This is a genomic window from Gluconobacter cadivus, from assembly GCF_015244745.1.
Taxonomy (GTDB): Bacteria; Pseudomonadota; Alphaproteobacteria; order Acetobacterales; family Acetobacteraceae; genus Gluconobacter; species Gluconobacter cadivus.
Map to the genome: position 1 here is coordinate 1 of NZ_JABCQI010000004.1, position 57671 is coordinate 57671.

A 57671-nucleotide genomic window follows, 5' to 3' on the forward strand; every position below is an offset into this window, starting at 1 on the left:
GGTCGCGGCCCCTGAATTGAGCCAGTAGGCCACACTGCGTGTATCGGCGAGTTTGGGGAAATTCGAGGTTTTGAGAAGGCCCTGAATATTGGTCGTGGTGGTCATCAGCCCGGCCACAGGTGACGGGCTGCAAAGCCTGGTCCCCAACACATAATTCGTGTCGATATCGGACATCTGCAGTGGTCCGGTCGTCAGGACGCGCTGATTGATAACCGGGTTTTGCAGGCGGCCATTCTGAGTGTCTGCTTTCTTCCCCAGCCAGAACGCAACCGAGTTATCGTTTTCTGTGGAAGGCGCGAGGTTCCGAAGGTTTTCCGTCTGGGTGTAAATTTTCCATGTTGGCATGCTCTGGGCAAAGGCCTGGGAAGCAGCAAGCAGTGACCCCGCAAGAAGCAGCGGAAACAGTCGTATTGTCGGGACCCCAGCCACGTTGCTCAGCAAGGGTGGGCGCCATCTGGAGATGACGATTTTTCGGGCCCGTGTAAAATTCCGGGTCATGAGACGGTCCCTGTTCTTCAGCTGCAGAGGATTGGCGAGGCCAAAGAAGATGTTACGCTCGCAGGCACGTCGGGTTTTTCAGGACATCCAGTTCGACCCAATGACCCCGCACGGTCGCCTTGTTCCAACATAGCCGTTCATCGGCCGCGTCGACAGATGACGACTCGCTTGATAACCCCACGAAGGATTGGTCACAGAGTCACTGCCCGCTCTCTCAGGGCATAGTCTGCGCAAAATGCCGGTCCTAAGGCTGGCAGAGGCGAATGTTCTACCTTGAAGCTGAAAACCAGCTAGAGGTTAAGCATTTGTTTGTGCTGGAAGTGTCTCTGGAGGTCCGGGCGGGAATCGAACCCACATACGCGGATTTGCAGTCCGCTACATCACCATTCTGCCACCGGACCTCGACGGAGACAGGCGCTATATCCCTCTTAGAGCCTGACGGGTCAAGACCGATAATTGATCTGCAGAAGGATTTTTCTTCTGCCTTCGAACAGGCTATTAAGGACTGATTCACATAACGCTGTGATATAATGCAGACTTCAAGAGCAGGAATTCTCATGACTTCAGGATGCAATGGCGCGACGAAACTGACGGCCCCGCTCGGGCTTGGTCTACTGTCGCTTCTCCTGAGCGGAACTGCTCTTGCACAAAAATACGATGGCAGCGGCTCACCGAATTTCATTCCACATACCCTGCAAGAAGCGCTTTCAACAGCTTACCTGACCAACCCGACACTTCGCGAAGAACGAGCGCATCTGCGAGCAACTGACGAACAGGTTCCAACTGCACTCGCAGGTTGGCGTCCGACCGTTCAGACGGGCATGAATCTGACTTATTATGACGGAAGCACAAATTACGCTTCAAGCGGCGGATATCTCGGCAGTTCTCGACGCTACCAGACACCCGGCTACACAGGGACCGTCACCATCACCCAGCCGCTTTATCAGGGCGGAAAAACTGTCGCCGGCGTTCACGCTGCAACAAACCAGATCATGGCTGAGCGCGCTCATCTGATCCAGACAGAGCAGGACGTCTTTACCAATGTCGTCGAAGCCTATGTGGGCATTATTGAAGACGAACAGCTGCTGCAGATCGCGATCAACAACGAGCATGTTCTGCAACAGCAGGTCGAGGCAACTCAGGAGCGTTTTCACGTCGGTGAAATCACTCGAACAGATGTTGCACAGGCACAGGCTGCTCTCGCAAGCGCCACAGCCGAACGACAGCAGGCCGAAGGAACGCTTCAAAGTGCTCAAGCAACATACCTTCAGGCTGTTGGGATTGCAGCATCTCCAAATCTGGAAGCCCCCCAGCCACTTAACCTGCCCGTACACAGCGAGCAGGAAGCCGTTGGCGTCGCAGTCCAGAACAATCCTCAGGTTGTAAATGCACTCTTCACCGAGGCGCAGCGCAAGGACAACGTCTCTGTCCAGATTTCCCAGATCATGCCGAAGGTATCCGCAAGCCTGAACTATCAACGTTCCGTCAATCAGGCCTATGGCGACTCTCTTCAGGACAACAAGTTCGGCGAGATCGAATTTTCCGTTCCTCTTTACCAGGGCGGATCGGAATACGCCTCGATCCGAGGGGCTCGTCAGGATGCCCAGGCTGCTCATCGGGAAGTTGACGTGCAGCGCAGAGCCGCTCTTCAGAAAGCAGCATCAAGCTGGCAGCAGATGGTAGCTTACAAACAGTCCATTTCCAGTGATCGCATGGCCATTTCGGCAAACGTCATCGCGCTGGATGGCGTCGAGCGGCAGGCTCTCGTCGGAACGAGCACCACTCTTGCGGTTCTTCAGCAGCAGCAAACCCTGCTCCAATCCCAGAGAACGCTCGTTCAGCATCTTTCGAACCTCGTGACGTCTTCATACGCTGTCGCTGCTTCGATCGGACGCCTGACAGCGGTAGATCTCAAGCTGGGCGTCCCGCTTTACGATGAAAAAGCCTATTACAACGCCGTTAAGAACAAGCTCTGGGGCATGAGCGACTACGCGATCAACCAGCCCGGCCGATAATTTCAAGCAAAACGGAATATCCGAAATCCATGACTTCTTCTGATTTGAACCAGCACGACACCCATGACGGCGAAGGGATGACGGACGTTCTGACTTCCATCCGGCGCATTCTTCACGACGATCCCGCTCCGGCTGCGACAACCGAGGAAACGCAAAGCGTGCCAGCACAGGAAGAAGAACTCACGCTCGACAGCTCCATGATGGTCGCGCCGCCAGCGCCCGCTGTAACTGCGGTGCCGTCTTCGACAGCTTCGCCATCCTCTGACGTGAAGACCATTCCTCCCGCGGATGCCGAGCAGAGCAAGAACGATCTCATGAATGCCCAGACAGTCGCTGCGGCAGAGCGCTCTCTCGACGAACTGCATGCAGCGTTCAGCGGAACGACTCCTCTCGCCTCCGATACTGTCATTAGCCGAGGAAGCGGTCTGACCATTGAAGACATGGTTCGCAGTGAAGTGCGCAGCATGGTCCGGACATGGCTGGACGCACACCTGCCGTCACTGGTTGAAATTCTTGTCCGTGCAGAAATTGCCCGTCTGCGTCCACGGGAGTAAGAAGGGCGGTGGAAGAGCATTCTTCCGCCTGCTGTACTGACTGTCCTGGATAACCATGCTCGAAAAAAGCTTCGTCCCCGCCGACCATGAAAACGCCCTCTACGATGCGTGGGAGAAAAGCGGCGCTTTCCGGGCTCACCCCGACAGACCCGGTGAGCCTTTTTCGATCATGTTTCCTCCACCAAACGTCACGGGAACGCTTCACCTCGGTCATTCGCTAAACTTCGTCCTTCAGGACATGCTGATCCGCTGGAAGCGTCAGGAAGGCTTCAACGTCCTCTGGCAACCGGGAACAGACCATGCCGGAATTGCGACGCAGATGGTTGTCGAGCGCGCCTTGGACAAAGAAGGCACCAGCAGGACCGCTCTGGGACGCGAAGGTTTTCTCGAACGGGTCTGGGACTGGAAGCATGAATACGGTGGCACCATCGTCCAGCAGCTTCGCAAACTCGGCGCATCTGCGGACTGGGAGCGTGAACGCTTCACAATGGATGAAGGACTGTCACGCGCGGTCCGTAAGGTTTTCGTCACCCTCTACAAGGAAGGGTTGATCTACCGCGACCGACGGTTGGTCAACTGGGACCCGAAATTCCGATCTGCCATATCGGATCTGGAAGTAGAGAACCACGAGACCAAAGCGTCAATGTGGTACATTCGCTATCCGCTGGAAGACGGCCGAACGATCACTGTCGCCACAACGCGCCCGGAAACCATGCTGGGCGATGTGGCGGTTGCCGTTCATCCAGACGATGAACGTTATGCCGACATGATCGGGAAAACGGTGATTTTGCCGCTGACGGGACGTCGCATTCCCGTTGTTGCCGATCTGCATTCCGATCCGGAAAAAGGCACGGGTGCCGTCAAGATCACACCCGCCCATGACTTCAACGATTTCGAAGTCGGCAAACGTCACGATCTGCCGGCCCCTACAGTTCTCGATGAAACAGCCTGCCTCTGGATCGAAGAAATCCGGCCTGAATTGCAGGATATTGACGGACTGGCTTCAGTCGCATTCGTCGAAACCCTGAATGGCCTGAGCCGTGAAGAAGGCCGCAAACAGGTCGTCGCCGAACTTGAACGCCTTGAATGGCTGGAAAAAATCGAGCCGCACAAGCTTCAGGTTCCCCATGCAGAACGTGGCGGAGCCATTGTCGAACCGCGCCTGACGCTCCAGTGGTACTGCGATGCCAAGACGCTCTCCGGTCCTGCGGTTGAAGCCGTCGAAAGTGGAAAGATCGCCTTCGAACCACGCCAGTGGGAAAACACGTTCCATGCCTGGATGCGCGATATCCAGCCTTGGTGCATTAGCCGTCAGCTTTGGTGGGGGCACCGCATCCCGGCCTGGTACGGCTCAGACGGTAAGGTTTACGTTGCTGAAAATGAGCAGGAAGCTCAGGCTCAAGCCGGTGAAGGCGTGAAGCTCTCACAGGATGAAGACGTTCTGGACACTTGGTTCAGTTCCGCGCTCTGGCCATTCACCACGCTCGGCTGGCCGGACAAAACGGAAGAACTGGCGCGCTATTATCCGACCAGTGTGCTCGTCACAGGCTTTGACATCATTTTCTTCTGGGTAGCCCGGATGATGATGATGGGTCTGCACTTCATGGACGATGTTCCGTTCCGGACTGTCCTGATTCATGGGCTGGTTCGGGACGAAAAAGGGCAGAAAATGTCCAAGTCCAAAGGGAATGGTCTGGACCCGCTGGATCTTGTTGCCGAGTTCGGAGCGGATGCGACGCGCCTTGCGATCTGTGCGGGGACAGGACCGGGCCGGGATATTAAGCTCGGCCGCAAGCGGGTTGAGGAACATCGCGCATTCATTACCAAACTCTGGAATGCCGCGCGCTTCCTTGAAATGAACGGGGCGACACCGACGGAAGGCTTTGATCCGGCCAACGTCAAGAGTGCGCTTGGGCGCTGGATCCTGACGGAAGCCAATGATGCCGTGGCTGAAGCCGGAAGGGCGCTTTCGGCCTATCGTTTCGATGAATATGCCAACTGCTGCTACCGTTTCGTCTGGAGCCGGTTCTGTGACTGGTTCGTGGAATTCTCGAAACCCGTCTTTGCTGCGGAGAACGCAGAAACCATTGAGCTACGGGCCGTTAGCGCGCATGTTTTAGGGCTGATCCTGCGCCTGATGCAGCCGGTTATTCCGTTCGTGACAGCCACACTGTGGAAGGAACTGGGCTATGCGGGGGCTTTTGAAGACAGCCGCTGGCCGGAACCTATGCAGGTTGAGCAGGCAGATGCGGCCCGTTCGGAACTGGACTGGGTTATTCGTCTGATTGGTGATGTGCGGACCGTGCGTTCGGAAATGAACATTCCGCCTTCGCAGAAAGCACCGCTTCTACTGCGGGATGCGACTGCGGAAAATCTGGGTCGTGCCCAGACATGGGCGGAAGCCATTGGCCGGATGGCACGGATTTCAGAAGTTGGCGTTGTGGGAGAGGATGCGCCCCGTAACGCGGCACAGATCGTTCTGGACGAGGCCACTGTTTTCATTCCGCTCGAAGGGCTGATTGATCTGGACGCAGAGCGGGCACGTCTCGCCAAGGAAGCGACCCGGATCGAGGGCGAAATTCTCAAAGTGACACGCAAGCTGGATAATGCGGACTTCATCGCCCGCGCCAAACCGGAGGTCGTGGAAGAAAATCGGGACCGTCTGACGTCATTCCAGAGCGATCTGGATCGCCTCAAAGCGGCTCTGGGGCGCCTTGCCTGACTTAAAAACCTCAGCCTGTCTTGGCGCGGTCACTCTTGCTTTTGTGGCGGGAATGGCGGCAGCCCAGGCACTGCCGGAAGGCCGCAGCCTCGAGAATGCCGTCATAGCGGGCGAGCATCTCGATGTTTCGGTCTTTCGGCCTGCGTCCTGCCAGATCCGGGCCATCCTGATCGTTCTGGCAGGAAAAGAGCGGAACAGCGCGACATATCGTGACGACACCATTCCGTTGGCCAGACATGAATGCAGTCTGGTGTTCGCACCTTATTTTTCCATATCCCGTTTTCCCGTCCAGCAATATCAACGCGGGGGGTTTCCGGTCTCACCACAGAGTATGGTTCCCGCCGCCCTGTATATGAGACCGCTGGAACAGTGGGCCCGCAACGTTTCCAATGAGCGACATGTGCCAATTATTCTGGTCGGGCATTCCGCAGGGGCACAGTATCTGGAACGGGTTGCGGCTTATGCCCCGGGGGAAGAGGTCATGACGATCATCATGAATCCCTCCACCTATGTCGAACCGGAGACGAATACTGCTGTTCCGTACGGCTTTCGCAACTGGCCCGAAGCGGCCAGCCTGCCAGATCTGCGGCGTTATCTTTCAAGCAATATTGCCGTCATTCTGGGCGCTGAGGATACGGAAACCTCTTCGGCGACTGAACATCTGGCCGCAGCGGCGGAACAGGGGCGCAATCGTCTTGAGCGGGGGCAGTGGGCCTATGCGCAGGCCCGGGAACAGGCCGACAAGCTCAATGTTCCGTTTGGCTGGACGATTACGCTTGTCCCGGCAACAGGGCATGCTTCCGCCAAAATGCTGGCGTCCGCCGAATTGCAGGACGCCGTGGAAAGTGCGATCAGGTCCGCGTCTTCACGATGATCTGAGACAGATCGCGGACGGCGCCATGGGCTGCGCTTGTGGTCATGGCGGCATAAGCCTGAAGGGCTTTCGAGACCACACGCTCCCGGTTGGGCGTCCACGCATCTGCGCCGCGCGCATTCATCCGCTCCCGCCGATCGGCGATGTCGGCATCCGAAACGGCGAGATGCAGGCCGCGATTGGGGATGTCGATCTCGATGCGATCGCCGTCCTCGACCAGTCCGATCAGGCCACCTTCAGCGGCTTCGGGGGACATGTGGCCAATGGACAGACCCGAGCTTCCGCCTGAGAAACGGCCATCCGTGATGAGCGCGCAGACCTTGCCCAGACCTTTGGATTTCAGATAGCTGGTTGGATAGAGCATTTCCTGCATGCCGGGGCCACCCTTGGGGCCTTCATAGCGGATGACCACGACGTCTCCGGCCACGATGCGGTTGCCAAGGATGGCGGCCACAGCATCATCCTGACTTTCGAAGACGCGCGCCGTTCCCGTGAAGGTCAGGATGCTGGCTTCGACACCGGCTGTTTTGACGATGGCACCGTCTTCGGCGAGGTTACCGTAGAGCACGGCCAGACCGCCATCCTGCGAGAAGGCATGTTCCTTGTCGCGCAGAACACCGGCTTCACGGTCCTGATCCAGTTCGTGATAGCGGCTGGACTGCGAAAAGGCGTGGACGGTCCGGACGTTTCCAGGAGCGGCCTTGAACAGATGGGCGGCTTGCGCATCCCCGTTCAGAATGTCCCACTTTTTCATCGCATCACCGAGCGTGGGCGCATGGACGGTCGGGACGCTCGTATCGATCAGGCCCGCGCGGTCCAGCTCACCCAGAATGGCGGGAATGCCGCCTGCGCGATGGACGTCCTCCATATGAACGTCGTTCTTGGCCGGGGCGACCTTGCACAGATTGGGCACACGACGCGACAGGCGGTCGATATCGTGCATATGGAAGTCAACGCCGCCTTCGCTGGCGGCGGCCAGAAGATGCAAAACCGTGTTGGTCGAACCGCCCATGGCGATATCGAGCGTCATGGCGTTCTCGAAAGCTGCACGCGTGGCAATGCTGCGGGGCAGGGCGGAGGCGTCGTCCTGTTCGTACCAGCGGCGCGCCAGTTCCACGACAAGACGCCCGGCGCTCAGGAAGAGTTCGCGGCGGTCGCTGTGCGTGGCGAGCAGGGAGCCGTTACCGGGCAGAGACAGGCCCAGAGCTTCCGTCAGGCAGTTCATGGAGTTGGCGGTGAACATGCCCGAGCACGAGCCGCAGGTCGGGCACGCCGAGCGTTCGATCTGCTCTGATTCGCTGTCTGAGACTTCCGGATCGGCCGCAGCGACCATCGAATCAACAAGGTCCAGCTTGCGCGTCACACCCGGGCCGTTGATCTTGCCGGCTTCCATCGGACCGCCTGAGACGAACACGACAGGGATGTTCAGACGCATGGACGCCATCAGCATGCCCGGCGTGATCTTGTCGCAGTTGCTGATGCAGACGATGGCATCCGCGCAATGGGCGTTGACCATGTATTCCACGGAATCCGCGATCAGCTCACGCGAAGGCAGGGAATACAGCATTCCGCCATGACCCATTGCGATGCCGTCATCGACTGCGATCGTGTTGAATTCCTTGGCAATTCCGCCGACTTCCTCAATCGCAGACGCCACCAGGCTGCCCATATCTTTCAGATGGACATGGCCGGGGACGAACTGCGTAAAGGAATTGGCAATGGCGATAATGGGTTTGCCGAAATCGCCATCCTTCATACCCGTTGCCCGCCAGAGCGCACGGGCGCCCGCCATGTTGCGGCCGTGAGTGGTGGTGCGGGAGCGATAGGCAGGCATGGAACAAACTTTCATGACGGAATAAGGCCCTGATCCATAGCGAATCAAACGCGCGGAAGCCAGTGCAGGAAAGATATGAAAACCGGTGCGTGCTGCTCTTGCCCGAAAGTCTCCGTCCGGTCCAAACTCGGAACAAAGATCAGGAGCCCTTTGTGAGACGTCATTTTCTGAGCCTCGGCACAGCTCTGGCCGTAACCTGTCTGTATGCAGCGCAGGCCGCCGAACCCACTTCCAGCCTGCCGGTCACACCGGACATGATCCAGACTGGCAGCGATATTCCTGCCCATGTCAGCATGCCACCGGTCGATCGCGACTACATCAAGCGCGACGTCATGATTCCGATGCGCGACGGGATCAAGCTCCATACCGTCATCGTCATTCCCAAAAACGCCAAAAATGCGCCGATGCTTCTGACGCGCACGCCCTACAATGCCAGCGAGCGCGCCAGCCGCGATGCGGATGCGAAAACCATGCGCGCGCTCCTGCCGCAGGGAGACGACGTGTTCGTGGATGGGGGCTATATCCGCATTTTTCAGGATATTCGCGGCAAATACGGCTCACAGGGCGACTACGTCATGACGCGGCCCCCGATTGGTCCGCTGAACCCGACGAAGACGGATGACACGACTGATGCGTGGGATACGATCGACTGGCTGGTCAAGAATGTGCCGCAGGGGAATGGCCGCGTTGGCATGACCGGGTCGTCCTATGAGGGCTGGACGGTCGTCATGGCGCTGCTGGATCCGCATCCGGCCCTGAAGGTTGCCTCTCCGGAAAGCCCGATGGTGGATGGCTGGATGGGCGATGACTGGTTCCATTACGGCGCATTCCGCCAGCCCAGTCTGGATTATTTTGCCGGACAGATGGCAGCCGCAGGCTCCGGCGTTTCGATCGACCGCCCTGATGCGGACGACTACACGACGTTCCTTGCGGATGTTTCCACCGGCAATTTCGCGACGAAAGCCGGGTTGGACCAGTTCCCCTGGTGGCGCCGCACAAAAGCGCATCCGGCTTACGACGCGTTCTGGCAGGATCAGGCGCTGGATCAGCTCATCGTGAAAAAGCCGCTCAAGGTTCCGACCATCTGGGAACAGGGGCTTTGGGATCAGGAAGACATGTGGGGCGCGATCCATTCCTGGATGAACCTCAAGGCGCACCACACGCAGGTTCCGAACATTCTCGTTATGGGGCCGTGGCGTCATAGCGGCGTGAATTATGATGGCTCCACGCTCGGCCCGCTGCATTTCAATGGCGATACGGCGCTGTGGTATCGGGCCACTGTCATGCGTCCGTTCTTCGATCACTATCTGAAAGACGCGCCCGATCCGCATCTGGACGAAGCCATTATCTACAATACCGGCGAGAATCACTGGGACCACTTCCGCAACTGGCTGAGCGACTGCGGCACGTCGTGCATGCAGAAGGGCGAGCGCCTGTACCTCCAGCCGGATCATGGTCTTGCGTTCAAGCGCACCTTGCCCGGAACGGACAGCTATGTGGCCGATCCGGCGCATCCGGTGCCGTTTGTCGAGCGTCCTTACATGATGGACGGCGATCCGCGCTGGAAACCCTGGCTTGTGTCGGATCAGCGCTTTGCCGAAAGCCGCCCGGATGTCCTGACCTATGAGACCCCCGTTCTTGATGCTCCCGTCCGGGTTTCGGGCGTGCCGACGGCAGATCTGTTCGCTTCGACCACCGGGACGGATGCGGACTGGGTCGTGAAGATTATCGACGTCCAGCCCGGCCATACGCCGGACAACCCCAAAATGGGCGGGTATGAACTGCCGATGTCCATGGATATTTTCCGGGGTCGCTACCGGCAGAACTTTGCCCATCCTTCCGCCATTCCGGCGGGACAGGTGCAGGAATACCACTTCACGCTTCCGGCCATGAACCATGTGTTCCTCAAAGGGCACCGGATCATGATCCAGATCCAGTCGAGCTGGTTCCCGCTCTATGACCGTAATCCCCAGACCTTCGTGCCGAACATCTTCGACGCCAAGGCACCGGACTACCGTGCGGCCACGCAGACCATCCACCGGGGCGGCGACCATGCCAGCGCCGTCTGGCTCCCGGTCGTCACGGCAGCACCGTAATTCATTCAGTGAACTCGTCAGACAGGTTCGGCCTCCCCATATGGGGAGGCTGTCCTTTTAACGGAGCATCATCATGACGACCCCGTCTTCCAGCCTGTCCTCCATTCTCCTTGGCGCAGGCTGCTTCTGGTGCGTCGAGGCCGTCTTTACGGGCCTGCGCGGCATCATTTCGGCTGAGCCGGGCTACGCTGGCGGCAGTGTTGAAAACCCGAGCTATGAAGACGTCTGCACAGGCCGAACAGGCCATGCCGAAGTTGTGAAAGTCGTGTTCGATCCGGCTGAAATCGGGTTGGAGGACGTACTCCGCGTGTTCTTCACGACGCACGATCCCACACAGCTCAACCGTCAGGGCAACGATATCGGCACGCAGTATCGGTCCGTTATTTTTGGCGATGCCGCCCAGCAGGACACTGCCAGCAAAGTTCTGGATGAAATTACGGCGGAGGGTCTGTGGCCGGAGCCGATCGTCACCTCCATTGAAGGCCCGGTCCATTTCTGGCCCGCTGAGGAAAAGCATCACGATTATTTCGCCCGCAACCCGCAGACCGCCTATTGTGCAGCCGCCGTGGCGCCCAAGGTTGCCAAGGCGCGCAAGCTCTATCGGGACCGTCTCAAACAGCCGGACTGACAGGCGCGAGGCGCTTTGTCATGGCGCATTTTTCGGATAACGTGACAAACCATGACAGAAACTCCCGCCTTTCCCACGCTCCGTACCCGTCAGGCCCGCTACGCAGCGGGCGTGGCACTCCGCAAAACCGTCAAGCGCAGCAGCCACGCTCTCTGGACGCCTCCAGCCACACGGCCCGATCCGATCGGAATTCTCCTGGAGCAGGGAAAGAGCCGGATTGCGGACCTGCTTCCCATCCGCCATCAGCGCATGAAAGCGTCGCCCTTCGCATTCCTGCGTGGTGCCGCGGCCATTATGGCCTCGGACCTGTCCTTCACACCCGCGACCGGGATCCGTGTTCAATCCTGCGGGGACTGCCATCTCGATAATTTCGGCTGCTACCCGTCTCCGGAAGGGCTGCCCGTTTTCGATATCAATGATTTCGACGAGACGGCACCAGCGACATTCGAGTGGGATCTCAAACGTCTGGCAACCAGCCTTGTACTGGCCGGGCGCGAGGCGTCCTTGTCTGAAAAGCACTGTCGCCGTCTGGCCGTTTCCGCCGTCCGGCAGTATGTCGAAGAAATTGCGCGCCTGTCGGAATTGACGCCGCTTCAGGCCTGGAATGTGCGGATTGATCTGCGGGCCGTCATAGACGGCATCAAGGACAATACGACGCGTACGGGCATGATGGAGAAAATCCAGTCGCAACTTGGCGCTATTTCCGGTCATTTCGGGATGATCGACCCCAAGTCCTCGGTACGTCTGAAGGACCACCCGCCCTTCGTCACGCGCCTGCCGCAGCATAACGATATCGTTCGTGGCGCCTTTGCGCGCTATGTCAGCGATCTACCGCCCGAGCGCAGGATCGTGCTGGAACGCTATGCACTGCAGGACGTGCTGTTCAAGGTTGTGGGGATTGGCAGCGTCGGAACGTTCTGTGCGCTCGGACTCTTCACCACAGCGGATCATGAACCGCTGATCCTTCAGATCAAGGAAGCCCAGACATCCGTGCTTGAGCCCTTTCAGGGCGCTGTGGACCTTCCCAATCACGGGGAGCGCGTCGTGACGGGACAGCGGATCATGCAGGCCAGTTCGGACACATTTCTGGGCTGGACCCAGACTACTGGCAAACATACAACGTCCCAGACGGGCCGCAAAGCTGGCGGGGGTCGGGACTTCTATGTCCGTCAGACCAAGGACGTGCGTCTGGCCATGATTGGCGAGAAAATCGAAAACGCTCTTCTGCCCGAATATGCGGCGTTATGTGGACGCACGCTCGGACGGTCGCATGGCCGATCGGCCGATCTTTCGCTGCTGGCGGGTTATCTGGGGAAAGGCCAGTCCTTTGCCTCCGCCATCGCCGATTTTGCGGTTCGTTACGCCGATCAGAGCGAAAAGGACTGGAAAGCCTTCACGCAGGCGATTGCGGACAAGCGCGTCTGCTGTGCCTGAGGTTTACTCCTCGTTTTCCAGATGGAAGCGGTCGGACTCTTCGTCATAGTCGAAGAGTTCGGCATAGCGGGCCCAGCCGATCGCAGTCGTGAGAGTCTGGCGTGCGTAATCAGGTGACATGCTCTCTTCCATCGCTTTGCGGAAACGCGCGGCATCCACGACATGACTGGATCGCTCATCCAGCGTGCCGCGGATGGAGCGGAGCAGGGGCAGGTGATGGAGCAATGCAGTCCGCATCAGGTCCTTGCGGGTGTCGGAATCGCCTTCGACAAAGGCCTGACCATCTGGCGTAAGCAGGATGTCGCCATCTTCCAGTTCCGCCAGATCCAGAAGCTGAAGAGACTCTCCGAGCGGCAGCAGGTCATCGAGCGTCATCTGAAGCCGCTGCGCCAGTTCCGGCAGATCCGCACGGCCTGACAGCGGTTCGCTTTGCAGGACTTCCATCAGCCCGACCAGAACCTCCACGGCGAGATCGGGCAGGACGATGGAGAAGGGTGGCAGGCTTTCACTTGAGCCGGAATTTGACTGAACCAGCTCCGCTTCAGACACGATCGGAGCACGGCGGGTCATGAGCGTGTAGATCTGATCCACGAAGCGGCGGAAATCCTCGTCCTCACGGTTACGGGGATGGGGAAAGGGCACCGCAATTTCGTGCGTAACGCGGCCGGGGCTGGAGGAGAAAATGAGGATGCGGTCGCACATCAGGACAGCTTCCTCAATCCCGTGCGTCGCCAGAAGCATGGCCTTGAGGGGCAGGCGCTTTTCGTCCCACAGCTCGATCAGATCGGTACGGAGGTTTTCCGCACTCAGCATGTCCAGCGCCGAGAACGGTTCATCCAGCAGCAGCAGCGACGGCTGAAGCGCCAGTGCGCGAGCGAAAGAAACGCGCTGGCTGAGGGCGTCGGACAGTTCTTTCGGATAGGCGTTTTCGTAGCCTTCAAGCCCCATGACCGCGATGGCAGCATCCGTCATGGCTTCGCGTTCTGCCCGCGGCAGACGGCGCATTTCCAGACCAAGAGCCACATTCTGCCGCAGCGTCAGCCAGGGAAAGAGCGCACCGGACTGAAAGACGGTCGCCACGCCATCCAGCGGGCCGGTCACGGGCGTGTCCTGCCAGAGCACCTCTCCCGACACCGGCGGCGTCAGTCCGGCCATGATCCGCAGCAGGGAGGATTTCCCGGATCCGGAACGTCCGAGAAGGCCGAGGATTTCTCCCGTTCTCACATCGAAGCTGATGTGATCGAGCACGACCAGATCCGTGCTGCTCTCCTTGAGATAGGTCTGGCGACATTCGCGAAGGGACAGGAGGGATTTCATGGATCTGGAATTTCAGCCTGAGGTTCAGAGGGTATATTTTTGGGCCGCATTCACGGCGAGAGGTTGCAAGATCAGACGGTCGAGCAGCATGGACAGCAGCGTCAGCAGCATCAGGGCAAGGATCTGCGCGCCCAAGGCCCCGCCGAGCACTTCGGACAGAAGGGTGGCGCCCAGACCGCTATCGGACGGCACGAAAGCCTCTGCCACCATCACGGCATTCCAGACCGGAACCACAGCCGTCAGCAGGCCGCCGCAGAGTTCGGGGGCGATGGCGGGTAGAAGCAGTCTGCGCCACAGGAGGAAACCTCGCAGTCTCAGGCCGGTTGCGACCTGTCGCAGCCCTGAAGGAATGGCCTTTGCCGCATCCATCACTACAATCCCGACCAGCCAGTGTGCGCCCAGAAAAAGCAGCACGATCGCGGAATTGAGGCCCAGTTCCCGACACAGCGGATAGAGCAGGACAGCCGGAAACAGTCCGCAGGCCGCGACAGCATTTCGGCAGACGTTGCGCAGGGAGGCCCTGCTTTCGCTGATGAGCAGACCCAAGGGGACCCACACCAGAAGGCACAGGACCAGCGTTCCACAGACATGCGACAGCGTCAGGATACTCTCGGCGAGATCCGATGGAACAAGCGGCAGTAAGCCAGCATGGTAGATCGCGTAAACCAGCACAAACAGCGAAAGAACCGGAAAGATCACTCGGGGGAACTCGCGGGAAGCCACGTCCTGTTCGGGAAGAATGCTCCGGGGGCGCCCGATCCGCCAGTTTCCGATCCAGGCGAGAGCCTCGCCCAGTGTTCCGCTGAACCAGAGCATCGGCTTTGTCCGCCGCCACACCGTCAGCAGCCAGGACTGGGGGCGAGGGCGCTCCTCCAGAGGGCCTTCCGGCCGGTAACGCTGCGCCCAACCCAGAACCGGACGCATGACGGCCTGATCGACGAGAAGGATCAGCAGGAGAATGACGAGCGAGATTTCGACGATTCTGAGCGGGTGGTGATCCAGCATGGCGTGAAGAACTGCCGCGCCGCATCCTTCATTCGTCCGATGGCTCATCAGCATCATCAGACCTTCCGCGGCCAGAAGGCGGACCCAGAACGCCGGCATGGACTGCATGGCCCTGAAGGTCGTCAGCGGTACCGCGACAGGAATCTGCAATCGCCAGAAACGCTGCCATCCCGTCATCCGCAGGCCGGTCGCTACCTCGTCGAGGGCGGGTGGGAGCGTGTCTTCCGCATCCAGAACAGCCGTGACGATCCGCCAGATCATGCTGGAAGCCGCAACCAGAACGATGGTCACGGACGCAGGGAAGACAGCCGCGCAGATCCCGATCAGGCCGAGACCCGGAACGGCTCGGGCAACCGAGAGAGCGGGGATCAGGAACGCTCTGAAACGCGGCCACTGACATGCGGCTCCAGATACGAGCAGGGAGACGACCACAACGGTCATGAGCGACAGAGCAACATGCAGCAGGGTCAGAACTGCGGCGCTCCAGACGCCGACAGAGATACTTGGCAATGCTCTCGATATGGCAGGAGCCGCCGGAGCGTGCCGAACCACAAGGAGCGCGATTGCGGTGGCACAGAACAGGATCGAAAGCTCGACACCGCTCATGCGCTGGCGCCAGCGATGCATGATCCGCAGGGGCATGGCCATCGGGCTGCCCGTCATGGTGCGTGCTGTCCTCGTTCCTGATGGAAACCAGAGGTTAAAAAAAGACCTCTGGAAGTCTCAAGTGTTTTTTGCATGCCAGCAAGCCAAGATCAGTGGCCGGTGCTGCCAAAACCGCTGTGACCCCGCGCGGTCTCGTCCAGTGTTTCGACTTCCGCCCACCGCAGACGGGAAACGGGGGCCAGAACGCCTTGTGCGATCCGGGTACCACGCTCGACCGTAAAGGGTTCGGTGCCCGCGTTCATGACGATGATGCGAAGTTCGCCGCGATAGTCTTCGTCGATGGTGCCGGGCGAATTGGGCAGGGTAATGCCGTGCTTGAGCGCCAGACCCGAGCGCGGACGGACCTGAAGCTCATAGGCAGGCGGCAGGGCGATGCACAGCCCGGTCGGCACGAGGACGCGCTCACCCGGAGCGATCGTCAGGGGCGCATCCACAGCAGCCAGAAAATCGAATCCTGCGGCCCCGGCAGTGGCGTAGGCAGGGAGGGGAAGCCCCTCGGAATGAGGCAGGCGCGTGATGCGCACATCGATCAGGTCTGTCGTCATGACCCTGTCTTACCCCGGATTATGCGCCCTGTGAAAGCGGGTTTGCGAAGAACGCGACAATCCGTTCAACGAGCTGTTCCGCAACGTCTGTCTTGTCCATTTCCGGCCAGCTTTGCAGACCATGATCGTCGATCAGGCTGACCGTATTGCGCATGGCACCGAACACGCCATGACGGACATCATTGGCCACCAGCCAGTCACATCCCTTACGCAGACGCTTGGCCTGCGCGTTTTGCAGCACATCGTCCGTCTCGGCTGCAAACCCCACCACAAGGCGCGGACGCTGAGGCGAGCGGCAGAGCGTTGCCAGAATGTCCGGGTTTTCCAACAGTTCGAGTGTGGGTGGGCCGTCGCCGTTCTTTTTGATCTTCCCGGGAGCGATGTCTTTCGCCCGCCAGTCACTGACGGCTGCTGTACAGATAGCGACATCTGCTGGCAGCGCGGCTTCACAGGCGGCGAGCATCTCGCGCGCGGTCTGGACCGGAATGCGGTGTACGCCCTTGGGGACAGGAATCGAAACCGGGCCACTAACGAGCGTGACGGTTGCGCCGCGCTTCGCCAGAGTCGCCGCGATGGCATATCCCTGCCGTCCCGAAGAATGGTTTGACAGGAAGCGCACGGGATCGAGCGGCTCAACCGTTGGGCCTGCCGTCACCAGAACGTGACGTCCGGAGAGGGACTGGTCGGGCGTCAGAAGACGCAGAATCGCATCGCGGATCACCGGAGGTTCGCTCAGACGTCCGGCGCCGACTTCGCCACAGGCCATGCTGCCCACATCAGGGCTGATCACGGAAACGCCGCGTGCTTCCAGAATTTTCAGATTGGCCTGTGTGGCGGAGTGCTCCCACATCCGTACATTCATAGCCGGGGCCAGCAGAATGGGGGACGTGGTCGCGAGAAGCAGTGTGGTCGGCAGATCATCCGCCAACCCATGAGCCATACGCGCCATAATGTTGGCCGTGGCGGGGCAGACCACGACCAGATCCGCGCTTCGGGCCAAGGCGATATGGCCGATTTCGCTTTCCTGCGTGGGTTCGAAGAGCGCGTCGTGAACACGCTCGCCCGCCAGCGTTTCAAGGCTGAGCGGCGTGACGAACGCCTTCGCTGCTTCGGTCATGACGGGCGTGACGGCAATACCATCCGCCCGCAGCAGGCGCACGAGTTCGAGCGCCCGGAACGCCGCGATCCCTCCCGAGACGATCAGCAGGACGCGGCGCATGGTCTTACAGACGCCAGCCGGAATGGATGGCAGCAATACCACCCGACAGATTGCGGTACTGGACCTGTTCCAGTCCAGCATCACGCATCATCTGGGCCAGCGTTTCCTGATCGGGGAACATGCGGATGCTCTCGGCGAGATACTGGTAGCTCTCGGAGTCCTTGGCGATGATCTGCCCCATCTTGGGCAGAACCTGAAAGGACCACAGATCGTAAATCGGTGCGAGGGCCGCAATCTCGACTTGCGAGAACTCAAGGCAGAAGAAACGCCCGCCCGGTTTGAGGACACGACGTGCCTCCCGAAGAACTGCCAGCTTGTCCGTGCAGTTGCGCAGGCCAAAGGCAATCGTCACGCGATCAACGGAGCAGTCGGGCAGAGGGATGGCTTCCGCGTCCACGACACAGACCTCGATCTTGCCGATCAGCCCGGCCTTGATGGCGCGGTCACGCCCAACGGACAGCATGGCGGCATTGATGTCGGACAGGATGGCCGGGCCACCACCGGCACGCAGCCAGCCGAACGTGATGTCGCCCGTACCGCCTGCCAAATCCAGCAGCTTCATGTTGGGGCGCGGGTTGAGCATCCCAACGAAAATGCGCTTCCAGACGCGATGAATTCCCAGCGACATCACGTCATTCATGATGTCGTATTTCCCGGCGACGCTCTCGAACACCTCCCGGACCATCGTCTTTTTCTGGCCACGCGGGACATTGCGGTAGCCGAAATCGATGGTGTCCTCGACATGTTCGGAGGACTGGAAGGGCGAGGCGTTGTGTTCTGCGCTATCGGTCATGGGGCAATCGATATATCGTTGAGGCCAGCCATGCCAGAGCTTCCAGAAGTCGAAACCGTCATGCGCGGGTTTCGTGATGCCTTCGAAGGGCATCGAATCAGCCATGTTTCCGTCAACCGTCCCGATCTTCGATGGCCGTTTCCCGCAGATCTGCGGGAGAAGCTCGAAGGTCAGCGCGTCCTCTCGTTCCGCAGGCGTGCAAAGTACATTCTCATGCGCCTTGAGGGCGGCTGGAGCATGCTGCTGCATCTGGGCATGTCGGGCCGACTCACGATCGGCAGGGCAGGGACGAATGCGACTCCGCCAGCCCACGAACATCTGGTTCTGGAGACGGACAGCGGTGCGCGGGCAGGGCTTGTCGATCCCCGACGCTTTGGTAGCGTCGATCTTGTCCGCACAGGCGAAGAAGAGGATCATCGCCTTCTCGCGCATCTGGGCATGGAGCCTCTTTCTCCCACCATGACAGGACAGGCACTGGCAGAGCTGTTTCGGGGCAGGCGTACACCGGTTAAATCCGCTTTGCTGGATCAGAAGCTGATTGCGGGTCTTGGCAATATCTATGTCTGCGAAGCCCTGTTCCGCTGCGGCATTCATCCAGAACGACAGGCCTGCACGCTGACCAATGTTGAGACGCAGGCTCTTTCAGAGGCCATTCCACAGATTCTGGAGCAGGCGATCGCGTCCGGCGGGTCGTCCCTGCGCGACTATGTGCAGGCTGACGGCACCAAAGGCGGCTTTCAGGACTTGCATCTTGTCTATGGCCGCGAGGGAGCGCCCTGTCCGAATTGCGGGGATGCCAGTCCGATCCAGCGCATCACGCAGTCGGGACGTTCAACGTTCTTCTGCCCGACCTGCCAGAAATAACCGCGGAGGGAAGCGAGGGCGGAAAGATGCCCCCATCCTGTGTAAAATGTGCAAAACGCTTGACGGGACCCGCCAGAGGGGAGTAGAGGGCGCCAACCATTTACGCGACCAAAACGCAAAGTGAACCGAAAGATCCATGGCAAACACAGCTTCTGCCCGTAAGCGCATCCGTCAGAATGAACGTCGCCGTGAGCGCAACGTCGCCCGCATGTCCCGTATGCGTACGTTCATCAAGAAGGTCGAACTCGCCATCCAGTCCGGCGACAAGTCCGCTGCTGCGGAAGCCTTCAAGGTTGCACAGCCGGAAATGCAGCGCGCAGCAGGCAAGGGCGTGATCGCAAAGAATACGATCAGCCGCAAGCTGTCCCGCCTGTCCGCTCGTGTGAAGGCTCTGGCAACCGCCTGAGCTTCACCTTCGGGTTGGAACTGAAGAACGCGCTCCCCTCAAGGAGCGCGTTCTTTTTTGACTGCATCCCGAAACTTTCCCCGAGCGTCTGACCTTGGGTTGCTTATGGGGAACACCCCATGACATCCCGCTGAACCGTTCGTGTTCCAGCTTGCTTCGGGCAGAACGGACGCCTATCCTGAGCGTTCGACAAAAAAATATCGGATGTCTGGCTCTCCGGGATTTTCCTGCGTTCCTGATGCAGATTTTCTGTCGAGAGCACAACCGCCCTGCGCGCAGGGACCAACAACTGATGCCCGCGTGCTGCGGGACTGGATATGAAAGGGGGTACAATGGTGGAAAACGCTCAGTATCTGGACGCCAGCGCCTCCGCCCCCGGTTCGACGACACCGCTTGAGACCGCCTGGGTCCGCGTTCGTGAGAAACTGAAGAGTGAGGTTGGCGAGGTCGAATACCGGACGTGGCTCCGGCAGATCGTTCTGGGGCCACTCGACGAAGATGAACTGACTCTTTATCTGCCCACGCGATTCCTCCGCGACTGGGTTCGCAGCCAGTACGAGGAGCGCCTTCAGACGCTCTGGCGGACTGAGCGCGAAGACATCAAGGGCGTGGAGCTTCAGGTCAAGCGCGGGCTGCCCGAAGTCCCGGCGGACGACGCAGAAGACTCGGACGATGCAACAGGTCTTTCAAGTGAGACTGCACCGCAAAGCGCTGTGTCCGAGAGCCGGAGCGATCTGGCCGTCCCTCTCGATCCGCGCTTCACGTTCGACACTTTCATCGTCGGCAAGCCGAACGAATTCGCCTATGCCTGTGCGCGTCGTGTGGCCGAAAAGCCATCAAGCCCCGGCTTTAACCCGCTGTTTCTGTATGGCGGCGTAGGCCTCGGCAAGACGCACCTGATGCACGCCATCGGCACGGAACTAACCCGCACCGGCAAGGTCTCCGTGGCTTATATGTCTGCGGAAAAGTTCATGTACCGCTTCATCGCGGCGATCCGTTCGCAGTCCACGATGGAGTTCAAAGAACAGCTCCGGTCCGTTGACGTGCTGATGATCGACGATCTTCAGTTTTTAATCGGCAAGGACAACACGCAGGAAGAATTCTTCCATACGTTCAATGCTCTTGTGGATGCTGGCCGCCAGATCATCGTTAGTGCCGACAAGAGCCCATCTGACCTTTCGGGGCTTGAAGACCGTCTGCGGACCCGTCTGGGCTGCGGCATGGTCGCGGATATCCATGCCACGACCTTCGAGCTGCGCATTTCCATTTTAGAAGCCAAGGCCAAGGCGTCGGGAACGCATGTTCCGTCCAAGGTTCTGGAATATCTCGCGCACAAGATCACGACCAACGTCCGTGAGCTTGAAGGAGCGCTCAATCGCCTGATCGCCCATGCCGATCTCGTTGGCCGCCCGGTGACACTCGATACGACGCAGGATGTTCTCAAGGACATGCTGAAAGCCCACGATCGCCGCGTCACGATCGAGGAAATCCAGCGCAAGGTTTCCGAGCACTGGAACATCCGCCTGACAGACATGTCCTCTGCCCGCCGTGCGCGCGCCGTCGCGCGTCCGCGTCAGGTGGCCATGTATCTGGCCAAGCAGTTGACGAGCCGCTCGCTTCCAGAAATCGGGCGCAAATTCGGCAACCGCGACCACACGACGGTGATGCATGCCGTCAACCGCGTCACCGAGCTGATGGATCAGGACGCGTCTTTTGCCGAGGACGTGGAACTGCTGCGTCGGATGCTCGAAGGCTGACCTCGACCAGCCCCCGATCCCTCTCTTTCCCGAGGGGCGGGGGTCTGCTAGGTTCTCTCAATTAATTCAAGATCTTCCCCGAGGCCCGGAATGAAATTCAAGGTTGACCGTACCCTGCTGCAACGGGCTCTGGCGCATATTCATGGCGTTGCGGAAAAGCGGAATACCATTCCCATTCTGGCCAACGTTCTGATGAGCTTTGAGGGCGATGTTCTGCGCCTGACGGCCACGGATATGGAAATTGCCGTCGTCGAAGATGTTCCCGCCACGGGTGAGCGGTCCGGCTCCACGACGGTGCCTGCCGCGGTGCTTTTCGAAATTGTCCGTAAACTGCCGGATGGTGTGACCCTTGAGTTCGATCATCAGGACAGCGAAGCGCCGCTCGCCCTGCGTGCGGGCCGTTATGCCACCAGCCTGAATGTCCTTCCGGTCGACGACTTCCCAGCTATGGTCGCCGGAGATCTGCCGCATCGTTTCTCGCTTCCCGCAGCAACCCTGCGTGGTCTGATCGACCGCACCAAATTCGCCATTTCGAACGAAGAGACCCGCTATTACCTGAACGGCATCTATCTGCACGTCGCAGAAAACGGGGCCACCCCGATGCTGCGCGCCGTCGCCACGGACGGCCATCGTCTGGCGCGTGTTGAGACGGATCTGCCCGAAGGCGCGCGCGGCATGCCGGGCGTCATTATTCCGCGCAAGACCGTCAACGAACTGCGCAAGCTGCTGGATGAAGGAGCAGCCGATCTGGAAGTCTCCCTGTCCGACACACGCATCCAGTTTCAGGCCGGACCAGTCCTTCTGACTTCCAAGCTGATCGACGGAACCTTCCCGGAATATGAGCGCGTTATTCCGAAGGGCAATGACCGCATCCTGCGCGTCGGCAAACGTGATTTCGCAGCGGCTGTGGGTCGCGTCGCGGCCATCAGCCAGGAACGGTCGCGTCCGGTCAAACTGTCGGTCACGCAGAACATGCTGAACCTGTCCGCCACCAGCCCCGATCAGGGCGTGGCGCATGAGGAGCTGGACGAAAACGCCGTCTCCTACGATGCCGCACCGATCGAAATCGGCTTTCAGGCGCGTTATCTGACGGACATCACCGATCAGATCGACGTGGAAGTGGAATTCGCATTTTCCGACAGTTCCGCACCCACCATCGTGCGTGACACGGCGTCGCCTTCGGCGCTGTATGTTCTGATGCCCATGCGGGTCTGAACACGAGCCACGATTGAAACTGACCCGGCTCGCGCTGACGGATTTCCGGAACTATACCCACAGCGTCTGGACCCCGGATGCCTCCATTCTGGTCCTGACGGGAGAGAACGGGTCCGGAAAGACCAATCTGCTGGAAGCCGTTTCGCTGCTGGCACCCGGGCGTGGATTACGGGGCGCGTCTCTCCCTGCTATGTGTCGTACGGGAGCCGCGCGGTGGGGCGTTGCGGCGACGCTCCAGTCCGGTCTGGATGAATTCCGGATCGGAACAGGGAGTGAGTTAAACGAAAAACAGCGCCGGACATTCCGGCTCGATGGGGAAAATATTCGCTCTCAGGCCACGATTGGCCAAAGATTTTCCTGTGTCTGGCTGACCCCGCAGATGGATCGGCTTTTTCAAGAAGGCTCCAGCGGTCGGCGGCGCTTTCTGGATCGGCTGGTCATGGCGCTCTCTCCCGATCATGGTCGCCAGATTGCCGCCCATGACCGCTCGGTTGTCAGTCGGAACAGGGTTCTGGCGGATCGCCCGACCGAGACAGCATGGCTCGCGTCCATTGAAGATTCCATCGCCCGCCATGCAGTTGCGGCCTCTGCAGCCCGCCTCGCACTCGTTGAGAGTATGAACGCACATCCATTTGAGAATGATGGATTTTCTGCCAGCACATTGCATCTGGACTGCGCTGTTTCGAACCGCCTGACATCTCAACCCGCACTGGACGTCGAAGACTGGATCAGAAACAGTCTTCAGCAGGCCCGAGCTGAAGATCGGCAACGCGCCGCCACGTCCATCGGGGCGCACAGGGCCGATTTCACCCTTTCGGACACCGCCACGGGACGTCCTGCAGAACTCTCCAGCAGCGGTCAGCAGAAAGTCATGCTGACCGGCACAATTCTATCCCATGCGCGGCTGATGACACAGGAACGGGGGCAGGCTCCCGCCATCCTGCTGGATGAACCTCTGGTCCATCTGGACGAAACCCGCCGCTTCGCCCTTCTCGACAGTCTTGAGAAACTGCAGGCCCCCGTTCTGATTACCGGTACGGACCGCACGCCTTTTGCAGCACTCGAAGGGCGGGCCCAGTTTTTTTCGGTCAGGAATGGAAGCATATCTCCGGCCTGACGCATGCCCACCGCTGGCCTAACTGTCCGGCGCAGGCTATACTGATTCAACAGTTTTTCAGAGTACCACGGAGACCGTCACGCGCATGTCAGAGACCCAGAACCAGCCCGAGATCCCAGGCGCAGACGGTGAAGATTACGGCGCGTCGTCCATTTCGGTACTCAAAGGGCTGGATGCCGTCCGTAAACGTCCGGGCATGTATATCGGCGACACGGACGATGGCTCGGGCCTGCACCATATGGTTTTCGAGATCATCGACAATGCCGTCGATGAAGCGCAGGCCGGGCACGCCACATATTGCATTCTGACCCTGAACGGGGATGGTTCCGTCTCGGTTCGCGACAACGGTCGCGGCATCCCAACCGATCTGCATCCTGAAGAGGGCATCAGCGCGGCTGAAGTCGTGCTGACCAAACTGCATGCAGGCGGTAAGTTCAACCAGAATTCCTACAAGGTTTCCGGTGGTCTGCATGGCGTTGGCGCGGCCGTGGTGAACGCGCTGTCCGAGTGGATGGAAGTGCTCATCTGGCGCAACGGGCTGGAGCACAAGATCCGCTTCCAGCACGGCGAACGCGATGAAGCCCTGCACGTCATCGGTCCGTCCACGGAAGACCGGGGTACTCTGGTCACGTTCAAGCCTAGCAAGCAGACCTTTACGAAGGTCGATTTCGAGCTGTCCATTCTTGAGCGCCGCGTCCGTGAACTGGCATTCCTGAACTCCGGCATGCTGATTGTCCTGCGCGATGAGCGTCATGCGGAGCCGAAAGAACTGCGCTTCCATTATGAAGGCGGCCTGAGCGCTTTCGCGGAATGGCTTGATTCTTCAAAAACTTCCATCGTCACACCGCCGATCGTGGGCGAGATCGACAATCCGGAAAGCGGCATTCGCGTCGAATTCGCGCTGACCTGGAACGACAGCTATCACGAGACGATGCTGTGCTTCACGAACAACATCCCCCAGCGCGATGGCGGCACGCACCTGGCCGGCTTCCGGCAGGCTCTGACCCGCGTTGTCGGCAAGTATGCCGAAGGCGTGGCCAAGCGTGAGGCGGGCTCGCTGACGGGCGAAGACATGCGTGAAGGCATGACGGCTGTGCTGTCCGTCAAAGTGCCGGATCCGAAGTTCTCGTCCCAGACGAAGGACAAGCTGGTCTCGTCCGAAGTCCAGCCTGTCGTGCATGCCGCCGCATCAGATGCGATCTCTCACTGGTTTGAAACGCATCCCAAAGAAGCCAAGGCGATCGTCGCCAAGATCATCGACGCTGCCAGCGCCCGTGAGGCCGCCCGTCGTGCGCGTGAACTGACGCGTCGCAAAGGCGTGCTGGATGTGTCGTCGCTTCCGGGCAAGCTTGCAGACTGCCAGGAACGTGATGCGTCCAAGGCTGAAATCTTTATCGTTGAGGGTGATTCCGCAGGCGGCACGGCCAAACAGGGACGAGACCGTCGCTTTCAGGCCATTCTCCCGCTGCGTGGCAAGATCCTGAACGTTGAGCGTGCGCGTTTTGACAGAATGCTGGGATCGGCGGAAATCGGCACGCTGATTACTGCTCTTGGCACCGGGATTGGCCGCGGCGAAGTCGATCAGGGTGGTTTTTCGGCGGAAAAGCTTCGCTACCACAAGATCGTCATTATGACGGACGCCGACGTGGACGGCTCCCACATCCGCACGCTGCTCCTGACGTTCTTCTTCCGCCAGATGCCCGAACTGATCGAGCAGGGCTATCTCTACATTGCCCAGCCGCCGCTCTATCGCGCCAAGCGTGGACAGGAAGAGCGTTATCTCAAGGATGATGCCGCTCTTGAGCAGTACCTGCTGGACAAGGCGCTGGCGAATGCAACCCTCCGCTTTGCTGATGGCCGCGAACTGACAGGCGAGGCTCTGGCAGAAGAAATTACCTTCATGTCCGCTGCGGCGCGTCGCCTTCAGAGCATTGCGTCCAAAGTGCCGGTTTGGGTGATGGAGCAGGCTGCTATTTCTGGGGTTCTGGACAGCAACATCGCTGTTGCGACCTCGCGCATGGCCGAATTCCAGCAGCGGCTTGATGGCGCCTCGCTGACCAACGAGCGTGGCTGGAAGGTCTCCATTTCGGAAACCGGTCTGGAATGCGCGCGCTCCGTCCGTGGCGTGGGTGAAGTCTACCGCATCGAGCCTTCGCTTCTGCGCTCGGTGGAGGCACGCTGGCTGGTTGCAGAATGGGAGCGTCTGGCCCGTGATTTTGCAAAACCCGTCACCCTGACGCTCGATCCGACGTCCTATGAACTGTTCGGCCCCGCAGCCATCATGGAGCGCATTCTGCTTCAGGGACGTCGCGGACTGACCATCAACCGCTTCAAAGGACTGGGCGAGATGAATGACGAGCAGCTTTGGCACACGACGCTCGATCCTTCGACCCGGACTCTGTTGCAGGTCAAGATCGGGGATGTCGAAGATGCCGGTCAGGTTTTCTCGACGCTGATGGGTGACGTTGTGGAGCCACGCAGGGACTTTATTGTCGGCAATGCCCTGAAAGTCGCCAATCTTGACGTTTAAGGCTTTTGCAGCCGCAGCCAGCCTCGTTTTAACGGCGGGGCTGATCTGTGGTTCGGCCAGAGCTGAGCCCCAGATCAACGCGGCTTACGCTGTCTATATCAAGGGCTTTCACGTCCTGAACGCCAGGACGTCCTACCAGCTCCAGCCCTGGGGGTATGGTGGCAGTACCCAGATCAAGCCCGCGGGCCTGATCAGCTGGTTCGTCACGATGGACGTGACGTCGCATGTTCAGGGACAGTTCACCCCGGACGGTAATGTGCAGCCGGTGCTGTTTGAAAGCGGCGGCGTTTCGCGCGGCAAAAACAGGCATGTTCGATTGGAGTTTTCGAACGACACCCCGAAGGTGGTGGATCTCCAGCCGCCAGAAACCGACCGCGAACCCATTCCAGCCGACTTGCTGCCTCATACAGTCGACACTCTGAGCGGAATGGCGCATCTGCTGCATTCCCTTGCGACGACAGGAAAATGTGACGGATCTCAAGTCATTTTCGACGGACTTCGGCTGACGCAGATGGTGGTGCATGGCCCAGTCATGGTGGATATTCCCCAAGGTCAGGATGAAGCCTATTCCGGGCAGGCCATGCGATGCGATTTCATTGGTCGTCAGATCGCAGGGTTCATCAAGGACTCTCCTAACCGGGCCAAACTGGCCGCCCCACAACCCGGCGCAGTATGGTTTTTAAAGATCAACGGTCTGGGACTGGTTCCCGTGCGGATCGAGTTCAATCATCCCAAACTCGGTCATGTCATGGTCGTCATGCAGCATGCCGTGGCTCCGTGAGCGAGCACTCGAACGAATTGCAATAATCGGCAATTCGAAGTGATGACACAGTCTGCGGGCTTCGTTTGACGCGGACCCGTGGTTTGGATACCCCGGGCAGAACATGACCGACACAACCCATCGCACCACTGCCATCATTCTCGCTGCGGGCCTCGGCACACGCATGAAATCCCGCCTGCCAAAGGCGCTGCATCGTTTGGGCAACCAGCCCATGATCAATCACCTCATCACAACTGCCCGGCAGGTCTTCGATGATGTGGTCGTCGTCACGGGGCCGGATATGCCGGAACTCGAAGAGGCTGTCCGTCCGTTCAGAACCGTCACGCAGGTCGAACGGCTCGGCACGGCGCACGCAGCCAATGCAGCGCGGGACCTGTTCGGGGATGGGGATATTGCTGTTCTTTATGCTGATAATCCGCTGATTACCGCCGAGACCATGGAACGCCTGCTTGCGGCCCGTAGAGAGGGTGCCAGTCTGGCGCTTCTGGGAATGCGTCCAGCCGTTCCGGGACGTTATGGCAGGATTGTCGAAGACCACGGCAAGGTCGTGAAAATCGTCGAGTTCAAGGACGCAACCGAAGACGAGCGCAGCATCACGCTTTGCAATGCTGGCGTCATGTGTGCGGGAGCGGAGAATTTCCGAAACTGGCTGGAAAATGTTCGTAACGACAACGCTCAGGGCGAATATTACCTGACGGATGTCGTTGAAATGGCAGCTAAAGCCGGTTCAGTTGTTTGTGTGGAAGCGCCTGAAGAAGAACTGGCTGGCGTCAATTCCCGCTCTGAACTCGCACGCGCCGAGGCAACCCTCCAGACGCGCCTGCGAAATGCGGCGATGGATGCTGGAGTGACATTGGTTGCGCCGGATACCGTCTTTTTCAGCACGGACACCGTTCTGGAATCTGACGTGACGGTCGAGCCGAACGTCTTTTTCGGGCCGGGTGTAACGGTCCGTTCAGGCGCGCTTATTCGCGCTTATTCTCATCTTGAGGGCTGCGAAGTTGGAGAAGCTGCGCTGATCGGTCCTTACGCCCGGCTCCGTCCCGGAACGGTCTGTGCCGCACAGACGCATGTCGGCAATTTCGTCGAGCTCAAGAACGTGGAGCTGGGCGAGGGCGCAAAGGCCAACCATCTGACCTATCTGGGCGATGCTTCGGTCGGACGCGGCACCAATGTCGGGGCAGGGACAATCACCTGCAATTATGATGGCGTTTTCAAACATCGAACCATCATCGGGGAACGGGTTTTCGTCGGCTCGGACGCCATTCTCGTGGCTCCCGTAACCATCGGTGACGATGCACTCGTGGGCGCGGGCAGTGTGATTACGGATGATGTGCCTGCCGGTGACCTGGCTCTGGGCCGGACGCGCCAAACACTGAAAGCCGGACGCGGCCTTCAGATCAAACAGTCTCTTAAAGCTCGGAAGGAACAGGGCTGATGTGCGGTATCTGCGGTATTGTCGGACACAAGCCTGCCAGCCCGATCGCCTTCGAGGCGCTGCGACGCCTGGAGTATCGCGGATATGATTCTGCCGGGATCGCGACCCTGACAGCGTCCGGCGATATCGAACGTCGTCGCGCTGCGGGAAAGCTCGATAATCTGGAGCGCGTCCTCAAAGAGCATCCGCTGCACGGCACCACGGCCATCGGTCATACCCGTTGGGCAACGCATGGCGCTCCCACCGAAAACAACGCCCACCCCCATGAAGCCGGGCGTGTGGCAATCGTTCATAACGGCATTATCGAGAACTTCGCAGCCCTTAAGGAAGAACTGGAAGCGAAAGGGCGTGTGTTTCGGACCGAAACGGATTCCGAAACCGTCGCCCATCTGGTCGATGACTATCTGGAGCAGGGACTGCCGCCCCGGGAAGCCGCGTTTGCGGCCATCAAGCGACTGGAAGGGGCCTATGCCATCGCCATGATCTTCAAGGATCATGAAGGTCTGCTGATTGGCGCCCGTCATGGCGCACCGCTTGCTGTCGGCTACGGTGACGGCGAGATGTTTCTGGGCTCGGACAGCATTGCACTGGCCCCCATGGCCCGGAAAATGACCTATCTCGAAGACGGGGACTGGTGCGAACTCACAACAGATAGCGTCAGAATTTTTGACATGACCGGCGCTGAAGTCAGCCGTCCGGTTCAGGATCTCACCTTTATGGCAGGGCAAGTCGGCAAAGATGGCTACCGGCACTACATGGAGAAGGAACTCCATGAACATCCGGTCGCCATCGGGCAGACGCTGAAACGGATCACGGACCCGGCCTCCAAGCGCATTACGCTACCGCCGATGCCGTTCGATCCGGCGCAGGTTCCGCGCATCACCATCACGGCCTGCGGTTCCGCCTATTATGCCGGGATGGTCGGCCGGTACTGGCTGGAATCCCTTGCGCGCATTCCGGTGGAAATCGATGTTGCGTCCGAAATGCGCTACCGCGAGCCGCCCCAGCCGGACAAAGGCGTGGCGCTGCTGATCTCACAGTCCGGCGAGACCGCGGATACGCTTGGTGTTCTGCGCAGCCTCAAAAAGGCCGGTCAGAGCATTGTCTCGGTTCTGAATGTCGAACACTCCACAATCGGGCGGGAGAGCGATCTCGTTCTAGGCATGGATGCAGGACCGGAAATTTCCGTTGCTTCGACCAAAGCCTTCACCGCGCAGCTTTCTGTTCTGGCAGCACTGGCGATCGAATTCGCCCGTGCGCGTGGGACGATGGATCAGGCCCGCGAAGAACGTCTGACGGCAAGTCTGCTGGATCTGCCGTCACGGGCCGCAGAAGTTTTTACCCGCACCAAGGACATTCAGGCTATGGCCACCCTTGTCGCGCAGGCGCGTGATGTCCTGTATCTGGGACGCGGGATTTGTACGCCGATTGCCTTTGAAGGTGCCTTAAAATTAAAAGAAATCAGTTATATCCACGCCGAAGCTTATGCTGCGGGTGAACTGAAACACGGTCCGATCAGCCTGATCGACCAGACCGTTCCGGTCGTCGCAATTGCCCCCTCCACGATCCTGTTCGACAAAACACTGTCCAATCTTCAGGAGGCCAAAGCGCGCGGTGGGCGCATTCTTGTCTTCACCGATGCGGCAGGCGCCAAACGCCTTGAAGGTGTGGCGGAACAGATCGTCATCATGCCTGATGTAGACGCTTTCGTCGCACCGATCCTGTATGCCATTCCCGTTCAGATGCTGGCCTATGAGGTCGCGCTTCTGAAAGGTACGGATGTGGATCAGCCGCGCAATCTTGCGAAATCCGTGACGGTCGAGTGAAGAATTTTCCTATTCGGAGAGCTTATTTTTCATTCATTATAACGGTATGGACCATGAAACACTAAAAGGGACGTAAAGATGGGTGGAGACGCAATATCCGGAACACCTGCCGGAAATTCAGGCCTTTCCCCCAGCGCCCCCGAAATCGCCCTGCGTGAGGCTTTCGTCAGAAGGCTGAACGAGCAGGGCTTTGAAGGTGATATCGACCTGCGGGTTTCCTCGCGGCTGATTTCTTCCACCGACAACAGCATTTATCAGCGTCTCCCGGCTGCGGTCATTCACCCGCACACCGGAGAAGACCTCAACCGGGCCGTGAAAGCGGCTTCCGACGGGGATCTGACGCTCGCAATCCGGGGCGGCGGCACTGGCACCAACGGCCAGTCCCTGACCGATGGCGTCGTGGTTGACGTCTCACGTCATCTGGACCGGATCCTCGATTTCAATGCCGAAGCAGGCACGGTCACCGTTGAGCCGGGCGTTATTCTGGCGCGGCTCAACGCCTTTCTGAAGCCCCATGGTTTTTTCTTTCCGCCAACCGTCTCAACCGCTACGCGCGCGACGATTGGCGGCATGATTGCGACGGATGCTTCCGGCAAAGGCTCACGGATTTATGGCAGGACATCCGACTATATCGAGGCGATGGATGTCGTTCTTGCAGATGGAAGCGATCTTGCGGTTGGTCAGCTGACTGCTGAAAAGCTGCAAGACGCAATGACCGGAACCGGGCTTGCCGCTCGGGCTTATCGTGAAGTCCATCGGGTCGTCACGGAGCGTGCGGAAGAAATCCAGCGCGTTTTCCCGGACATGAATCGTGGTCTGACCGGATACAATCTGCAGAATGTCCTGCTCGAAGACGGGAGCTTTCATCTCGCACGACTGCTGGCGGGATCGGAAGGTACGCTTGCCCTGACCAAGAAGATCGTTCTACGCGTCAGACGACTGCCGAAATACCGTCAGCTTATCGTCGTCCGCTATGCCAGCTTCAATGAGACCCTACGGGACGTCCAGACCCTTTTGCCTGCCAACCCCTCCGCCGTTGAAGTGCTGGATGACCGTGTCCTCGCCAAGGCCCAGCAGGACGTGACATGGCATGCCCTTGAACGCGTTCTGGGCAATACGTCAACTCTACCGGTCAAGGGCATGAGCTTCGTCGAATTCGTGGGAGACGATCTGGAAGTCCTGAAAAAGCAGATGGCTCATGCTGTTGGACTTCTTGAGAGCTCTCCCCATAAACCCATTGATTATAAACCAGTTTCTGATCCAGAAATTATTGCGAACCTTTGGACCCTCCGGGAAAAATCCGTGGGACTGCTTGGGCGTCCGGACGGTCACAGGCAGGGTGTTCCTTTCGTCGAGGATACAGCCGTCCCCCCGGAGGTTCTGCCCGAATATGTCAGCGAGTTCCGCGACATTCTGGATGGGTATGGCTTGTCTTATGGAATGTTTGGACATGCGGACGTCGGATGCCTGCATGTTCGGCCTTTTTTGGACATGCTGACGGCTGAAGACCGGGCGCTGATCCGTCCAATTTCAGACGCGGTGGCTGAGTTGACGAAGCGTCATGGCGGTCTGCTCTGGGGGGAACACGGTCGGGGGTTCCGCGGGGAATTTTCGCCGCTGTTTTTTGGAGAAACTCTTTTTGCAGAACTGTGCCGCATCAAGGATGTCTTTGATCCCAAAGATATTTTCAATCGCGGCAAGCTGGCTCCGGGTGGAGCGGGTTATCCCGTTGACCGGATTGATGGCATCCCCTTCAAGGGCGGGTTTGACGAGGAGATCACACCTTCGCTGCGTGAATCTTACGGCCTGTCCGTAAGCTGCAACGGCAATGGTGCCTGTTTCAACCGCGAGCCGGACATGGCCATGTGCCCGTCTTACAAAATTACGAAAGACCGGTCGCAGTCTCCGAAAGGCCGCGCTCTGCTGCTTCGAAGCTGGGCAAGACTGCGCTCTTTAGCGGAAGATGCTCCTGATCGAGGGATGCTTCCTGCTCTGACAGAAGAGCTCAAGGCCTCGCTGGACACCTGCCTGTCGTGCAAAGCCTGCGCCACGCAATGTCCGATCCGCGTGGATATTCCGTCCATGCGTTCCAAATTTCTTTCAACCTATTTTCGTGAAAACCGCAGGCCGGTAAGGGATTATATCGTCTACTGGTTGGAACCGCTTCTGGCGGCAGGACGAACGACTCCCAAGCTCGCCAATCTCATGATGCACAATCCCGCATCGCAAGCCGTTCTATCCAGTCTGGGGCTGGTGGATCTTCCGCATCTGCGACCGGCGCGGCTGAAGGCGGGCAGTCAGGTCAACCGGTCGTGGCTGCAACGCAACCGGAGCAATCCGCGCGCTGTCATCGTGATGCAGGATTCCTTTACCGGCAGCTTTGACGGGGTGCTTGTTGAGAAGGTTCATGCCCTGCTGACGCAGCTCGGGTTCGATGCGAAACTCACGCCTGTCTGGGACAATGGCAAAGCACGTCATGTTCTGGGGTTTCGCAAAGGCTTCGGCGTGACGGCGCGCGCGACCCTGAAGAAATTGAGGGCATTGGCGGAGTTCGATATTCCTGTCGTTTCTCTGGATGCAGCAACTGGTCTCATGTTCACGCAGGAATACCGGGAAGTGGCAGGAAACAAGCCGATACCGGCAGTTCTTCCGTTGGAGACTTTTCTGAGGCAACAGATCGGGCAGGGAGCACTGCAACCGCTTCCGGCCAGTCGCGACAGGCCTCGTATGACCGTGATTTCGCATTGCACGGAACAGGCAGCCCGACCGGAAAGCGCCGGAGACTGGGCTTTTGTCCTTCAGCGTTATGGTGTGCCGGTGGAGGCTGGGAAAGCAGGTTGTTGTGGCATGGCTGGTCTGTTCGGGCATCAGAAGGAACATGCCGGAATGTCACAGGCTATGTTCGAGCAGAACTGGGCCAGGAAAGTTGAGACACCGGTTCTCGCGACCGGGTTTTCGTGCCGCTGTCAGACCGAACGCATGGCCGGAATCCGTCCGTCCCATCCTGCAGAAACGCTGATTTCCATTTTGCAGGAACGCTTGTGAAAACAGGGCGTTGATAACGACATAGCACCTCTGGACGCGTAGGGCCTGAACTGTAACAGTGTTGCTCGATCTCAAAAGGCTCGTCCTTGCCAGCAGGCCCTGTGGAGTATGAATGTCATGTCTTCCCTTCCGTCCCAGATTTACGCCGTTGTTGACCAGCCCCGCTGGGTGGAACGGCTTGGCGGAGCCGGACTGCGATTCATCGAACTCTATCTCCGGGATCTATCCGAAGAGGACGTTCGGGCGCAGGCTTTGCTGGCTCAGGAACTTGCGGCACGTTTCAATGTGTCTCTCGCGTTGAACCGCTACTGGCAGACTGCCATCGAACTGGGTTATGAGTGGCTGCATCTTGGACCGGAAGATCTGGAAACTGCTGACCTGGAGGCGATCCGGACCTCAGGTATCAGATTTGGTATCTCGACCCATACCCGTCAGGAACTGGAAACGGCTCTGGCCTGCAAGCCGGATTACATTTCCTTTGGTCCTGTCTGGTCTACGGAGCTTCGGGGCGTGAAGCTGACGGGTAGGGGCCTGAAGCAACTGGCGGAATGGCGGGAGCTGTGCGGAGATGTGCCGCTGGTGGCGATCGGAGGCCTCACGGTGCCACGGCTGACGGAGTGCCTTGAAGCCGGAGCGGATACGGTGGCTGTGATGAGCGATTTCATCGGCCATTCAGACCCGGAAGGGCAGGTCCGGCACTGGCTTGACGCCGTCTCCGAAGAATCTACCTCAACCTGAAACATACCACCTCGTCTGCGGACGATCTGATGAAAGAGCCGAGACAACGATGATGGTGACAGGACTGGCAGCCGTACTCCTAGCGCTTGCGTTCCTGCTCACGCTTGTCAGCATCATTCAGCCTCTCGCGAAGCGTCTTGAAATTTCAGAAGCTGTTCTGCTGGCTCTGACGGGGATCGGGCTGGGGCTGGTTGCGTCTCTGATCGTTCGATCCTCTGCGACCGATCTTCTGGACGGCGCGGCGGAAGCGTTGATCTATTTTCCGGTCAACAGTGAAGCGTTCCTGCTGATTTTCCTGCCTATTCTGGTTTTTCAGGGGGCGATGGCCATTGATGTGCGCCGTCTGGCCCATGAAACGGCGACAGTCCTTCTTCTGGCGGTCGTGGCGGTCATTGTGTCCACGGCTACGATCGGCTTTGCGCTTTATCCTTTTGCCAAACAGAGCCTTGTTGTCTGCCTGCTTCTGGGCTCCATTGTCGCGACGACCGACCCTTCCGCCGTGGCCGGAATTTTCCGCGAAATCGGTGCTGCGTCTCGCCTGACACGCCTTGTCGAAGGAGAGGCACTCCTGAACGATGCTGCGGCCATTTCGATCTTCTCGATCCTTCTGGCAGCCGTTACGTCCCATCACCAGATCCATCCGACCGAAGCTTTGATGGACTTCATGACGGCCTTTATTGGGGCCATCGTAGTGGGGGTCTGTCTGGCGCGCCTGACATTACTGCTGATTGCAGGACTTGGCGGGTCGGCGGCTTCGGAAGTCACGCTGACACTGGCGCTTCCTTATGCCGTCTATATCCTGTGCGATGAAATGCTCGGCTTTTCGGGGGTTGTGGCAACGGCTGCCGCAGGCTTGACAGTGTCCGCTTACGGGCCGTCCACCTTCCGTCCGCAGGTCTGGCGTTTTCTGAACGAGATGTGGGAACAGCTCGTTTTCTGGGCCGGTTCGCTCGTCTTCCTTCTGGCGGCCATGCTGGTTCCGCGACTGCTGATTGGCATGACGAAGTGGGATTTCGTGCTGATCCTGATTGCAAGCGTGGCTGGTCTGATCGCGCGCTCGGCCGTGATTTTTGGTATGTTGCCCCTACTGGCAATTACGAAGCTGTCGCCACCTGTTCCAAACCCTTTCAAGGCAACGATGGCCTGGGGTGGCATTCGCGGCGCCATCACGCTTGCCCTTGCTCTCGCCGTGACCGAGAACCAGAGCGTTTCAAGCCCTGTGGCCCATTTTGTCGGTATCATCGCCACGGGCTTCGTTCTCATCACGCTTCTGATCAACGGTACGACGCTGCGGGCCTTGGTTTTGTTCTTCAAACTGGATCAGCTTTCCCCTATCGATCAGGCCATCCGCCAGCAGATCGTGGGAATTGGTCTGGGTGAGGTCGCAGAACGGACGCGGGAACTGTCCGAAGAGCTTGGCTTCAGCGAGCAGACGCGCGCCGGCGTTATCAGCCGTCTCGAACGTCGTGCCGAGAAGGAGAGGGCGGCCAATAATTTTGAGTCCGCCCTGAGCGACCGTAACCGCGTTAACATTGCCCTGATTACCATCGCCAATCAGGAACGCTCCCTGCTGCTGGACCTGTTCCGGATTCAGGGACTATCTCGCCGTGTGATGGAAACATTGCTGAGAACGGCGGAATCCATGGCGGATGGCGCCAGACTAGAAGGGCGTTATGGCTATGTGCGCGCGCTTAAACGGCGTCTTCAACCTTCACTCCGCTTTCGGATCGCGCAGGAACTTCATAGTCGTCTGCATATTGATGAGCCCCTGACGAACTGCATGATGGAGCGGTTCGAGATGCTCATCATTGCGCATCTCGTCTCGCTTTCGCTTCAGCGCTTCGTTCGCCAGCGTATGGAACCCACACTCGGTCCGCGTATCACGGAAATCGTGGCTGAAGTGCTCGGCCGTCAGCGCAAACTGCTGGATGATGCGCTTGAAACACTTCGCCTGCATTATTCCGGCTATTCCGAAGCTCTGGAAAGCCGCATCCTGCGGCAAATCGCTCTGCGTCTCGAAGATGAAGAATATGATGCTCTTGAAGCCGACAGCCTGATTTCCGAAGAGCTTCACCGCGAACTGCATCGTGAGATCGAACGTCAGCGGGCACGGCTTGATGCGCCGCTACGTTTTAATCTGAAAAGCGGCATCGAACAGCGCCTCCGGGCTTTTCCGGCTTTCAATGGCGTTCCTGACAGTGTGCTGCAAAAGCTGTCCTCCAAGGTTTCGATGCACTTCGTCTCACCCGGAGAAGTGCTGTTCAAACGGGGCCAGCGCGTTCGTGTCGTTTACGCTCAGGTCGCGGGGCTGGCTGAAGTCAATCTGGCTGAGCAGGAGATCCTGTTCGGTAGTGGAGATCTGATCGGGGCTGCCTCCGTCATCCGCAACGACGTCATGCCCGGAACTGTCCGCTCCCTTCAGTTCAGCCATCTACTGGCCATTCCGCGACCGGTTTTCGAAAAGCTGATCCGGGATTACCCCATCGTTCAGCGCCTTATTATCCAGCGCAGCAAGAAAAGGGCAGACGGACTTCTGATGCCTGTCACAGTCCGCACGCTGGACGGAGACGCGATCTCAACGGCCTCCGCCGCAGAGATGCGCCATCTGGTTTCGCCGCCTTAAAGAGCCGGGGGTAGGGTCTCTTTTTCGGGAGCCAGCAGATCGCGGAACCGGAGCGCACAGAACCCAAGAATGACCGCCGCCAGCAGAGCGGCTCCAGAGTGTAGCAGCCAGAACGAAACGTCGGAAATACGACCCAGAAGTGTTGCGAGCTTTCCAATCAGAAGATTGGAGAGAAACAGATGCAGCGAAAAGCAGGCCACGAGGATGGTGTTGACGCTCACGGGAGCAGCCCGGGAAAAAAGGGCCATTCCGATCGCATAACTCATCGAAAAGCCGATATCATTAACGATGTGAAAGGCCAGCCCCCAAAGCAGGCTGACTTGATGTAGGCCCGGGCTGATCCATGAGCCCAAAGCCAGCAGCAGGGGACCGAATGCCCCGATAAAAGTGCCGAGTGCGACTTTCGTAATCTCGGAAAGATCCTGCCGCCGCCGGGAATAGGCTTTCCAGAACCACAGGACAGCCACAGCACATAGGGTACTGATGAAGCCGTCCAAGGAAATCAAATCGCTGACCGGCATTTCGTGCCCCAAAAGACGAAGCTGGAAATGCTCGCGTCCCCAGAGCAGATAACCGTCAAAAATTTCGGAGTTCGGGACAGCTCCAACTGCCATAACCGGCACAAGCGCCAGAAGCAGCCATACCGTCTTTTTTTCCTGTGACGTCAGGGCAGGGCGTGTGCGTTTTGAAATGTTCGCATCATGAGGCTTCAGATGGACGGTAAGGTCAGAGGCAGGAAGCCAGCGGCGCCCGAAAAGATAGACGACGAGCCCGATCAGCATACCAACGCCCGCGGTCAAAAAACCCCAGTGCCATTCGATCTGCGCCAGGCTTGCACATAATATCGGCGACACGATGACGGCAACCTGAAGTCCCATCATATAGATCTGATAGGCGTCCGAACGTCTCCGGTCATCCAAGGCATAAAGCGCGCCAACCTGCGCCCTCAATCCTCCGGCCATGCCAAGACCTGCGAGCAGAAAACCCAGTGCCAGCACGAAACTCCAGTCGAATGACAGCAGGAAATGGCCCACCGTCATCAGAACCGCTCCAAAGAGAATTGTGCGTGTCTGACCAAGGACACGGTCCGCCAGAAAACCGCCGATGAGGGGAGTGGCATAGATCAAGGCCAGAAAAAGCCCTGTAATGGCTCCAGCCAGAGCTCTCGGCCCGACTGGCGCATATAAAGCCGAGACAAACGCCTCAAGCGGCGCCAGACCAAATACATGTCCGGAATGGTCAGGCTGAAGCAGATGGTCCGTGAGATAAAGCGCAAGGATGGCCTGCATGCCATAAAGCGAAAATCCGACCCAGCCCTCCGTCAGTGTTAACACCCACAACCCGATGGGATGCCCCCAGAGTTCACGTTGTCTTGAGGGAGCAAACGGTTCGATGACGGGGGAAGCAGGAAGGATCTCGGTCATGCAGCCTCAGTGATGCAGGGGAGGAAGATCCTGCGTAACGGCAGAAACCCACGGAGGTAAAGAGGAGAGATGCCTATGGCAAAATGCCATCATCTAGCCGTAGTGGCATTTTGCCATAAGATCGCCAGCCCAAAGTTTTCTAGTGGCAAAGTGCCACAAATCTTATTCATGGCACTTTGCCATAGGCATCAGATCAGTCACCAAGAACGCGATCTGCATCTCAAAAATCCGCTTCAAAGGCACCGAAAATCTGGGGCAATGGTGTTCCGTGGCATTTTGCCATAGGGATAAATTTGAAATCCGATGGGTTCAATGCGCTGGGCACAAGTTGAAAGACTTGAAATCCAACATGAATCAGAGGCGGGATCTGCAATACATATATGTCGTATAAGATATATTATGCCAACTTATATATCTGGGAACTCTAAATTTCTGACTTTTTTGTGAGAACACATCCTATTGTTGCGAAGAATGTCTCAATTCGCGCTAGGAAAAGCGGTGTAGTCCATTTCTGCCGGTGAGAGCACATACTCGATCACCGGTATATCCGCGGGAGCGGCTGTTTATATGTCATCTATGTCCCTGTGCCGCCTGAGTCTTCTGGGAAGCACATTCTGCGTTGCTGTTCTCTCCGCCCTCCCGACCATCGCACGGGCTGATGATTATACGGAACTGCTCGACATCCTTCGCGCCAAGGGCAGCCTGAGCCGTTCGGAATACAACGTACTGCTGTCACATCACCAGCATCACGCGCACCCCTCGCTGCAACGTGACGACGACGGAGCATCCCCGGCACCCGCACGCCATCGCAACCGTTACATGCGCTATGGACCCCAGAACGAAGGCAGCAGCCTTGATACTCCACCTGACGTGACGACAATTGCCGCAGTCTCCGCAGCGCGCCGTGCCGCCATGGAAGCCTCGGCCAGCGCACAGGACGCGCGCAACTCCCTGATGGAAGCACGCAGGACGTATAATCCGGACAGTATCGTGCGCGTGAAGCCCTATGTCGCGGGCAAAGGCGTTACGATCCAAGCGGGCCAGATCGACATCAACATTTCCGGCTTCGTCAACGCGTACTATACCTATAACAGTCCGAGCGGCGGCCGCCCTGTCGCGGGCGGCGTTTCCACCGGTAGTAGCGGGTTCGACTCATCTTCCGTCCGTAACGGCCTTCTGCCGGGTGGTCTGATCCTGAAGCTGAACACGGTACAGGAAGGCATCAAGCTGGGCGCCGTGTTCGGCATGTATCCCGGCATCAACAACAACGACCCCAGCACTTTCAACGCCAATTCCGGTGGCAGCCCGGTGGGCCTTGGAACCGCCGGCCTCGATTTCCGTCAGGTTTTCATGACTGCGGGAACCGACGAACTCGGTACGGTCAAGCTGGGTCGTGATATTGCGCTGTTTGCGTCCGATGCCATCCTGAACGACGCCACGCTTCTCAGCGTTGGCAGCACCGGCAGCAACGCCAACCCGGCCAATACGTCTCTCGGCCGCATTGGCGTCGGTTACGTCTATACTGACTGGCTTCCGCAGATCACCTATATCTCACCGAAATGGAAAGGCTTTCAGGCTTCCGTCGGTGTGATGACACCGCTTGACGAATATAACTTCGCAGGCGGCGGACTTTCTGCGACGACGACCCAGCACAGCTCGCCCATGCTTCAGGGCAAAGTTACCTATGACGGCAATATTGCCGGCTTCACAACACGCTTCTGGAGCAGCTTCCTCGTTCAGCATCAGCAGAACCTGACCAGTGCGACCCTTGGCAGCAACAGCCGCAAGGGCACGACGGTTGAGGCTGGCGACGTGGGCGTCAAACTTTCGCGCGGTCCATTTGAGGGCGTGGCGTATTATTATTATGGCAGTGGCCTTGGCACGACGGGCCTGTTCTTCGACGGTGTCTCGGCGCAGGGGCGCAAGCGTGATTCGGAAGGCTACTACGTTCAGGCGGCCTATAAGATCCTGCCGAAGCTCAAGGTTGTCGGCAGCTATGGCGTCAGCAATCTCTATCAGGCCCCCGGTGAAGACAATCCGTCCATGGTCCGCCGCAACCAGTCGGAAGTCGGAGCCGTCTATTACAACCTGACGGACTGGTTCACGCTTGTGGGCGAATATGCCCATACGGAATCGGACGCCCACGGCATCGCACATGAGAGCGACCATACGATGTCGGCCGGTGCGATGATGACGTTCTGATCTTGAAGGATCGGGCAATGCGCCCTGCCCGATCCTTCAAAAACATGAAAATATTTTTCGTCTGCCTTTTGTGCTCCCTGTTTGTGTTTCATCGACGGGGTGCAGCACAACCTCGCCCCGACATACAGGACGTCATAAAGACGAAGCTCGGATTATCCCACTATCAGGGAGCAGAAGTCGCGCTGGATGCAACAGGTCAGACGCAGCAATATCTTGTCTATTCCCGGGACAACAGATGGTGTGGAGCAAGTGGTGGCTGCACACTTTTCATTCTCACAGGGCATGCAGGCAAATGGAAACTTCTGTCACGCATGACACTGGTTCATCTGCCGGTTCGTATCCTGCCCGTTCTGTCTCATGGCTGGCACGATCTCGAAATTTCCTATTCTGGACAGTTGCCAGATGGGCACCCTGCCCTCGTCCTAAGCCGCATGCGGTTTGACGGAAAACGATATCCGCTCAATCCCTCGGTTCCTCCAGCTGAACCACTCCCGCACGCAACAGGGCAGAGTGCTCTCTCACCAGACAGCCCGGTCCATTAAGCCTGAAGTTCGAGAACCATTCCGTCATAGGCAGGCTCAACACCCTCGGGCAGCGTCTTGCACAAGGTCTGATAGTCCATGTCCGGGCCCATATGGGTCAAAATGACGTGCTTCACCCCAAGCCGCTCGCGCCATTCCAGCACGCGTTCCAGCCAGGCATGGGCTGGGTGCGGATCGTACTGGAAACAGTCCACAATCCAGGTCTGCACCCCTTCGAGTAGCGACAGGGTCTCGTCCGAAAGTGTTTCGACGTCTGTGCTGTAGGCAAAATTACCGCAGCGTACGCCCAGAGACGTGATCCGCCCGTGACGCTGTTCGAAAATCTGAGCGTTAAGTCCGGGAAACGAAATCGTCTCTGCGGCCTGCACGATCCGTTCATCGAAGACCGGCCGATAGAAGTCGGGGCCCTTCCAGGGCGCGAACGCATAGGCATAGCGCAGGCGCAGTTCTTCAAGCACATCCTGTGTCGCCAACAATGGCAGCGGCGTTCCGATCACGCGGTTGATGGCGCGCAATTCGTCCAAACCGCCGATGTGATCGCTATGCGGATGTGTATAGAGGACCGCATGAACATGGCTCAGACCACAATTCAGCATCTGATCCCGAAAATCCGGCCCTGAATCCACAAGAAGCCGAAACCCGCCCTCACCTTCGATCACGATTGAGGAGCGGGTGCGACGGTTGCGCGGTTCGGCGGGGTCGCAGGCGCCCCAGATCCCCGTCTGTGGTCCCTCCTCGCCCCCAATCATCGGAACGCCAGCGGAGCCGCCACATCCAAGGATCGTCACCTTCATGCAGCGATCCTCGTGAACAGACGACGGGCGTTTTCAGTCGTAATTCGGGTAATGTCTTCGAGAGAAACGCCGCGCTCTTCTGCCAGACGTGCCGCTGTATGAGCAACATAACCCGGTGTGTTGGGCTTTCCGCGTTTCGGAACGGGCGCAAGATACGGGCTGTCCGTCTCAACCAGCAGACGATCTTCCGGCACCATCCGTGCGACTTCGCGGATTTCCTCGCATTTCGGGAAGGTCAGCAGGCCGGAAAAGCTGATATAGCCCCCCAGTTCCAGAGCCGCTTCCGCCAGTTTTGGACCGGACGCAAAGCAGTGAATCAGGAACGGAAATGTGCCCTTCGCATGCTCTTCGCGCAGGATGGCAATCATATCGTCGTCGGCGTTGCGGGTGTGGATAACGACCGGCAGCCCCGTCTGGCGCGCAGCCGCGATATGGGTTCGGAACGCGGCATGTTGGGCGGGTTTAGCCTCATCGCCGCTATGGAAATAATCCAGCCCCGTCTCCCCGATTGCCACGACGCAAGGCGCTTCGGTTTTGGCGACAAGCTCCTCAACCGACGGCAGACGCTCCTCACCCGCATAATCCGGGTGAATGCCGATCGCACACCAGATCCGCAGCTCCGGAGTGTCGTGCTGCGTCAAGGCAATCTGGGTATCTGCTTTGGAAAACCGTGTCCCGATCGTGATCATTCCGGACAGACCCGCTTCCCGTGCCTGCTCGAAAGCAGGCGCGAGATCGTCAAGCTTGTCCAGATGACAATGCGTGTCGATCAGTCCCGTCATGCCTCTTCCTCGACGAAGCGCGGAAACAGGCCTTCGGGCTTGGGAAGTGTGCGGCCAGCCGGAAGCAGCGTTTCAAGAGCCGCGAATGTCCGCTCGTCGTCCTGCACGCCAAGCTGCGTGAGCATCTTGTCCATCGTGTCCGGCATGAACGGCTGCAGCATGGTTGCGATCCCGCGGATCATATCCACAAGAACGCGCAACACATCGGCCATTCGCTCTGGATCAGTCTTTTTCAGAGCCCAGGGGGCCTGACGGTCGATATAGGAATTAGCGGCACGGATGACTTTCCAGACTTCCTCCAGCGCATCGGTAATCGCCTTGCGCTCGATCTGTTCGGACATGATCGTCGGCAGCAGCGTTGCCATCGCCAGCATGGCCTGATCGTCTTCGGTCAGTGTGCCGCGCGCGGGCAGAACACCGCCCAGATTGCGGGCCACCTGGCTCAGTGTGCGCTGGCACAGATTGCCAAGATCGTTGGCGAGTTCGACATTCGTGCGCGTGATCATGGAGCGGCGGCTGAAATTGGAATCGCCACCGAACGGCACTTCACGCATCAGGAAGAAGCGCAGCGCATCCAGCCCAAACTCGTCGGCCAGAGCCTTCGGATCGAGGACATTGCCGAGAGACTTGCTCATCTTCTCGCCCTCGACCGTCCACCAGCCATGGGCAAACACGCTCTTCGGCAGATCGATGCCAGCCGCCATCAGGAACGCGGGCCAGTACACGCAATGGAAGCGCGCGATTTCCTTGCCGACGACGTGGATGTCTGCTGGCCAGAACTTCGCGCGGGGATCATCAAGATCAGGATAGCCGACCGCCGTCAGGTAATTCGCCAGCGCGTCGAACCAGACATACATGACATGGTCCGGATCGTTCGGAACCGGAACACCCCATTTGAAGCTCGTGCGGCTGACGGACAGGTCGCGCAAGCCCTGACGCACGAAGCTCTCGATCTCACGACGCGGGCCGACGGGGCCGATGAAATCGGGATTGTCCTCGTACAGCTTCAGGAGGCGATCCTGAAAATCGGACAGACGGAAGAAGTAGGACGGTTCCTTGACGCGCTCGACCGGGGCACCGGAAGGGGCCACGAACGTCCCGTCCGGCTTTTTGACGAGTTCGTCTTCGCCGATGAAGGCTTCATCGCGGGTGGAATACCAGCCTTCATAGGCGCCCAGATAGATATGTCCGTTCGCCGCGACCTTCTCCCACAGCGCCTTGGCCGCGCCCTTGTGGCGCTCCTCGGTGGTGCGGATGAACTCGTCGGTCGAGATCGCCATGTCCTTCTGCATCTGGCGGAAGGAGGCCGACACCTCGTCGGCATAAGCCTGCGGGTCCATGCCCTTGGCCACAGCGGTCTGCTCGACCTTCTGGCCATGCTCGTCCGTGCCGCTGACGAACAGGACGTCTTCGCCATTCAGGCGATGGAAGCGGGCCAGAACGTCAGCCGCAATAGAGGTGTAGGCATGCCCGATATGCGGAGCGCCGTTCACATAGAAAATCGGGGTCGTGATGGTGAAGCGCCGCGTCATGTCCACTCGTTTCATAACGCCCTGACCACCTCAACTGGCGGAAGCGAGTTCCGCTGCCTGACGGATGGCCTGGGCCTTGTCCAGATTGAAGCCTTCGGTCTGGCGTCTCAGCGTATCCAGTTCGGAACACTGCCGCGCCGCCAGATCGGCCTTTGCAAGATCCCCATGTCGCGCTGCCGAGCGCGCACGGTCTGCCAGTCCCTCGCCTAGCAAATCGCAGAGCAATGCGAAACCTTCCGCTTCTTTTGCAATACGTTCGCTCAGAGCCATGGTTGCCGAAGCACGCACCTGTCCACCAAGGATTTCCGCCACAAATGACGCAATCGCCCCGTCCCGATCGTGCGAGAGAAAGAGTGCCCGACCCGGCGATCCATGCGCGCGCGCCAGCACATCGACAGAAATACCGGGCAAGGCGGCGCGCATATCCGCGTCGGACAGCGCGGACAGCGTGAGCATGCGGCACCGGCTGCGGATCGTAGGCAGGAGCGCACCCGGAGAAGACGTCGTCAGCAGCAGGACGCAGCGTGGGGGCGGCTCTTCAAGGATCTTGAGCAGGGCGTTGGCTGCGAAACGGTTCAGATATTCCGCGCCGTCCACGATCACCACGCGCCAACCGCCTTCGGTCGCTGTATGATGCAGGAAGGTTTGCACCGGTCGCACATCTGCTGCCGTGATTTCGCCGCGCAGACGGCCTTTTTTCTCGTCCACGGCCCGCGAGATTTCCAACAGATCCCCGTGCGTGGACGCCGCGATACGCCGCGCTGGTGCCGAGTCCGGATTTTCCGCATTCAGCAGCAGCCGCGCCAGACGGAAGGCCAGCGTTGCCTTGCCAATCCCTGCCGGACCGCAGATCAGCCAGGCATGATGGAGCTTGCCGCTGGCCAGAGCCTGCCGAAACGTCGTTTCCGCCTCGTCATGACCGTACAGACCCAAAGTGTGACGCGGGTCGCTCACACGCCCTGCACCATCAGGCGGTCCTGCACTGCCCGCAGAAGATCTGCACTGACGGCCTCCGGCGTCTGGGCTGCATCCACGCGTTTCACGCGCGCGGGGTCAGCCGAGGCAATCGCTTCAAATCCGGCCAGAACGCGCTCGTGAAACGCTTCCGCCTGACCTTCGTAACGGTCCGTCTGCCCGCCCCGAGCACGAAGACGTGCGAGCGCCTCGGCCCGAGGCAGTTCCAGCATGAGCGTCAGATCCGGCTCGAAATCCACGAGTTTGCGCGCACCATTCAGAAACGCCAGAATCTCGGGCACGCCCTGCCCGACGCCATGGCCCTGATAGGCAAGCGTCGAATCATGGAAACGGTCACAGACCACGATCTCACCACGCTCCAGAGCGGGGAGAATGGCGTTGTCCAGATGGTCCGAACGTGCCGCCATGTGCATCAGGATTTCCGCCCGCCAGGACAGATCAACTTTCCCAAACAGCAGCAGGTTGCGGATTTCTTCCGCGCCCGGCGTGCCACCGGGCTCCCGCGTCAGAAGGACGTTATGCCCCTCCGCGCGTAGGGCTTCGGCCAGAAGGCGGGCCTGCGTGGATTTCCCCGCGCCCTCACCGCCTTCGAGTGTGATGAACAGTCCTTTTCCAGCCATGCCCTTACTGCGCGGGGCCGTGGCCCAGACGCGTCATGGCGCGGGCGACTAGTCCAAGTTTCGCCACCGATTCTCCGGCCTCAAGCGGGACGCGGATATCGGCCATGTTCGGGGCGGAAATCACGAGCGCGCCACAAACCTGCCCTTTCGTTACCGGTGCGATGACCGGCGAGGCATAATCCACGGCGATATGCGAGCGCTGCTGCCAGCCGACGGGCAGCGTCATGACGATATCGGCACCGGCGACGAGCGGAACCTGACGGTGTTCGCCCATCCACACGGGTGCGGAATCCACGACCTGCCCGCGACGGAACAGCGTGGCGTTCTCGAAATTCGCAAACGCCCAAGACATCAGACGCTCGCCTTCATGGGCGCGCTCGTTGCTCGACGCCGTACCGTTGATGACGACGATGACGCGGTTGCCGTTGCGCTTGGAACTGGCACAGAGACCAAAACCGCCCGCATCGGTATGACCGGTCTTCAGGCCGTCAGCGAGGCCCTTGTCAACCAGCACGTTCCGGTTGCCCTGACGGATGTGGTTGTAGGTGAATTCAAGCTCACCGAAATAATGGTAATATTGCGGGAAATCGCGGATCAGATGCGACGCCACTGTCGCGACATCGCGGGCCGTCATGTAGTGACCGTCCGCCGGAAGGCCCGTTACGTTGAGGAAGTGCGAGTTCATCATGCCGAGCTTCGGCGCTTCCTCATTCATCATCGCGACGAAGCGTTCTTCGGACCCGGCGATACCTTCGGCGAGCACGATGCAGGCATCATTGCCGGACTGGATCAGCATGCCCTGAATGAGGTCGGACACCAGAACGCTCTGGCCCAGCGGCACGAACATCTTGGAGCCCTGCGTGCGCCAGGCTTTCTCGCTGACTGGCAGGCTCTGTTCCAGACGGAGACGCCCTGTCGCCAGCATGCCGAACACGATGTAAGCCGTCATCATCTTCGTAAGCGAAGACGGTGCCATACGCTCGTCAGACGCCTTGTCGAGCAGGACCGCGCCCGTGTCGTAATCGACAACATAGGCCCAGCGCGCCACGGTATCAAACGGGCCGATCGGCGTGTTCGCGGGCGTTCCAGCCGGCGCGTCTGCCGCAGGGGCCGCAGCAGCTTTCGCAGCGTGAGCCGCATGGTGGTGCGGGCGGGCAAACGCCTTCAGGGGTCCCGCAAAAGAAGCACAGGCCGCAATGCCTGCCACCCCACCGAAAAGAGAGCGTCTAGTCCGCACGTTCGTCCCCAGTTCCACGGCCTTCAGACAACGGGCCGTCATTCCACAATGATCCGCGCGCCCTCTACCCCGCACAGGCGGGTGTGGTCCAGTGCCGCATCGGCCTGTGCGATGTCGGCATAGGGTCCACCAAGAACGCGCCACTCCAGTCCCGCACCTTCGGAGGCGTGCAGAACCGTACCGTTACAGCGCAGGGCGACACCTGCCGCTGCTGCATGGCCGGAAAATATTCCCATCAGGACATACAGCCCCGAGGGCCCCGGACTGCCCTGCATCCATGTCGCAGGCAGCGGCCCAACGCCCACGGATGCTGTCGTCGCGGACGAGTCGTTACCATAGACATGCGAAGACCCGTCACTGAGCGATGTTTCGCGCACTTCGCCCACTGGTGCGGCAGAAATGCTTTGCGCGACCGGTCTTCCCCCCAGCCCTTCCGCCAGTGTGCGGCTGGCCACTTCATCTTCAATCACCTCAACGGGTGTATCGGCGGTCATGCCCAGCAGATCGGCCGCTTTCGGAGAGAGTGCGATGATGCGTCCCTGCCCCTCCGGCCCACGATCCGTCAGCCGGATACGCACGATCCGCCCATTTAGCAGATTGCGGACGCTGACGATCGCCGGGAGCTGGAGCGTCTGATGCGCGCCCGTCATGCTCTCCGCAGACCAGATTTCCCCGTCAGCGCTCAGGCCGGAAGCAGGCGCTTTCTGGCGCGTCGCCAGACCTGTCATGCGATAATCAAACTGCTCGCTTGGGTAAAACCATCCCTGTGCGCCATGCCACGCAGCACCCAGTTCGTAATGCGGATGCGCAACAGGCGCAGGTTCGTCGCGGTGACAGGCTCCCAGAACCGGCAGAAGGGCGAGAACGGCCCCGCAATTACGCAGAAACAATGCCCGTCCCCAGAAGCCCGACGCCCAGCGCATAATAGTCCGACGGGTTGTACCGGCGGATTACGTTGAAGTTGTGATAGACCATGAAAGCCTGCGTTCCCGGACCATCGGGCTGCACGACAGCGCCCTTCACGTCCCGGCGCGAGAACGCCGTCCCGTCTGCCCGGCGCACACCCAGCGCCATCCATTCCCCCAGTGTCCGCTGACGGGTCCGACCGGTTTCGTTTTTGTCGAGCGCTCTGGTGAGGATGATTTCCTGTCCCCACGGTTCATTGACCTGCCAGCCGGACTTACCGAGATAATTGGCGATGGACGCGAACACGTCTGCTTCGGACGTCCAGATATTGCGCTTGCCGTCTCCGTCGCCGTCCGCCGCATAGCGCAGATAGGCGCTGGGCATGAACTGCGCCTGCCCCATCGCTCCGGCATAACTGCCGATCATGGCCGCAGGGGCGATATCGCCGTCATTGAGGATCTGGAGCGCTTTCATGAGCTCGTTGCGGAAAAATGCCGAGCGTCGTCCGTCATAGGCCAGAGTCGCGAGTGCATCGATGACGGAATACGTCCCGTCATGCGCTCCAAAACCCGACTCGAGGCCCCAGATCCCCATAACGGCACGGTCGTCGCATCCAAAGCGTGCGCTTACGGGAGACATCACGGACTGCTGGGCAGCATAGACGCTCCGTCCCTTTGCAAAGCGCGACTCCGGCAGAACGCGATCGCGATACTGTGCCCAGGTCAGGGTGAACTCCGGTTGGTGGCGGTCCAGTTTGAGGACGGAGGCATTGGGGGTACGGGTCAGGGCGAGCGCCTGTGAGACGATCGACGGCGCGATCCCCTGTGCCAGAGCCTGCGTCCGGACGCTGTCGAGAAAAGCGGCATAACTCTGCGCTGATGTCTGGGAGGCAGCCTGCGCGCTGGCAGAGGAAAGCCCCACTGCGGCGGAACCGGCAACGGAGGTCAGGGTAACAAGCAGATGACGTCTTTGAAGCACGGTCAGGACCAGTCCCTTACAGGGAGAAATGATAGGGCACACGCTAGCAATCCGCAGCCCGGACCGCCAGCCTCGCCAGAACTCTGTCAGCACTCTCGCAGAGCATTCGCGCCGAAATATGGCACGGCAAGATTGTCGCGGGCGCGCTGGCGTGCGAAACCGGCGACTGAATGTTCATGGACTCTCCCCACTCGTGATCGCCATCGGCCCCGCCATGGCCTCGCAGCCAGCATGGCTGAAGGCGGCCACAATCATTGTGGGCACCTTCATCCTTGAAGACGTGGCAACGGTACTCTCCGCCGTCGCGGCCCGTGCGGGCGAGGTGAGTATTCCGCTGGCTCTGGGTGCGCTCTATTTCGGCGTGGCAGTCGGAGATCTTGGCCTGTACGGCCTTGGGGCGGCAGGTGCGCGCTGGCCTTATCTCAGGCGCTTTCTGACGCTGCCCAAGCGCGAACGCACACAGGACTGGTTCAGCACGAATGTCATCCGCATCGTTGCCATTTCCCGTTTCGTGCCCGGCGCCAGGCTTCCGCTCTATACCGCCTGCGGTTTTTTCCACGCGCCGTTCCTGCGTTTTGCCCTGACCGCAGTTCTGGCTACGCTGGTGTGGACGACATGTCTTTTCCTGCTCGCCATGCGGGTCGGCGGCTGGCTTCTTGCCCATCAGGGCGGCTGGCGCTGGGCCGGACTGGCGGGGTTTGTCCTGTGTATCGTCGTCGTCGGGCATCTGATCGCCCGTCTCCAGACCGTGAGCAAATAACAGCAATGTCCAAGTCAGAAGCCGACCAGAACCCGCTTTCCCTTTTTGAATTCTGGCCCGGTTCCATCTTCTACACGCCCATCGTCCTGTACTGGATCGTCATGGGGATCAAATACCGCGATCTCAGCATCTCCACGGCCGCCAATCCGCGCATTGAAACGGGTGGCCTGTGTGGTGAGAGCAAATCGTCCATTCTCGATATGGGGGGCGCCACGGCGCAGTCCTTCATCGCGCCCTATGCCGTCTTCCGCAGTGGCAAAGGCGCGGACCACCGTGCGCTGGATGCCATGACCCGTAAGGACTTGTCCTTTCCTGTCGTCATCAAGCCCGATATCGGCTGTAACGGCACGGGTGTGAAGCTCGTCCAGTCCCGTGAACAACTTGAAACGGTTCTGCCGCAGTTCCCCGACGATGTGGACATGCTGGTTCAGGAACTCATCACCTATCCCGTCGAGGCCGGACTGTTCTACATCCGCCATCCCGACGAGCCACGTGGGCGCATTACTTCCATCACTTACAAGGAAGCACCGGTCCTGACGGGCGATGGCGTGTCGACGATCGAGGAACTGATCCTGAGCGACGCGCGCATGAGCCTCGTTCCACAGATCTACCTGCCGCGCCTTGCAGGTCGGGAAAAGAACGTCCTTGCCAAGGGCGAAGAGATGTCACTGGTTTTTGCGGGCAATCACTGCAAGGGGTCCGTCTTCCGGGATGGGCGCGCCGATACCACGGATGCGCTGACGGCCCGTCTGGATGCCATCATGCAGGACATCCCGGATTTCCATTTTGGGCGCGTGGATGTGAAAGCCGCCTCCATCGAAGACCTGCGTCGTGGTGAGAATTTCCGGATTATCGAAATCAATGGCGTCGGGTCTGAAGCCACCCATATCTGGGACCGGCGGACGACGCTCTGGGAAGCCTATCGCGCCCAGTTCTCCCATTACCGCCAGACCTTCCTGATCGGGGCCGCCAACCGGGCGCGAGGCTGGAAAACGTCCGGCGCGTTCTCGATGCTGCATTCCTGGCGCAAACAGCGTCGCCTGCTGGCGTCCTATCCTCTGAACGACTGACGAAAGCGGGCCTTACTGGCCCAACTTGCCACCACCGAAAATATAATTGCTGACCTGCTGCTCCAGAGAGAGCTGATCCTGCGTATCGGTAATCTTGCCCTCGCTGGAGAGCGTCGTGCGGGAATGACCCGGCTGGATCTGCAGGGCGTTGTCCGCCGTCATGGTCGGCGCACCGATTCCCACAGCCGTGTCCACCGGAAGATGCAAACGCTGGTCCACCGTAAAAGCGACATCCGCCATCTGCGTTCTGGGGTCGAGTTTAATGGACACGACGCGCCCCACCGGAACACCTGCGAGATCGACATTCGCACCCGTATGGAGCCCGTTCGCGGAATTGAAGGCGGCATGCAGGACGGAGCCCTGAAAATCCGGCCCCTTACGCAGGGCATTGCCGTAAGCGAGGAATGTTCCGGCAATCGCCAGAACCAGACCACTGGCCAGGATGGCGCCCCCGCGGCCGCTCAATGTTGACTGCATGCCAGCCTCGCCTTCCCGAAAATCTTGAACAGATCGGGAGTTAGTCCTCCCATGACCGACCGGTCAAGGCTACATCCGTGGTTGCGTCGATTGTAACCATCGGGCAAGTGATCTCTTTTCCGCCTTTGTAAACGAAGGCTTTCACCGAGACAGGCTCCATGACGCTTCTCCAAGCCCTCATTCTCGCCGTCGTCCAGGGAATTACCGAACCCTTTCCGGTAAGCAGCCTTGGTCATGCCGTTCTACTTCCTGCGCTTCTGCACTGGGATCTGGATGAGCACGCACCGACATTCCTGCCGTTCCTGACCATGCTTCATGTCGGAACGCTGGTCGCACTGGCGGGTGTGTTCTGGAAGGACTGGGTGGCTATTCTGACCGGAATGATGGGCCGTCATGGTCGCCACGCCCAGATGGATGCGATTCGGGTCTTCCTGCTCCTCGTCATCGCCACCATTCCCGCCGTACTGGTCGGCTGGCTTCTGGAGCATCGTCTGCGGAATGTTTTCGGCTCCCCCATCGCTGTCGCGGGTTTCCTGATCCTCAATGGCTTCCTGCTGATGGCGACTGAGTGGCTCCGCCGCCAGAAAGGCCAGCGCGACCATCGACCCATTTCGACACTCGCTCCAAAAGACGCCGCCATCATCGGCATCTGGCAGTGCCTTGCCCTTCTGCCCGGCCTGTCCCGCTCCGGTGCCACCATGAATGGCGGTCTTCTGCGGGGTCTGGACCACGAAACGGCCGCGCGCTTCTCCCTGCTGATGGCCCAGCCCATCGTGCTGGCTGCCACGGTCCGTGAAGCCTGGCAGATGCGCCACATGACGATCTCCCATGATGTCATGGTGCAGTGCGTCGCAGGTGCCATCGTCGCCGGAATCACCGCACTGATCTGCTCGCTCCTCATGCTGCGTTTCTTCCGCAACCATGACGGCTGGGCGCTCACACCCTTTGGTGTCTACTGCATTGTGGCCGGGGCGTTTTCCGCTGCCGTCATTCTTCTCTGAACTTCCCAGCCGCCGTTTTTCGCGGCACATTACGGATCATGCCAGCATCGATACAATCTCCTCCTGACGTTTCCGGATCAGGTCGCCGGAAGACCCTTGAACAGGTCCTGTTCGAAAACGATACGAACGGCCTCAAGCGCAGCCTGACGGCGACCCAACTGGTCATTCTTGGCGTCGGGTCCACGATCGGCGCTGGCATCTATGTCATGACCGGCACGGCGGCGGCCGAATATGCCGGTCCGTCCGTTCTGATCTCTTTCGTCATTGCCGCCCTCGCCTGCCTGTTCACCGCGTTTTCCTATGGCGAACTGTCTTCGACGCTCCCTGTATCGGGATCGGCCTATTCCTATGCCTATATCTCAATGGGCGAAAAAGTGGCCTGGATGGTCGGCTGGCTGCTGCTTCTGGAATACGGCATCTCGTGTTCTGCCGTTGCCGCCGGTCTTTCAGGCTATGCCAGCTCCCTTCTGGGCATCACCGGCTTTCATATTCCTGCGGCTTTGACCCATGCCACACTTCAACCCGTTGCAGGCACGGCTGGAGCGCAGATCAGCGCAGGATGGCGCTTCGACCTGATCGGCTTCGTAGCAACGCTTCTCGTCACGGCCCTGCTCGTGCGCGGCATTGAGGAATCAGCCCGCGTCAACACCATGATCGTGGCGCTCAAGGTCGGCGTTCTGTTCGTCTTCGTGGCGTTTGGGATCGGTGCCATCAATCCGGCAAACTGGCATCCGTTCATTCCCCCCAGCGAAGGTGGGTTTCATTATGGCGTGCGCGGCATCTTTCGTGCGGCCTCGGTCATTTTCTTTGCCTATGTCGGGTTTGAAGCTGTTTCCACCGCTTCTGCCGAGGCCCGCAATCCCACGCGTGACGTGCCGATCGGCATTATCGGAAGTCTGCTGATCTGTACGGTCGTCTATATGATCGTCGCCACGGTGCTGCTCGGGATCGTACCCTATCGTGAACTCGACGTACCGGATCCGCTCGCAATTGCCGTGAAGATCATGCACACGCCCTGGCTGGCCTTGCTGGTCAATGTTGGGGCCACGATCGGTCTGTGCTCGGTGCTGATGGGCCTGATGTATGCCCAGTCCCGCGTTTTGCTGACCATCAGCCGCGACGGCCTGATCCCGCAGATCTTTTCCGTCATCCATCCTCAGCTCCGCACGCCGTGGATCGGCACGATCGTGCTTGGCCTTGTTGTTGCCCTCATCACCGCGACACTGCCGATCGACATCATCAGCGACCTCGTGTCCATCGGAACAGCGGCTGCGTTTGGAATTGTGTGCTTTACCGTGATCTGGCAACGCAACACACGGCCGGACATTGTTCGCCCCTTCAGTGTCCCGCTGGGCGGTATCCGTATCCGCGGGTTCTGGATCGGTACGACACCTGCGCTGGGCATTCTGTTCTGTCTGGTGATGACCATCCCGTTGGTTTCAGACATGGTCAGCGCCGTCAGAAGCGGCAATCCGGTGCCATTGGTCCTTCTGGTGACCTATCTGGTTCTGGGCGTCGCAACATACGTCTTCTACGGCCGCAGACACTCAAAAATGCGCCCGGGACTACCTTTAGTCTGACGACATCGACGCACTGCTCATTCCGGGCCCCATATAACTTCCCGGTGGCGGGCGTCCGATCGGGGGCGCCATCTGCTCCCATGGGTCCTGCCCGCCCGGACCGGGGGGCATCATGGAAAAACGCGAACGCGGGAGTGCTTCGGGGCATTCATCGCGGATCCGGGCGATGATCTTCTCGCGAATATCACACCGCAGATCCCAGCTCTGAAGCGCCGTCCGTGCGCTGGCGATGATACGGATGGACATGACATGCGCGTTGCAGTCGGCCACCTGCACGTCGAACACACGCCCATCCCAAAGCGGGCAGCCCCGCACGATCTCATTCAGCATCTCGCGGATTTTATCCATCGGCGCTTGATAATCGACCCACAGGAATACCACGCCGATAATGGCTGCTGAATTATGCGTCCAGTTCTCGAACTGGTTCTCCAGAAAATACGAGATCGGCACGATATGTCGCCTCCAGTCCCAGACACGCAGCACCACATAAGTCGCGTTAATTTCTTCCACCCAGCACCAGTCGCCATTGATGATGATCAGGTCTTCCATCCGGATCGGCTGCGTCAGCGCAATCTGTACGCCAGCAATCAGGTTCGTCAGAAGCCCGCGCGCTGACAGGCCGACGATCAGGGACGCCGCACCCGCTGAGGCAAACAGTGACAGTCCGTACTGCTTGACGGACGGGAACAACATCAGGGCCGATGCCACCGTTACAATCCCCACCAGAATCTCTGTCAGCCGCCGCAGGACGCGGATCTGCGTCTGGTGCGAACGGATCATGATGTCGTCGGTCTGCTCCCGCGATGCGAGGCGGTTGAGATAGACCTCCGTCATGATCCGGAAGACCATGATCGCGGAGAAACCGAAGGTCAGGATCAGCAGAAACAGCAAAAAGAGCTGAAAGTTATCTTCCTGTGCCGCCGTAAAACCCGTTGCAGCCGGGAGCGCCGACAGCATGGCCAGCAGGGCAACCATCAGCCGCGTCGGCCTGCGGAGAGACGAAACGATACGCCGGATCAACGCGGCCTTGCGCGATCCTGGGATTTTCAGAAGCTGTGTCGTGACAAGATTGCCGCAATAGAACGCCAGCACCCCCACTACCACAAGCATCAACACCGAAACGACGGACGCCGGAAGCCAGGTGAAATAGGATCTTATGGCAAACAGGGTGCTGACAAAGTGCTGCATCACCAGATGAAAGACTCCTTGCATCGAGAGAAACTGGAAAAGCCCTGAAGGCCGGATTGATTGGAAAACCGTGATACCTCAAATGCCACGGCCGGCCGCAGGAATGCGACCCGTAAAAAACATCTTATTTTATGCCGCATTTTCCTGAACCTAACGTGTTGACACCCGGAAAGATCCCCCTTAAAACCCCGCCACAACGCCGGTTTGACCGGCAGGATGGCGGTGTAGCTCAGTGGTAGAGCAGGGGAATCATAATCCCTTGGTCGGCGGTTCAAATCCGTCCACCGCTACCATTCTTTTCCTGAAAAATTTGTTTTTTCCTGGCCAAAACGCTGATGCGTGAGGTCATTTCCTGTAGTCTGCGGGACATGATCAAAAAGCCCCTCGCCGTCGTGACCATGGTTTATAACGAACCGGAGCATCTTCAGGTCTGGCGGCGTCATTATGGCGCACAGGTTGGGGAAAGCGCTTGTTACATCATCGATCACGGGTCAGATGACGGGTGTACGACGCATCTGGGACAGGTGAATGTCGTTCGAATTCCCCGCTCTCCCCAAGACGACGAACGCCGCACCCGGGCGGTCGGAAAATTCTGTGACAGTCTGCTCGAATGGTATGACAGCGTCATCTATACGGATGTGGACGAAATCCTCCTCGCTGACCCCGCTTTCGTCCCGTCCCTGACTGAATTCGCGCTATTGAACCGAAGCCCCGTGGTCACGGCGACGGGCTTTGACGTCATCCACCGTCCGGATGAGGAAGGCCCGTTCGACTACAGCCGCCCCTTCTCTTTACAGCGCCGCCATCTCCGCTTTTCGAGCGCGATGTGCAAACCGGTCCTCACCCGCATTCCCATCACCTGGGCTCCGGGTTTCCACTGCTGCGAAGAAGCGGTTCCCAGCCTCGCCGCACCTCTTTTCCTGTTCCATCTGCGTTATGCTGATCTGGGTTCGGGTCTGGCGCGGCTGGAGCGGACCCGCAGGCAGCCCTGGGTCTCGGAAGACGTCGGACGTCATCAGCGCCTCGACAATGCGGACTGGGAAAATATGCTGCTTGGAATGGCAGGACTGCCCAGAACGGAAAGCACGCTCGACAATCGGGACGCGCGCCTCATGCAGTGGCGCCAGCAGGTCGAGGACAGCACCCAGACGCGCCTGAACGATCTGTACCGCCTTGATCTGCATCTGAGCGGAACAGAACTCTGGCGCCTGCCAGACCGCTTCGTAGGGCGCGTCTGAGGCACAAAAAAACCGGCTCCTTACGGGCCGGTCTTTTTAAGGCGCTGAAGACAGAACGTCTTATTCTGCTTCGACTTCCGCCGCACGACGATCATGATCTTCATCGGAGGAACGCTCCGAAGCGTAGTCCCCTTCCTGCTCGGATGACGGGGCCTCGTCTTCACCACGCTCACCGCGTGCCTCACGACGGTCTTCGTAAGCCCGCTGCCGCTGCTGCTGGCGCTCGTTACGCTCCTGCTGGCTTTTCTCAGCGGCCTGATTCATGGCGTTGAGAATACGGAAATAATGCTCCGCATGCTGGAAATAGGCTTCTGCAAGAATGCGGTCGCCAGTTCCGGTTGCGTCGCGGCCAAGCTGGAGATACTTCTCGAACAGCTGCTGCGCCGTACCGCGGACCCTGAGATCAGGCCCGTTACTGTCAAACACATGGTTGCGGTTCAGAGGTGTCTGGGCATTGCTACTGCTACGTGACGGCCCACTGCCCGCACGATGATGCCGGCCTCTTATGCGCTTCATATTCATCGACCCGTGATGCACTTTCATGATGACGTGGACCGTTCTGCAAGCACAGAAAGTTCCGACCGCCGCTATCGAAAAAGACGTCTGTCTGTTCCGCTATGGCTGAACCCGGCTCAGCCAGTCTTCCATCGTCAGTGCAGAATGACGTGAACGATGGGCAAAGATACGCCTGAGAGTGTCTGTAAAACACCTTCAAATTCGTATGCATTGGCTTTAGCCATACCAAGTTCCGTCAGTCAAGCCAACGGTTTTTCGTTATCTCACGCCATTGTCTGTCTTCTTATCCGGGCAAATGCAAAACCAGCGCTCTTTCCACCCCCCCCAGATCTTTCCGGCGCCCTACGTCCCGCAGTCCGTTTTGCACTCCAAGCGCAGACACGTCGTCGATCTGCCCGATCCCCATCTCAAAGATGGCGTGCCCTCCCGGTACCAGCAGATCCGGCAGAGCGGCACACAGGATACGATACGCCTCAAGCCCGTCTGGTCCGCCATCAAGAGCCCGCGCGGGTTCATAGCGCACAACTTCGGGCATCAGATCCGACAGATCTCCGGTCTCGATATAAGGTGGATTGGAGAGCACGAGATCGAACCGGGCATTCAGGGCTTCCGCCCAGCTTCCGGCGAAAAAAACACTCCGTTGCTCAAGCCCCGTACGAGCGGAATTGCGTCGCGCCAAAGCTGCTGCCTGAGGAGACAGATCAACGCCCACGCCTGTTGCCTGAGGGTATTCGGACAGAGCGGCGAGCAGCAGACAACCCGTTCCCGTGCCCAGATCCAGAATGGACAGCGGTGCATCCCGATCAGGGTGGATATCCAGCAATGCTTCGATCAGGGCCTCGCTGTCGGCACGGGGGATCAGCGTGTCGCGCCCCGTCTCCAGATCCAGTGTCCAGAAACCCGTCTCGCCCGTGATGAACGCCAGAGGCTCCCGATTCAGTCTGCGCGTCAAGGCCTCTGCGAATCGTGTCTGCTGGACGTCATCCACGCCATCCAGAGACAGCAGCCCTCCCAAATCCCGTCCTGTCGCCCAGCACAGCAGAAGCCGCGCTTCGCGACGGGCATCTTCGATTCCGACCCGTTCCAGTGCCTGTGAGGCCTCGCGCAAAAGATCATCTTTGGCCATCATCTTCAAAGCGAACCTGCTATAGTTGGTGTCATGACGTCCAAACGTGCATTCCTCTTTTCCGCCCTGATGCTTGGCTGCACCCTCACCCCCGTTCAGGCGCAGTCAGACCTGTCCAGGGAACTGCCCCCGTCCTTTACGGTAACGGACGAGCGAGCGCCCGAAGAAATTTCGGAAGTCTCG

The 57671-nt window shown here is 59.2% G+C and carries 46 protein-coding genes, 2 tRNA genes and 1 pseudogene (1 of these 49 running past the window's edge); 28 read left to right on the plus strand and 21 right to left on the minus strand.

Features of this window, described 5'->3' with window-relative positions; translation table 11 throughout:
- Positions 1–498: pseudogene (locus HKD28_RS06855) on the minus strand (hypothetical protein); the annotation flags it as partial.
- A 327-nt stretch (positions 499–825) separates the two neighbouring features.
- Positions 826–899 (minus strand) — tRNA-Cys (locus HKD28_RS06860).
- 156 nt (positions 900–1055) lie between these two features.
- On the opposite strand from HKD28_RS06860, the gene HKD28_RS06865 reads away from it, so the two are divergent.
- The 4 genes from HKD28_RS06865 to HKD28_RS06880 are packed head-to-tail and all read left to right on the plus strand — an operon-like array spanning position 1056 to position 6663.
- On the plus strand, positions 1056–2513 hold the full coding sequence (locus HKD28_RS06865; RefSeq protein WP_194262009.1) for a TolC family outer membrane protein: 1458 nt from the start codon (positions 1056–1058) through the stop codon (positions 2511–2513).
- Positions 2514–2542: 29 nt separating this feature from the next.
- On the plus strand, positions 2543–3067 hold the full coding sequence (locus HKD28_RS06870; RefSeq protein WP_194267696.1) for a DUF2497 domain-containing protein: 525 nt from the start codon (positions 2543–2545) through the stop codon (positions 3065–3067).
- A 55-nt stretch (positions 3068–3122) separates the two neighbouring features.
- A complete protein-coding gene (locus HKD28_RS06875; protein WP_194267697.1) occupies positions 3123–5789 on the plus strand; it encodes a valine--tRNA ligase in 2667 nt (888 codons plus the stop codon).
- Entirely contained in the window at positions 5782–6663 is an 882-nt protein-coding gene (locus tag HKD28_RS06880) for a hypothetical protein (RefSeq protein ID WP_194267698.1), read from the plus strand. The genes HKD28_RS06875 and HKD28_RS06880 overlap by 8 nt, the downstream gene beginning before the upstream one ends.
- Here the strand turns inward: HKD28_RS06880 and ilvD are convergent.
- A complete protein-coding gene (ilvD, locus tag HKD28_RS06885) occupies positions 6641–8497 on the minus strand; it encodes a dihydroxy-acid dehydratase (RefSeq protein ID WP_194267699.1) in 1857 nt (618 codons plus the stop codon). The two genes, HKD28_RS06880 and ilvD, sit on opposite strands and share 23 nt — an antisense overlap.
- A gap of 152 nt (positions 8498–8649) precedes the next feature.
- Here ilvD and HKD28_RS06890 point away from each other — a divergent pair, with 152 nt between their 5' ends.
- The 3 genes from HKD28_RS06890 to HKD28_RS06900 all read left to right on the plus strand — a co-directional run bounded on the left by HKD28_RS06890 (position 8650) and on the right by HKD28_RS06900 (position 12655).
- Positions 8650–10593 carry a CocE/NonD family hydrolase gene (locus HKD28_RS06890; protein ID WP_194267700.1) on the plus strand — a complete coding sequence of 648 codons (1944 nt, stop codon included), beginning with the start codon at positions 8650–8652 and terminating at the stop codon, positions 10591–10593.
- Between the two features lie 73 nt (positions 10594–10666).
- Positions 10667–11221: a peptide-methionine (S)-S-oxide reductase MsrA gene (msrA, locus tag HKD28_RS06895; RefSeq protein ID WP_194267701.1), complete on the plus strand. Its 555-nt coding sequence runs from the start codon at positions 10667–10669 to the stop codon at positions 11219–11221.
- A gap of 51 nt (positions 11222–11272) precedes the next feature.
- On the plus strand, positions 11273–12655 hold the full coding sequence (locus tag HKD28_RS06900; RefSeq protein ID WP_194267702.1) for a DUF2252 domain-containing protein: 1383 nt from the start codon (positions 11273–11275) through the stop codon (positions 12653–12655).
- 3 nt (positions 12656–12658) lie between these two features.
- Here HKD28_RS06900 and HKD28_RS06905 read toward each other — a convergent pair whose 3' ends face one another.
- The 5 genes from HKD28_RS06905 to HKD28_RS06925 form a co-directional block, all read right to left on the minus strand.
- A complete protein-coding gene (locus tag HKD28_RS06905) occupies positions 12659–13972 on the minus strand; it encodes an ABC transporter ATP-binding protein (RefSeq protein ID WP_194267703.1) in 1314 nt (437 codons plus the stop codon).
- Positions 13973–13996: 24 nt separating this feature from the next.
- Positions 13997–15640 (minus strand): ABC transporter permease subunit, encoded by a 1644-nt coding sequence (locus HKD28_RS06910; protein ID WP_194267704.1) that lies wholly within the window; start codon positions 15638–15640, stop codon positions 13997–13999.
- A 92-nt stretch (positions 15641–15732) separates the two neighbouring features.
- Complete coding sequence (gene dut, locus HKD28_RS06915; protein ID WP_194267705.1) at positions 15733–16188, minus strand: dUTP diphosphatase; 456 nt, start codon at positions 16186–16188, stop codon at positions 15733–15735.
- A 19-nt stretch (positions 16189–16207) separates the two neighbouring features.
- Positions 16208–17407, minus strand: coding sequence for a bifunctional phosphopantothenoylcysteine decarboxylase/phosphopantothenate--cysteine ligase CoaBC (gene coaBC, locus HKD28_RS06920; RefSeq protein WP_194267706.1), 1200 nt, complete (start codon positions 17405–17407; stop codon positions 16208–16210).
- A 4-nt stretch (positions 17408–17411) separates the two neighbouring features.
- Entirely contained in the window at positions 17412–18200 is a 789-nt protein-coding gene (locus HKD28_RS06925) for a class I SAM-dependent methyltransferase (RefSeq protein WP_099286381.1), read from the minus strand.
- A 30-nt stretch (positions 18201–18230) separates the two neighbouring features.
- Here HKD28_RS06925 and mutM point away from each other — a divergent pair, with 30 nt between their 5' ends.
- From mutM to HKD28_RS06985, 12 genes are all read left to right on the plus strand, one after another.
- Entirely contained in the window at positions 18231–19064 is an 834-nt protein-coding gene (mutM, locus tag HKD28_RS06930) for a bifunctional DNA-formamidopyrimidine glycosylase/DNA-(apurinic or apyrimidinic site) lyase (RefSeq protein ID WP_194267707.1), read from the plus strand.
- Positions 19065–19200: 136 nt separating this feature from the next.
- Positions 19201–19470, plus strand: a complete 270-nt coding sequence (rpsT, locus tag HKD28_RS06935; RefSeq protein ID WP_062031354.1) for a 30S ribosomal protein S20 — start codon at positions 19201–19203, stop codon at positions 19468–19470.
- A 335-nt stretch (positions 19471–19805) separates the two neighbouring features.
- A complete protein-coding gene (gene dnaA, locus HKD28_RS06940) occupies positions 19806–21227 on the plus strand; it encodes a chromosomal replication initiator protein DnaA (RefSeq protein WP_194262204.1) in 1422 nt (473 codons plus the stop codon).
- Between the two features lie 90 nt (positions 21228–21317).
- A complete protein-coding gene (gene dnaN, locus HKD28_RS06945; protein WP_194267708.1) occupies positions 21318–22442 on the plus strand; it encodes a DNA polymerase III subunit beta in 1125 nt (374 codons plus the stop codon).
- Between the two features lie 13 nt (positions 22443–22455).
- Positions 22456–23559, plus strand: coding sequence for a DNA replication/repair protein RecF (recF, locus tag HKD28_RS06950; protein WP_194267709.1), 1104 nt, complete (start codon positions 22456–22458; stop codon positions 23557–23559).
- An 85-nt stretch (positions 23560–23644) separates the two neighbouring features.
- Positions 23645–26089 carry a DNA topoisomerase (ATP-hydrolyzing) subunit B gene (gene gyrB / locus HKD28_RS06955; RefSeq protein ID WP_194267710.1) on the plus strand — a complete coding sequence of 815 codons (2445 nt, stop codon included), beginning with the start codon at positions 23645–23647 and terminating at the stop codon, positions 26087–26089.
- Entirely contained in the window at positions 26079–26870 is a 792-nt protein-coding gene (locus HKD28_RS06960; RefSeq protein ID WP_207728906.1) for a DUF3108 domain-containing protein, read from the plus strand. Before gyrB ends, HKD28_RS06960 begins: the two co-directional genes overlap by 11 nt.
- A gap of 103 nt (positions 26871–26973) precedes the next feature.
- Positions 26974–28308 carry a bifunctional UDP-N-acetylglucosamine diphosphorylase/glucosamine-1-phosphate N-acetyltransferase GlmU gene (gene glmU, locus HKD28_RS06965; RefSeq protein WP_194267711.1) on the plus strand — a complete coding sequence of 445 codons (1335 nt, stop codon included), beginning with the start codon at positions 26974–26976 and terminating at the stop codon, positions 28306–28308.
- Positions 28308–30134: a glutamine--fructose-6-phosphate transaminase (isomerizing) gene (gene glmS, locus HKD28_RS06970; protein WP_194267712.1), complete on the plus strand. Its 1827-nt coding sequence runs from the start codon at positions 28308–28310 to the stop codon at positions 30132–30134. Before glmU ends, glmS begins: the two co-directional genes overlap by 1 nt.
- A gap of 78 nt (positions 30135–30212) precedes the next feature.
- A complete protein-coding gene (locus HKD28_RS06975) occupies positions 30213–33179 on the plus strand; it encodes an FAD-binding and (Fe-S)-binding domain-containing protein (protein ID WP_194267713.1) in 2967 nt (988 codons plus the stop codon).
- A 117-nt stretch (positions 33180–33296) separates the two neighbouring features.
- Positions 33297–33917, plus strand: a complete 621-nt coding sequence (locus HKD28_RS06980; protein ID WP_194262028.1) for a thiamine phosphate synthase — start codon at positions 33297–33299, stop codon at positions 33915–33917.
- Between the two features lie 49 nt (positions 33918–33966).
- Positions 33967–36540: a cation:proton antiporter gene (locus HKD28_RS06985; RefSeq protein WP_194262029.1), complete on the plus strand. Its 2574-nt coding sequence runs from the start codon at positions 33967–33969 to the stop codon at positions 36538–36540.
- On the opposite strand, the gene HKD28_RS06990 is transcribed toward HKD28_RS06985, so the two are convergent.
- Entirely contained in the window at positions 36537–37964 is a 1428-nt protein-coding gene (locus HKD28_RS06990) for a peptide MFS transporter (protein WP_194267714.1), read from the minus strand. The genes HKD28_RS06985 and HKD28_RS06990 overlap by 4 nt on opposite strands.
- 576 nt (positions 37965–38540) lie before the next feature.
- Here HKD28_RS06990 and HKD28_RS06995 point away from each other — a divergent pair.
- Both HKD28_RS06995 and HKD28_RS07000 read left to right on the plus strand, forming a co-directional pair.
- Complete coding sequence (locus HKD28_RS06995) at positions 38541–40166, plus strand: porin (RefSeq protein ID WP_194267863.1); 1626 nt, start codon at positions 38541–38543, stop codon at positions 40164–40166.
- 311 nt (positions 40167–40477) lie between these two features.
- Positions 40478–40708: a hypothetical protein gene (locus HKD28_RS07000; protein WP_194267715.1), complete on the plus strand. Its 231-nt coding sequence runs from the start codon at positions 40478–40480 to the stop codon at positions 40706–40708.
- On the opposite strand, the gene HKD28_RS07005 is transcribed toward HKD28_RS07000, so the two are convergent.
- From HKD28_RS07005 to HKD28_RS07040, 8 genes are read right to left on the minus strand one after another with little or no spacing between them, the layout of a single operon-like run.
- Entirely contained in the window at positions 40705–41502 is a 798-nt protein-coding gene (locus HKD28_RS07005) for an MBL fold metallo-hydrolase (protein WP_194267716.1), read from the minus strand. The genes HKD28_RS07000 and HKD28_RS07005 overlap by 4 nt on opposite strands.
- Positions 41499–42284 (minus strand): TatD family hydrolase, encoded by a 786-nt coding sequence (locus tag HKD28_RS07010; protein ID WP_194267717.1) that lies wholly within the window; start codon positions 42282–42284, stop codon positions 41499–41501. The genes HKD28_RS07005 and HKD28_RS07010 overlap by 4 nt, the downstream gene beginning before the upstream one ends.
- A complete protein-coding gene (gene metG / locus HKD28_RS07015; RefSeq protein WP_194267718.1) occupies positions 42281–43816 on the minus strand; it encodes a methionine--tRNA ligase in 1536 nt (511 codons plus the stop codon). The genes HKD28_RS07010 and metG overlap by 4 nt, the downstream gene beginning before the upstream one ends.
- 30 nt (positions 43817–43846) lie before the next feature.
- Positions 43847–44770 carry a DNA polymerase III subunit delta' gene (locus HKD28_RS07020; protein WP_194267719.1) on the minus strand — a complete coding sequence of 308 codons (924 nt, stop codon included), beginning with the start codon at positions 44768–44770 and terminating at the stop codon, positions 43847–43849.
- Positions 44767–45411 carry a dTMP kinase gene (gene tmk / locus HKD28_RS07025; protein WP_194267720.1) on the minus strand — a complete coding sequence of 215 codons (645 nt, stop codon included), beginning with the start codon at positions 45409–45411 and terminating at the stop codon, positions 44767–44769. Before tmk ends, HKD28_RS07020 begins: the two co-directional genes overlap by 4 nt.
- 4 nt (positions 45412–45415) lie before the next feature.
- Positions 45416–46690, minus strand: coding sequence for a D-alanyl-D-alanine carboxypeptidase family protein (locus HKD28_RS07030; RefSeq protein ID WP_194267721.1), 1275 nt, complete (start codon positions 46688–46690; stop codon positions 45416–45418).
- Positions 46687–47538 (minus strand): septal ring lytic transglycosylase RlpA family protein, encoded by an 852-nt coding sequence (locus tag HKD28_RS07035; protein WP_194267722.1) that lies wholly within the window; start codon positions 47536–47538, stop codon positions 46687–46689. Before HKD28_RS07035 ends, HKD28_RS07030 begins: the two co-directional genes overlap by 4 nt.
- The gene (locus HKD28_RS07040) at positions 47525–48532 is read right to left on the minus strand and encodes a lytic murein transglycosylase (protein WP_194267723.1); all 1008 of its coding nucleotides are present in this window, start codon (positions 48530–48532) and stop codon (positions 47525–47527) included. Before HKD28_RS07040 ends, HKD28_RS07035 begins: the two co-directional genes overlap by 14 nt.
- A 193-nt stretch (positions 48533–48725) precedes the next feature.
- On the opposite strand from HKD28_RS07040, the gene HKD28_RS07045 reads away from it, so the two are divergent.
- On the plus strand, positions 48726–49292 hold the full coding sequence (locus HKD28_RS07045) for a DedA family protein (protein ID WP_194267864.1): 567 nt from the start codon (positions 48726–48728) through the stop codon (positions 49290–49292).
- Between the two features lie 5 nt (positions 49293–49297).
- A complete protein-coding gene (locus HKD28_RS07050) occupies positions 49298–50362 on the plus strand; it encodes an ATP-grasp domain-containing protein (protein ID WP_194267724.1) in 1065 nt (354 codons plus the stop codon).
- Positions 50363–50374: 12 nt separating this feature from the next.
- On the opposite strand, the gene HKD28_RS07055 is transcribed toward HKD28_RS07050, so the two are convergent.
- Complete coding sequence (locus HKD28_RS07055) at positions 50375–50839, minus strand: MlaD family protein (protein ID WP_099286401.1); 465 nt, start codon at positions 50837–50839, stop codon at positions 50375–50377.
- A 158-nt stretch (positions 50840–50997) separates the two neighbouring features.
- Here HKD28_RS07055 and HKD28_RS07060 point away from each other — a divergent pair, with 158 nt between their 5' ends.
- Together HKD28_RS07060 and HKD28_RS07065 are read left to right on the plus strand one after the other, a co-directional pair.
- Positions 50998–51840 carry an undecaprenyl-diphosphate phosphatase gene (locus HKD28_RS07060; protein ID WP_194262042.1) on the plus strand — a complete coding sequence of 281 codons (843 nt, stop codon included), beginning with the start codon at positions 50998–51000 and terminating at the stop codon, positions 51838–51840.
- 38 nt (positions 51841–51878) lie between these two features.
- The gene (locus HKD28_RS07065; protein WP_194262043.1) at positions 51879–53420 is read left to right on the plus strand and encodes an APC family permease; all 1542 of its coding nucleotides are present in this window, start codon (positions 51879–51881) and stop codon (positions 53418–53420) included.
- Here HKD28_RS07065 and HKD28_RS07070 read toward each other — a convergent pair.
- Positions 53412–54611, minus strand: a complete 1200-nt coding sequence (locus HKD28_RS07070; RefSeq protein WP_194267725.1) for a mechanosensitive ion channel family protein — start codon at positions 54609–54611, stop codon at positions 53412–53414. The genes HKD28_RS07065 and HKD28_RS07070 overlap by 9 nt on opposite strands.
- 215 nt (positions 54612–54826) lie before the next feature.
- On the opposite strand from HKD28_RS07070, the gene HKD28_RS07075 reads away from it, so the two are divergent.
- Positions 54827–54901 (plus strand) — tRNA-Met (locus HKD28_RS07075).
- Positions 54902–54943: 42 nt separating this feature from the next.
- Positions 54944–55846: a glycosyltransferase family 2 protein gene (locus HKD28_RS07080; RefSeq protein ID WP_235993359.1), complete on the plus strand. Its 903-nt coding sequence runs from the start codon at positions 54944–54946 to the stop codon at positions 55844–55846.
- A 60-nt stretch (positions 55847–55906) separates the two neighbouring features.
- Here the strand turns inward: HKD28_RS07080 and HKD28_RS07085 are convergent, their stop codons facing one another.
- Positions 55907–56368, minus strand: a complete 462-nt coding sequence (locus HKD28_RS07085; protein WP_228125447.1) for a DUF4167 domain-containing protein — start codon at positions 56366–56368, stop codon at positions 55907–55909.
- 277 nt (positions 56369–56645) lie between these two features.
- Positions 56646–57491, minus strand: a complete 846-nt coding sequence (gene prmC / locus HKD28_RS07090; protein ID WP_194267726.1) for a peptide chain release factor N(5)-glutamine methyltransferase — start codon at positions 57489–57491, stop codon at positions 56646–56648.
- 30 nt (positions 57492–57521) lie between these two features.
- Between prmC and HKD28_RS07095 the strand changes: the two genes are divergently transcribed.
- Positions 57522–57671: the beginning of a hypothetical protein gene (locus HKD28_RS07095; protein WP_194262048.1), read on the plus strand. It continues 321 nt past the right edge of the window; 150 of the gene's 471 nt are visible here — the first part of the coding sequence; its start codon is at positions 57522–57524; its stop codon lies off the right edge, out of view.

Coding starts and splice junctions, on each gene's coding strand:
- HKD28_RS07050 (WP_194267724.1), top strand. CDS start 49,298: ATGTCCAAGTCAGAAGCCGACCAGAACCCGCTTTCCCTTTTTGAATTC.
- dut (WP_194267705.1), bottom strand. CDS start 16,188: ATGACGACAGACCTGATCGATGTGCGCATCACGCGCCTGCCTCATTCC.
- HKD28_RS06990 (WP_194267714.1), bottom strand. CDS start 37,964: ATGACCGAGATCCTTCCTGCTTCCCCCGTCATCGAACCGTTTGCTCCC.
- HKD28_RS06900 (WP_194267702.1), top strand. CDS start 11,273: ATGACAGAAACTCCCGCCTTTCCCACGCTCCGTACCCGTCAGGCCCGC.
- HKD28_RS07005 (WP_194267716.1), bottom strand. CDS start 41,502: ATGAAGGTGACGATCCTTGGATGTGGCGGCTCCGCTGGCGTTCCGATG.
- metG (WP_194267718.1), bottom strand. CDS start 43,816: ATGACGCGGCGCTTCACCATCACGACCCCGATTTTCTATGTGAACGGC.
- glmU (WP_194267711.1), top strand. CDS start 26,974: ATGACCGACACAACCCATCGCACCACTGCCATCATTCTCGCTGCGGGC.
- tmk (WP_194267720.1), bottom strand. CDS start 45,411: ATGGCTGGAAAAGGACTGTTCATCACACTCGAAGGCGGTGAGGGCGCG.
- HKD28_RS06975 (WP_194267713.1), top strand. CDS start 30,213: ATGGGTGGAGACGCAATATCCGGAACACCTGCCGGAAATTCAGGCCTT.
- mutM (WP_194267707.1), top strand. CDS start 18,231: ATGCCAGAGCTTCCAGAAGTCGAAACCGTCATGCGCGGGTTTCGTGAT.
- HKD28_RS07010 (WP_194267717.1), bottom strand. CDS start 42,284: ATGACGGGACTGATCGACACGCATTGTCATCTGGACAAGCTTGACGAT.
- HKD28_RS06995 (WP_194267863.1), top strand. CDS start 38,541: ATGTCCCTGTGCCGCCTGAGTCTTCTGGGAAGCACATTCTGCGTTGCT.
- msrA (WP_194267701.1), top strand. CDS start 10,667: ATGACGACCCCGTCTTCCAGCCTGTCCTCCATTCTCCTTGGCGCAGGC.
- HKD28_RS07085 (WP_228125447.1), bottom strand. CDS start 56,368: ATGAATATGAAGCGCATAAGAGGCCGGCATCATCGTGCGGGCAGTGGG.
- HKD28_RS06875 (WP_194267697.1), top strand. CDS start 3,123: ATGCTCGAAAAAAGCTTCGTCCCCGCCGACCATGAAAACGCCCTCTAC.
- HKD28_RS07055 (WP_099286401.1), bottom strand. CDS start 50,839: ATGCAGTCAACATTGAGCGGCCGCGGGGGCGCCATCCTGGCCAGTGGT.
- HKD28_RS07000 (WP_194267715.1), top strand. CDS start 40,478: ATGACACTGGTTCATCTGCCGGTTCGTATCCTGCCCGTTCTGTCTCAT.
- gyrB (WP_194267710.1), top strand. CDS start 23,645: ATGTCAGAGACCCAGAACCAGCCCGAGATCCCAGGCGCAGACGGTGAA.
- HKD28_RS07030 (WP_194267721.1), bottom strand. CDS start 46,690: ATGACGGCCCGTTGTCTGAAGGCCGTGGAACTGGGGACGAACGTGCGG.
- HKD28_RS06865 (WP_194262009.1), top strand. CDS start 1,056: ATGACTTCAGGATGCAATGGCGCGACGAAACTGACGGCCCCGCTCGGG.
- coaBC (WP_194267706.1), bottom strand. CDS start 17,407: ATGCGCCGCGTCCTGCTGATCGTCTCGGGAGGGATCGCGGCGTTCCGG.
- dnaN (WP_194267708.1), top strand. CDS start 21,318: ATGAAATTCAAGGTTGACCGTACCCTGCTGCAACGGGCTCTGGCGCAT.
- HKD28_RS06910 (WP_194267704.1), bottom strand. CDS start 15,640: ATGACGGGCAGCCCGATGGCCATGCCCCTGCGGATCATGCATCGCTGG.
- HKD28_RS06925 (WP_099286381.1), bottom strand. CDS start 18,200: ATGACCGATAGCGCAGAACACAACGCCTCGCCCTTCCAGTCCTCCGAA.
- HKD28_RS07060 (WP_194262042.1), top strand. CDS start 50,998: ATGACGCTTCTCCAAGCCCTCATTCTCGCCGTCGTCCAGGGAATTACC.
- rpsT (WP_062031354.1), top strand. CDS start 19,201: ATGGCAAACACAGCTTCTGCCCGTAAGCGCATCCGTCAGAATGAACGT.
- HKD28_RS06905 (WP_194267703.1), bottom strand. CDS start 13,972: ATGAAATCCCTCCTGTCCCTTCGCGAATGTCGCCAGACCTATCTCAAG.
- HKD28_RS06985 (WP_194262029.1), top strand. CDS start 33,967: ATGATGGTGACAGGACTGGCAGCCGTACTCCTAGCGCTTGCGTTCCTG.
- HKD28_RS06870 (WP_194267696.1), top strand. CDS start 2,543: ATGACTTCTTCTGATTTGAACCAGCACGACACCCATGACGGCGAAGGG.
- prmC (WP_194267726.1), bottom strand. CDS start 57,491: ATGATGGCCAAAGATGATCTTTTGCGCGAGGCCTCACAGGCACTGGAA.
- HKD28_RS07065 (WP_194262043.1), top strand. CDS start 51,879: ATGCCAGCATCGATACAATCTCCTCCTGACGTTTCCGGATCAGGTCGC.
- HKD28_RS06980 (WP_194262028.1), top strand. CDS start 33,297: ATGTCTTCCCTTCCGTCCCAGATTTACGCCGTTGTTGACCAGCCCCGC.
- HKD28_RS07080 (WP_235993359.1), top strand. CDS start 54,944: ATGCGTGAGGTCATTTCCTGTAGTCTGCGGGACATGATCAAAAAGCCC.
- ilvD (WP_194267699.1), bottom strand. CDS start 8,497: ATGCCTGCCTATCGCTCCCGCACCACCACTCACGGCCGCAACATGGCG.
- glmS (WP_194267712.1), top strand. CDS start 28,308: ATGTGCGGTATCTGCGGTATTGTCGGACACAAGCCTGCCAGCCCGATC.